This window comes from Bremerella sp. P1 (assembly GCF_028748185.1).
In the GTDB taxonomy this organism is placed as follows: Bacteria; Planctomycetota; Planctomycetia; order Pirellulales; family Pirellulaceae; genus Bremerella.
Genome location: NZ_CP118164.1, coordinates 634,388 through 692,058, shown reverse-complemented (window position 1 = coordinate 692,058; position 57,671 = coordinate 634,388). Strand labels below are relative to the sequence as shown.

The 57,671-nt window shown below is 55.9% G+C and carries 50 protein-coding genes (1 of these 50 cut by a window edge); 15 read left to right on the top strand and 35 right to left on the bottom strand.

Annotated features, from left to right (window positions below):
* The first annotated feature begins 7 nt into the window (after positions 1-7).
* Both PSR63_RS02880 and dtd read left to right on the top strand, forming a co-directional pair.
* Positions 8-877, top strand: coding sequence for a hypothetical protein (locus tag PSR63_RS02880; RefSeq protein ID WP_274330574.1), 870 nt, complete (start codon positions 8-10; stop codon positions 875-877).
* The gene (gene dtd / locus PSR63_RS02875; RefSeq protein ID WP_274330573.1) at positions 877-1,326 is read left to right on the top strand and encodes a D-aminoacyl-tRNA deacylase; all 450 of its coding nucleotides are present in this window, start codon (positions 877-879) and stop codon (positions 1,324-1,326) included. Before PSR63_RS02880 ends, dtd begins: the two co-directional genes overlap by 1 nt.
* Positions 1,327-1,370: 44 nt before the next feature.
* Here dtd and PSR63_RS02870 read toward each other — a convergent pair whose 3' ends face one another.
* Complete coding sequence (locus PSR63_RS02870; RefSeq protein WP_274330572.1) at positions 1,371-2,108, bottom strand: metal-dependent hydrolase; 738 nt, start codon at positions 2,106-2,108, stop codon at positions 1,371-1,373.
* A gap of 227 nt (positions 2,109-2,335) precedes the next feature.
* Between PSR63_RS02870 and PSR63_RS02865 the strand changes: the two genes are divergently transcribed.
* Entirely contained in the window at positions 2,336-3,259 is a 924-nt protein-coding gene (locus PSR63_RS02865) for a CvpA family protein (RefSeq protein WP_274330571.1), read from the top strand.
* Between the two features lie 628 nt (positions 3,260-3,887).
* Here the strand turns inward: PSR63_RS02865 and PSR63_RS02860 are convergent.
* From PSR63_RS02860 to PSR63_RS02820, 9 genes are all read right to left on the bottom strand, one after another.
* Complete coding sequence (locus tag PSR63_RS02860) at positions 3,888-4,880, bottom strand: acetyl-CoA carboxylase carboxyltransferase subunit alpha (RefSeq protein ID WP_274330569.1); 993 nt, start codon at positions 4,878-4,880, stop codon at positions 3,888-3,890.
* 56 nt (positions 4,881-4,936) lie between these two features.
* Positions 4,937-5,869, bottom strand: a complete 933-nt coding sequence (locus tag PSR63_RS02855; RefSeq protein ID WP_274330568.1) for a serine/threonine-protein kinase — start codon at positions 5,867-5,869, stop codon at positions 4,937-4,939.
* 147 nt (positions 5,870-6,016) lie between these two features.
* Positions 6,017-7,192: a glycosyltransferase family 4 protein gene (locus PSR63_RS02850; protein WP_274330567.1), complete on the bottom strand. Its 1,176-nt coding sequence runs from the start codon at positions 7,190-7,192 to the stop codon at positions 6,017-6,019.
* Positions 7,193-7,216: 24 nt separating this feature from the next.
* Positions 7,217-8,011: a tRNA pseudouridine(38-40) synthase TruA gene (gene truA / locus PSR63_RS02845; RefSeq protein WP_274330566.1), complete on the bottom strand. Its 795-nt coding sequence runs from the start codon at positions 8,009-8,011 to the stop codon at positions 7,217-7,219.
* 15 nt (positions 8,012-8,026) lie between these two features.
* Positions 8,027-9,040, bottom strand: coding sequence for an aspartate-semialdehyde dehydrogenase (locus tag PSR63_RS02840; protein WP_274330564.1), 1,014 nt, complete (start codon positions 9,038-9,040; stop codon positions 8,027-8,029).
* Positions 9,041-9,313: 273 nt separating this feature from the next.
* Positions 9,314-10,288 (bottom strand): HTTM domain-containing protein, encoded by a 975-nt coding sequence (locus PSR63_RS02835; protein ID WP_274330562.1) that lies wholly within the window; start codon positions 10,286-10,288, stop codon positions 9,314-9,316.
* Positions 10,285-10,950: a hypothetical protein gene (locus PSR63_RS02830; protein ID WP_274330560.1), complete on the bottom strand. Its 666-nt coding sequence runs from the start codon at positions 10,948-10,950 to the stop codon at positions 10,285-10,287. The genes PSR63_RS02835 and PSR63_RS02830 overlap by 4 nt, the downstream gene beginning before the upstream one ends.
* A 150-nt stretch (positions 10,951-11,100) precedes the next feature.
* A complete protein-coding gene (locus PSR63_RS02825; RefSeq protein ID WP_274330559.1) occupies positions 11,101-12,207 on the bottom strand; it encodes a TIGR03000 domain-containing protein in 1,107 nt (368 codons plus the stop codon).
* A 243-nt stretch (positions 12,208-12,450) separates the two neighbouring features.
* Complete coding sequence (locus PSR63_RS02820; RefSeq protein ID WP_274330558.1) at positions 12,451-13,674, bottom strand: protein-L-isoaspartate(D-aspartate) O-methyltransferase; 1,224 nt, start codon at positions 13,672-13,674, stop codon at positions 12,451-12,453.
* A 160-nt stretch (positions 13,675-13,834) separates the two neighbouring features.
* On the opposite strand from PSR63_RS02820, the gene PSR63_RS02815 reads away from it, so the two are divergent.
* On the top strand, positions 13,835-14,674 hold the full coding sequence (locus PSR63_RS02815) for an HpcH/HpaI aldolase family protein (RefSeq protein ID WP_274330557.1): 840 nt from the start codon (positions 13,835-13,837) through the stop codon (positions 14,672-14,674).
* A 1-nt stretch (position 14,675) separates the two neighbouring features.
* On the opposite strand, the gene PSR63_RS02810 is transcribed toward PSR63_RS02815, so the two are convergent.
* From PSR63_RS02810 to PSR63_RS02795, 4 genes are all read right to left on the bottom strand, one after another.
* Positions 14,676-15,674, bottom strand: a complete 999-nt coding sequence (locus PSR63_RS02810) for an ABC transporter ATP-binding protein (RefSeq protein WP_274330556.1) — start codon at positions 15,672-15,674, stop codon at positions 14,676-14,678.
* Positions 15,671-18,076: a hypothetical protein gene (locus PSR63_RS02805; protein WP_274330554.1), complete on the bottom strand. Its 2,406-nt coding sequence runs from the start codon at positions 18,074-18,076 to the stop codon at positions 15,671-15,673. Before PSR63_RS02805 ends, PSR63_RS02810 begins: the two co-directional genes overlap by 4 nt.
* A 101-nt stretch (positions 18,077-18,177) precedes the next feature.
* Complete coding sequence (locus PSR63_RS02800; RefSeq protein WP_274330553.1) at positions 18,178-18,522, bottom strand: MazG nucleotide pyrophosphohydrolase domain-containing protein; 345 nt, start codon at positions 18,520-18,522, stop codon at positions 18,178-18,180.
* Positions 18,523-18,534: 12 nt separating this feature from the next.
* On the bottom strand, positions 18,535-21,363 hold the full coding sequence (locus PSR63_RS02795) for a tetratricopeptide repeat protein (RefSeq protein ID WP_274330551.1): 2,829 nt from the start codon (positions 21,361-21,363) through the stop codon (positions 18,535-18,537).
* A gap of 131 nt (positions 21,364-21,494) precedes the next feature.
* Here PSR63_RS02795 and PSR63_RS02790 point away from each other — a divergent pair, with 131 nt between their 5' ends.
* Entirely contained in the window at positions 21,495-21,815 is a 321-nt protein-coding gene (locus tag PSR63_RS02790) for a Rieske (2Fe-2S) protein (RefSeq protein WP_274330549.1), read from the top strand.
* Here PSR63_RS02790 and PSR63_RS02785 read toward each other — a convergent pair.
* The 15 genes from PSR63_RS02785 to rpmF form a co-directional block, all read right to left on the bottom strand.
* Positions 21,812-22,561 (bottom strand): YebC/PmpR family DNA-binding transcriptional regulator, encoded by a 750-nt coding sequence (locus PSR63_RS02785; protein WP_274330548.1) that lies wholly within the window; start codon positions 22,559-22,561, stop codon positions 21,812-21,814. The genes PSR63_RS02790 and PSR63_RS02785 overlap by 4 nt on opposite strands.
* Before the next feature lie 78 nt (positions 22,562-22,639).
* Positions 22,640-24,880 (bottom strand): tetratricopeptide repeat protein, encoded by a 2,241-nt coding sequence (locus tag PSR63_RS02780; RefSeq protein ID WP_274330547.1) that lies wholly within the window; start codon positions 24,878-24,880, stop codon positions 22,640-22,642.
* 144 nt (positions 24,881-25,024) lie between these two features.
* Positions 25,025-25,966: a hypothetical protein gene (locus PSR63_RS02775; protein WP_274330545.1), complete on the bottom strand. Its 942-nt coding sequence runs from the start codon at positions 25,964-25,966 to the stop codon at positions 25,025-25,027.
* 64 nt (positions 25,967-26,030) lie between these two features.
* Positions 26,031-26,456 (bottom strand): 30S ribosome-binding factor RbfA, encoded by a 426-nt coding sequence (gene rbfA, locus PSR63_RS02770; RefSeq protein ID WP_274330543.1) that lies wholly within the window; start codon positions 26,454-26,456, stop codon positions 26,031-26,033.
* 40 nt (positions 26,457-26,496) lie between these two features.
* Positions 26,497-29,421, bottom strand: coding sequence for a translation initiation factor IF-2 (infB, locus tag PSR63_RS02765; RefSeq protein ID WP_274330541.1), 2,925 nt, complete (start codon positions 29,419-29,421; stop codon positions 26,497-26,499).
* A gap of 260 nt (positions 29,422-29,681) precedes the next feature.
* Entirely contained in the window at positions 29,682-30,896 is a 1,215-nt protein-coding gene (gene nusA / locus PSR63_RS02760; protein WP_274330524.1) for a transcription termination factor NusA, read from the bottom strand.
* A 123-nt stretch (positions 30,897-31,019) separates the two neighbouring features.
* Positions 31,020-32,231 carry an ABC transporter ATP-binding protein gene (locus PSR63_RS02755; RefSeq protein ID WP_274330522.1) on the bottom strand — a complete coding sequence of 404 codons (1,212 nt, stop codon included), beginning with the start codon at positions 32,229-32,231 and terminating at the stop codon, positions 31,020-31,022.
* Between the two features lie 182 nt (positions 32,232-32,413).
* Positions 32,414-33,724 (bottom strand): beta-ketoacyl-[acyl-carrier-protein] synthase family protein, encoded by a 1,311-nt coding sequence (locus tag PSR63_RS02750; RefSeq protein WP_274330521.1) that lies wholly within the window; start codon positions 33,722-33,724, stop codon positions 32,414-32,416.
* A 299-nt stretch (positions 33,725-34,023) separates the two neighbouring features.
* Complete coding sequence (locus PSR63_RS02745; RefSeq protein WP_274330520.1) at positions 34,024-35,286, bottom strand: hypothetical protein; 1,263 nt, start codon at positions 35,284-35,286, stop codon at positions 34,024-34,026.
* A gap of 153 nt (positions 35,287-35,439) precedes the next feature.
* On the bottom strand, positions 35,440-36,327 hold the full coding sequence (locus PSR63_RS02740; protein WP_274330519.1) for a hypothetical protein: 888 nt from the start codon (positions 36,325-36,327) through the stop codon (positions 35,440-35,442).
* Between the two features lie 130 nt (positions 36,328-36,457).
* A complete protein-coding gene (fabF, locus tag PSR63_RS02735) occupies positions 36,458-37,699 on the bottom strand; it encodes a beta-ketoacyl-ACP synthase II (RefSeq protein ID WP_274330517.1) in 1,242 nt (413 codons plus the stop codon).
* Positions 37,700-37,747: 48 nt separating this feature from the next.
* Positions 37,748-38,008, bottom strand: a complete 261-nt coding sequence (gene acpP, locus PSR63_RS02730; RefSeq protein WP_199188718.1) for an acyl carrier protein — start codon at positions 38,006-38,008, stop codon at positions 37,748-37,750.
* 191 nt (positions 38,009-38,199) lie between these two features.
* Positions 38,200-38,958 (bottom strand): 3-oxoacyl-[acyl-carrier-protein] reductase, encoded by a 759-nt coding sequence (gene fabG / locus PSR63_RS02725; RefSeq protein ID WP_274330513.1) that lies wholly within the window; start codon positions 38,956-38,958, stop codon positions 38,200-38,202.
* Between the two features lie 54 nt (positions 38,959-39,012).
* Positions 39,013-39,921, bottom strand: a complete 909-nt coding sequence (fabD, locus tag PSR63_RS02720; protein WP_274330511.1) for an ACP S-malonyltransferase — start codon at positions 39,919-39,921, stop codon at positions 39,013-39,015.
* A gap of 131 nt (positions 39,922-40,052) precedes the next feature.
* Entirely contained in the window at positions 40,053-40,259 is a 207-nt protein-coding gene (rpmF, locus tag PSR63_RS02715; protein ID WP_274330509.1) for a 50S ribosomal protein L32, read from the bottom strand.
* 318 nt (positions 40,260-40,577) lie between these two features.
* Here rpmF and PSR63_RS02710 point away from each other — a divergent pair, with 318 nt between their 5' ends.
* Positions 40,578-40,934, top strand: a complete 357-nt coding sequence (locus PSR63_RS02710; protein WP_274330507.1) for a hypothetical protein — start codon at positions 40,578-40,580, stop codon at positions 40,932-40,934.
* A gap of 139 nt (positions 40,935-41,073) precedes the next feature.
* Here PSR63_RS02710 and PSR63_RS02705 read toward each other — a convergent pair whose 3' ends face one another.
* Entirely contained in the window at positions 41,074-41,532 is a 459-nt protein-coding gene (locus tag PSR63_RS02705; protein WP_274330505.1) for a ferritin-like domain-containing protein, read from the bottom strand.
* A gap of 476 nt (positions 41,533-42,008) precedes the next feature.
* Between PSR63_RS02705 and PSR63_RS02700 the strand changes: the two genes are divergently transcribed.
* The gene (locus tag PSR63_RS02700; RefSeq protein ID WP_274330504.1) at positions 42,009-43,397 is read left to right on the top strand and encodes a c-type cytochrome domain-containing protein; all 1,389 of its coding nucleotides are present in this window, start codon (positions 42,009-42,011) and stop codon (positions 43,395-43,397) included.
* A gap of 10 nt (positions 43,398-43,407) precedes the next feature.
* Here the strand turns inward: PSR63_RS02700 and PSR63_RS02695 are convergent, their stop codons facing one another.
* Together PSR63_RS02695 and PSR63_RS02690 are read right to left on the bottom strand one after the other, a co-directional pair.
* Positions 43,408-44,517 carry a tetratricopeptide repeat protein gene (locus PSR63_RS02695; RefSeq protein ID WP_274330502.1) on the bottom strand — a complete coding sequence of 370 codons (1,110 nt, stop codon included), beginning with the start codon at positions 44,515-44,517 and terminating at the stop codon, positions 43,408-43,410.
* Between the two features lie 173 nt (positions 44,518-44,690).
* Entirely contained in the window at positions 44,691-45,617 is a 927-nt protein-coding gene (locus tag PSR63_RS02690) for an AraC family transcriptional regulator (protein WP_274330500.1), read from the bottom strand.
* A 219-nt stretch (positions 45,618-45,836) separates the two neighbouring features.
* Between PSR63_RS02690 and PSR63_RS02685 the strand changes: the two genes are divergently transcribed.
* The 6 genes from PSR63_RS02685 (at position 45,837) to PSR63_RS02660 (ending at position 51,178) form a co-directional block, all read left to right on the top strand.
* Complete coding sequence (locus PSR63_RS02685) at positions 45,837-46,898, top strand: NAD(P)-dependent alcohol dehydrogenase (RefSeq protein WP_274330499.1); 1,062 nt, start codon at positions 45,837-45,839, stop codon at positions 46,896-46,898.
* A 117-nt stretch (positions 46,899-47,015) separates the two neighbouring features.
* Positions 47,016-48,383: an outer membrane protein assembly factor BamB family protein gene (locus PSR63_RS02680; RefSeq protein WP_274330498.1), complete on the top strand. Its 1,368-nt coding sequence runs from the start codon at positions 47,016-47,018 to the stop codon at positions 48,381-48,383.
* A 38-nt stretch (positions 48,384-48,421) separates the two neighbouring features.
* Positions 48,422-49,420: an aldo/keto reductase gene (locus PSR63_RS02675; RefSeq protein WP_274330496.1), complete on the top strand. Its 999-nt coding sequence runs from the start codon at positions 48,422-48,424 to the stop codon at positions 49,418-49,420.
* Between the two features lie 85 nt (positions 49,421-49,505).
* Positions 49,506-49,859: an Imm8 family immunity protein gene (locus PSR63_RS02670; RefSeq protein WP_274330495.1), complete on the top strand. Its 354-nt coding sequence runs from the start codon at positions 49,506-49,508 to the stop codon at positions 49,857-49,859.
* Positions 49,860-49,941: 82 nt separating this feature from the next.
* Positions 49,942-50,460, top strand: a complete 519-nt coding sequence (locus PSR63_RS02665) for a 3'-5' exoribonuclease (RefSeq protein ID WP_274330494.1) — start codon at positions 49,942-49,944, stop codon at positions 50,458-50,460.
* 127 nt (positions 50,461-50,587) lie between these two features.
* Positions 50,588-51,178, top strand: a complete 591-nt coding sequence (locus PSR63_RS02660) for an HdeD family acid-resistance protein (RefSeq protein WP_274330492.1) — start codon at positions 50,588-50,590, stop codon at positions 51,176-51,178.
* A gap of 739 nt (positions 51,179-51,917) precedes the next feature.
* On the opposite strand, the gene PSR63_RS02655 is transcribed toward PSR63_RS02660, so the two are convergent.
* Entirely contained in the window at positions 51,918-52,244 is a 327-nt protein-coding gene (locus PSR63_RS02655) for a hypothetical protein (RefSeq protein ID WP_274330491.1), read from the bottom strand.
* A 377-nt stretch (positions 52,245-52,621) separates the two neighbouring features.
* Here PSR63_RS02655 and PSR63_RS02650 point away from each other — a divergent pair, with 377 nt between their 5' ends.
* Together PSR63_RS02650 and PSR63_RS02645 are read left to right on the top strand one after the other, a co-directional pair.
* Positions 52,622-53,218, top strand: coding sequence for a hypothetical protein (locus PSR63_RS02650; RefSeq protein ID WP_274330490.1), 597 nt, complete (start codon positions 52,622-52,624; stop codon positions 53,216-53,218).
* 144 nt (positions 53,219-53,362) lie between these two features.
* Positions 53,363-54,700: a sulfatase-like hydrolase/transferase gene (locus PSR63_RS02645; RefSeq protein ID WP_274330489.1), complete on the top strand. Its 1,338-nt coding sequence runs from the start codon at positions 53,363-53,365 to the stop codon at positions 54,698-54,700.
* A gap of 54 nt (positions 54,701-54,754) precedes the next feature.
* Here the strand turns inward: PSR63_RS02645 and PSR63_RS02640 are convergent, their stop codons facing one another.
* Complete coding sequence (locus PSR63_RS02640) at positions 54,755-56,695, bottom strand: hypothetical protein (RefSeq protein ID WP_274330487.1); 1,941 nt, start codon at positions 56,693-56,695, stop codon at positions 54,755-54,757.
* A gap of 227 nt (positions 56,696-56,922) precedes the next feature.
* Positions 56,923-57,671 carry the 3' portion of a TROVE domain-containing protein gene (locus tag PSR63_RS02635; RefSeq protein WP_274330486.1) on the bottom strand. It continues 913 nt past the right edge of the window, so 749 of the gene's 1,662 nt are visible here — the last part of the coding sequence; its start codon lies beyond the right edge, outside the window; it ends in the stop codon at positions 56,923-56,925.

Here is a 57,671-nt window from a genome sequence, read left to right as displayed (position 1 = left end):
CCTTGCCATGAAAGATAATCGATTCAAATTAACAGCCTTGATCGCGGTAGCACTGCTAGCCGTTGGCGTTGGTCTGGGCTACGCCTCGCAGCGTTTACGCGACAGCAATGCCAGCGGAATCGGGGCAGGGGGGACTGCCGCCGCGGGTAACCGTCTGGGGCTCGATATCGATTTGCTTTTGAAGAATGTCGTTACACGTTGGCAGCACGTCGACGGCTTAACCGCCGATGTCCGCTGGCAGGTTCACCTGTTTCAGCACACCTTGCAAGGGATCGGAGAGTACACGCAGTCGGGCAGCGGGCCGATGCAGCGACATGGGGTTATTCTGCAGAGTACGGACCCCGCGTCGCCAATGTTCTTTCAGCAAGCGATGCTGGCAAGCGAACCGGTCGTCTGGTCGCAGTGGAAGACCAGTGTCGAAGAGTCGGCCTCGATGGTGCGTCTCAAAGATCTGGCAAACACGCATGACGAAATGCCGCGGGCCGGCATCGCTCATTTGATCTGGCGCATGCAGCAAAGTTACGAGTTCACTTCGGTCGAGCAGGTCATGCAGGGGCAGCGTCAGTTGCTACTGGTACGAGGGGCGAAAAGGGCCGGAGCCAAGAGCCGACCACCAATCATTCCTTTTCTCAATGAACAAGCCAACGGGGCCAGCTTGCTGCTGGATGCCGCCTCAGGCTTTCCGCATCGTATTCAGTGGGAGTCGATCAAGCCGAATCAGCGCAAGCCGCTGGTGACGCTCGACTTGATCCGCGTGCGAGATGGCGTTTCGCCCAATAGCCAGTTGCTATCACCGACGACGATCGTGCCGGACGCAATCGACCAGACCGAGGCATACCAAATGGCCGTGATGACCGGGGCTGGGGGGCGCCACTGATGCGAGGCGTAATTCAACGAGTTCTGGAAGCCCACGTGAAAGTCGACGGCCAGGTTGTCGGTCAGATCGATCAAGGCCTGGTCGTTCTTCTCGGGGTAGCCCAGGGGGATACCGAAGCCGACCTGAAGTATCTGGTCGAAAAGACAATTCACCTGCGGATCTTTGAGGATGACGATGGCAAGATGAACCGCAGTGTGCTGGACGTTGGCGGCAGCATCTTGGCGATCAGCCAATTCACACTACTGGGCGATTGCCGCAAGGGACGCCGGCCCAGTTTTATCAGTGCGGCAAAACCGGAAGAGGCCACGGCGATGTACGATGCGTACGTGAGCCGAATCCGCGAGCAGGGCGTGACGGTCGAGACGGGTATTTTTCAAGCCGATATGAAGGTCCATCTCGTGAACGATGGACCGGTCACAGTGATGCTCGATAGCAGTAAGATTCTTTAGATCGTGTCCCCTCTCTCTTCGAGTGAAAGGGGACACGAGAGTGCTTACCGTTGAATGGTCGGTGGTGGGTCCGTGGCAATCTGCTGCGTCGGGACAGGCTCATGGTCATGCGATGGATGGAACTTGTAATGTTCCATCAGGAGTGGGTCACCCACGGCCGCAACGACAAGTACGATGAGCTTGCCATAAGTCGATACATTCGACCATAGACTCTTGCCATACCAGAACTTGATCGCCGTACCGAAAGAGCTCTTCAATCGAATGCGAGCCCCCTTCCACTCGACGGACCAAATCTCGTCGAGGATCAAGTGAACCATGAAGCCGATGAAGACGGCCGCACTCTTGAAGATGCGGACGTCGAGGTTCTCACCGGAGACGACCAAGAATGCCAACAGGGCACACGAGACGGCGGCCGGAATGCTGTGCCACATGCCGCGGTGCACGGTATAACGTTTGAAGATCTCAGCCACACCAAAACGGATCGTGATATAAACCAAGGCCCCTGCCAGGGCGATCGCTTCGGCCGAGAGCCCCATGTGTTGCCAGCGATCGACCATCAGCATGGGAACGACCGCTGCCAGCACGTTGCTTGTTTCACGAAGTGGTCGACCGGAACCGGAGTCCAAGTCAGGCAAGATACCAGCCAGGCTACAGAGGCCTGCACCCAGCATGCACGTGATGATCCGACTGGGCTCAGGCGTATCGAGTATGAAGTAGCCTGCGATGCCAACGCCAACGCCGACTGCTGTGCTGGTCGAGATGTGCGTATTGAAATCGGCCATGGATCCTCTGCCTCAAAAAAATTTTGGTGCGCCCCCCTGCCAGTGCACTACGCGCGCGGCAGGACGGAAGTTCGGCACTTGTACCTGAAGCGTGGGTTTGGTTTCCAGATCATCTTTCACTCGCCCGCTAGCAGTGCCAGAAACTGACCTTCGGCTTTCCGCCCATCGTGCGTATACTCGTGCGACTTCTGGGGCGAAGTTTTTTCTTGAGCTATGGATAGCGAAACATGGTTGCATACGATTTCCTCATGCTGGCAATACTCGCAGGCGCGATCCTGTGGGGTTTGTACAAAGGCATGGCCTGGCAAGTCGCATCCTTTGCATCACTCGTGGCTAGCTATTTCGTCTCGATGCAACTTCGCGAACCAGTCGCCAACGCGCTAGGTCTTCAACCGCCTTGGGGAACCACCGCTGCGATGCTGGGGCTGTACATGGCCACGTCGCTGATCATTTGGGTTGTCTTCTCGATGATCAACAAGACGCTGAACAACTTCGAGCTCAAAGGATGGGACCGTCAGATCGGTGCCGGACTTGGTTTCGTCAAAGGTGTGCTTCTATGCATCATCGTGACGATGTTCGCTGTCGCCCTAACCAAGGATGAAAGTCGCCAGCAGATCGTGCAGTCGAAATCAGGGTTCTACATCACCAAAACAATCCACAATCTGCATGGGGTCATGCCGGCCGAAGTGAACGAGGTCGTGGGGCCATTTATCGAGCGATATAACCAGCGTGTGAACGGCCAGAATCCGGAGTGGTTTGCCGACACGGGAAATGGCTCTTCGGGAGGTGATGGAGTGTCGATCGATCCGGCCAATTTCAACCTCCAGACCGAGTTCCAGAACTTCCAGAATAATGTGCAGAACCAGATCCAAAATAAGATCCAAAACGAGGTTCAGAACCAGGCAGGGCAGTTCCAGAATTTCGTGAATCAGTCGATCGAAAACCCACAGAATGTGCAGACGAATTGGCAGCAATATTCCGGCCAGTATCAGCCACCGCAGCAGCCAGGATATTATCCACCGCAAATGAACATTCCTTCGCCGCAGCAGCAGGGCGGCAGCTACTATCCGCAGTACGTGCAGCCGCAACAACAGACGCCGTACCCGATGCAGAACGGCCAGCCATATTACCCAACGCAGCCGCGGTACTAAGTGGCAAATCAGCAACGTCAGGGTAGAAGTAGCTCAAAACCGGGGAATGCCTAAAACCCTGTAAAAATAGGGCTCGAACCGCACATAACAAACATTATCGGACGTTGTAGTGGGGGTTCTATGGAGACGGGGGTATTCGCCTGGTTCGTCTCGCTGAGCCCTACTCTCTTGTGAACTTCATTGCCAGACGCGTGAAGATCATCTCTCAGGATCGCTTCTAAGAGCTTAAGGAATCGACGGCCGACTCCCAGGTCCAGCCGCCGCCAGAAAGCGTCTGTGAGCGAGTCCGATCTCGAATCGAAAATGCCATCGCGAGATCACTTCGCGACGGCCGGTTCGGATGATGAATTTCGTTGCCAGAGTTGGCTTCGATTTCGCTCGCCGGCGGTCTCGGATTTATGCTTTGAGCACGTGCCTGCTCTTTCATGAACTTCATTGCCAATTATCTGAAATTGGTCTCCCAGGATCGCTCCTAATCGCATCCCAAATCGATGGTCGGCTCCTGGGTCCAAACGCGGTCAGAAAGCCTCTCTGAGCGGACCCAATTTCGAAACGAAAAAGCCGCCGCGAGATGGCCTCGTGGCGGCTTGATCTGGTGATGAATTTCGTTGCCAGGGATGGCTTCGATTTAGCTCGCTGGTTCGCCTTCGGTGGTCTCCAGTTCGCGCTCCAGGAACATGCCCATCTGGCGGAACTTATCGTACCGGCCTTCGACCAGCTCGTCGGTCGGTTTGGCGATTAGTTCGTTGACCGTTTTGACTAGGTACATCTTCAAGCGAGCAGCCATTTGGTGATGGTCACGGTGGGCACCTCCGAGTGGCTCTTCGATCACGTCGTCGACGATGCCGAACTTGGGAAGGTACTTCGAGGTGAACTTCAGGGCCTCGGCGGCCTTGGCTTTGAACTCGTGGCTCTTCCACAGAATGCCAGCACAACCTTCAGGGCTGATCACCGAGTAGTAAGCATGCTGCAGCATGGCCGTTCGGTCGGCGACACCGATGCCCAGTGCGCCGCCTGAACCACCTTCGCCGATGACGACCGAGATGATCGGGGTCTTCAATCGCGACATGGCGAACATGGCATCGGCAATGGCCATGGCCTGGCCGCGTTCTTCGGCGCCGATACCTGGGTACGCGCCTGGAGTGTCGATGAACGCGATGACCGGAAGGTTGTACTTCTCAGCCAGCTCCATCTTTTCGATCGCCTTGCGGTAGCCTTCAGGGTTGGCACAACCGAAGTAGCACTCGCTGCGTTCCTTCAAGTCGCGTCCTTTGAAGTGACCGAGGAACATGACTTTGTGCTTATCGAGTTTGGCGAAGCCCGTTCGTAGTGCGCGGTCGTCACCGAACTTGCGATCACCATGCAGCTCGACGAACTCGTCGAACACCAGGTTCAAGTAGTCGGCCGACTGAGGTCGCTTTTGATGGCGAGCGACTTCCACGGTTTGCCATGGCGAGAGGTCGCTGTAGATCTCACGAATGGTATCGGTGAGTTGCTTACGAACGCTGCGGATCTCGTCGTGGTGTTCCGGCGAGTCGTTCTTCTCGGCCTCAAGCTTTTTCAGTTTGTTCTCGAGGGTTTCGATCGGCTGTTCAAAGTCGAGATAGATCGAGGTGCTCATGAAAGCTTTCAGTGCTCCAGGCAATTAATGGGATGGGACGCTAAGCGAAGCTAGGATTATTCGCCTGACGTCGAGGTGGAATCATCTCCGCTGGCCGTGCCGGCTTTTTCTCGTTCGAGAAGTGCGGCTGGCTTGCGGGGTGGAATCTTGTAAATCTTGGTGCTCTTCAGCAGTCGCACGACATCGTTCATGGTGTCAGGACGCTGCTTCGGATTCTTCGCCATCAACCGTTCGACGAGTGATGAAAACTCGGGCGTGACGTTGTCGTTGGCGGCTTGCAGTGACGGGATGCCGGCTCGCAAATGTTTATCGAGTAAGTGATCGGGACTGGTCGCCGTATAGGGCAACTTGCCGCAGATCAGTTCAAATACCGTACAGCCGAAACTATAGATATCAGCACGGTCGTCTAATGCCACCCCGCGTATCTGTTCAGGCGACATATAGCTGCGGGTGCCTTGGACGTTGCCTTTGACTTTCGAGCCGCCGAAGAGCTTGCCGATGCCGCTCTTCTTTTTCTGCGCGATCGAAAAGTCGATGAGCTTCAAGTTGCCTTCGGTGTCGAGCAGAAAGTTGTCGGGCTTCACGTCGCAGTGGACCCAACCTTGTTCGTGCATGTAGCCGAGGCCCTGGGCACCCTCTTCAATAATCTTGGGCGTCCAATAAGCGAGTTCTTCGACCCCTTCTCGAATGGCCATCTTCATGTTTCGCGAGATGGCAAACTCCAGAACGAGATACGCGGTACCGCGGAAGTTGTCGAACTCGAAAACATGAATGACGAAAGGATGGTCAAACTTGCCGGCGACTGTGAACTCGTGTTTCAGCGAGTTGATTTCGGCTTTGTCGCGAATGTAGTTCTCGCGAAGCGTTTTGATGACGACCTTGCGTTTGTCCAAGTCGTGAATGGCTTCCCATACCTGACACGTCTTACTTGCGCGCAGCATGCGTATCAGGCGGTACGGACCGATATAGTTTCTTCCTGCGGTAGACACCGATGAGATTATCCGTGAGGAGGATTTGCCCCTATTTGTTCCCTTAGCCTATCGGATCGACAATCCTCTTAATCTTACCCTAATCATCGAGGTTTCAAAAGAGTGAACTAGCGGCACATCTACCGTAACCGCAATGGTTTCCCCAGGTTAGGCCACTTCTCGGCCATTTCGGCGGAGCACTTCCTGGTAGATTTCACGTAGTCGGCGGGTCATCACCTGGTGCGGGAATACCTGGCTGCAACGTCTGCGGCCTTCTTCGCCCAGCTTCTCTCGAAGGGCGGGATCTTCGCACAGTTGGATCAAAGCGGACGTCAGCCCCGTCGTATCCCCTGGTGGAAGCAAGAATCCGGTCTCCATGGTGGACACGACCTCTCGTGCCCCGTCGATATCAAAACTGACCGCCGGCTTGCCGCTCAACAGGGCCTGTGGAAGCGCCCGAGCCAGCCCTTCCCGCAGACTGGTATGCACGAGAACGTCCATGGCCGAGATGTATTTCGGAATCTCTTTCGGTGGCACCAGGCCAACCAGAATGAAATGATCGGTCAGCCCTGCCTCGGCGATCATGCCTTCGAATTTTTCGCGCAGGATCCCATCGCCGACGAAAAGAAACTTGGCCTGCGGGCACTTGGCAACGACATCCTTCGCGGCCTCGATTACGTACTCGTGCCCCTTTAGGTGGAACAGACGAGCGATTTTGCCGATCACCACGTCGTCTGGCTGAATGCCGAGTTGGTCACGCGTTTCGTCGCGGAGTCCCCTGCTCTCTAAAAATGGCTCGACCTCCATGCCGCTGTAGACCGTGACGAACTTTTCGCGCGGGGCGACCTTTGCTTCGACCAGCAGATCGGTCATGGCATCGGCGACGCTGACCAGCTGATGGCATTGGATCGCCGCGTATCGCTCGCAAGTAATGAAGAACTTGCGTGCGAGCGTCGACTGATACGGATGAAACGGCGCGCCGTGAACGGTGTGAATGACGGCTGGTACCTTGAGCGCAGTGGCCGCCCTTCTCCCCAGCATGCCCCCCTTCGCGCTGTGCGTGTGCACGACGTCAGGCTGAAACTTTTTGATCGCTGCTTTGACTTCCTGGTAGCCTTTGAAGTCAGTGACTGGGTGAATATTTCGGACCAGGTTGGGCAGCGTTTGGATCGGCACCCCTTGGGCATGCGCTTGCTCGAGCAGATTCCCTTCAGGGCCTTCGCTGGGCCCGGTAATCAGCAGAACGTCGTCGCCAAACTCTTTCACCAGGTCCAGGCAGTTATAAAGCGTATTCTCTTGCGCGCCGCCGATGATCATTCGGGTAATCACATGAGCAACACGCATTAGATAATTGGCCTTCTAAGAAACTTAGTGATGCGAAGGATAATGGACTTCAAGCAAGTATAGTCCATGCGCCGGAGCCGTCATGCCGGCTTGCAGACGATCGCACGAAGCGATGGTAGCGGCCATCGAATCTGCAGTGCGCCTCCCCTGCCCTATATCGACCAGAGTACCAGCGATGATACGGACCATGTTGTACAAGAAGCCAGTCGCTTCGACTTCGATGAAGATCTTCTTGCGTTCGTCGGCGTCGTGAACTTTGACGGTGGCATCCAGCATAGTACGAACCGTCGACTGACGCGGCGATCCGGTCGCTTGGAACGCGGCGAAGTCGTGTTCGCCAATGAGTGCCTGGGCGGCCTGCTGCATTGCTTCCACATCGAGAACGCGTTTCACGAACCAGGCATGCTTGAGTGAAAACGGATCGTTGATGCGACCTGGCTGAAGTACGTAACGATAACGTTTCGAGATGGCATCGTTGATGGGCCGAAAGCTGGTGGGCACATCGCACGCGTGCCGCACGACAATATCGTGAGGGAGCGTCGCATTGAGCGCCTTACGAAAGACATCCGCCGGCATCTTCGACTTGGTGTGAAAGCTGGCGACCTGTCCCCATGCGTGCACGCCGGCATCGGTTCGTCCACTGCCTGAGATGTGGACTTCTTCTTGAGCGATGCTATTGATGGCGGCTTCGAGCGCCGCTTGAATGGTGGGACCGGTTGGCTGACGCTGCCAGCCTTGATAGTTGGTGCCGTCGTAGGCAACCGTCAGCTTGATGCAGCGGCCGGGAGATTTGGCCGCCGCATGCTCGGTAGATTCCATGGCACCCGCCTGATGTTAGACGGCGGCCTGGCTGCGAACGAGAAGTTCCGCAATCTGCACAGCGTTGGTCGCGGCACCCTTACGCAGGTTATCGCTCACGCACCAGAACGTCAGGCCGTTTTCGCAGGAGATGTCCTTGCGGATACGACCGATGAAAACGTCGTTCTTGTTGCTGCAGTCCTTCGGCATGGGGTACTCCCCTGCCCCGAGATTATCGACGACCGTAATGCCGTCGGTCTTCTCGAAGAGCTCACGCGCTTCGGCTGGCGAGATCGGACGCTCGGTTTCGACCATGATCGTTTCGCTGTGGCAGTTGGTCACCGGCACGCGAACGCAGGTTGGGCAAACCTTGATCGATTCGTCGCCGAAGATCTTCTGCGTTTCGTACACCATCTTCATTTCTTCGGAGGTGTAACCTTCGTACTTCTCGCTACCAATTTGTGGAATCAAGTTGAAAGCGATCTGATGGGCAAAGGCCTTGTTCGTGTACGACTCGCCGTTGAGAACAGCCTTGGCACCTTCGACCAGGTCTTCTTCACCCACAACACCAGCACCGCTGGTTGCCTGGTAAGTGGAAACGACGACTCGCTTGATCTTGCCGGCTTCGTGCAGTGGCTTCATCGCGACGACCATCTGCGTGGTCGAGCAGTTCGGGCTGCTGATGATGCCCTTGTGATTCTGGACGGCTTCGGGGTTAACTTCCGGCACGACCAGCGGCACGTCTTCCTTCATGCGCCAGTAGCCACTTTCGTCGATGACGATACAGCCTGCTTTGACCGCCCAGGGAGCGAACTCAGCCGCGGTTTCATCGGGCGTGCTACCAATGGCGATGTCGACCCCTTCGAACGACTCTGGCGTCAGTTCTTCCACCGTGTGCGTTGTGCCGTTGAATGTGATCTCTGTGCCGGCGGAACGTTTCGAAGCGAGGAATTTAATTGTTTTGTAGGGGAACTTACGTTCCTCCAGTAACTGACGAATCAGTCGTCCTACGGCTCCAGTGGCTCCAACAATGGCCAGATTCTCGTACACGGGGATTTCCTTGGGGTTAAACAAACTACCTGTATGGATCCTAGTGGATATCCAAAACCTGCATTATAGATTCCCGCCCCGGGACACATCAACGCGTAATGAGGTTCATTCGGGCGGTAAGCTCAGCCAAACAGGAAGTAGAAGCGTCTCGAATTCCCTGGTAAGTGTTGGCTTCATGGTGCGTTACCGAGATTTCGCCGGGGAGATGAAATTCTTTGAGAATTCATGCGGTTTTCGCGAGGAAAACAGCGGTTTGCCCCCCTGCTCTTCCCCTTAGGCGGCTTCGGGAATCGGCTCTTTGGTCAGTTTGCTGCGAATGCCGGCTTCAAGTTCTCTAATGATCCAGGGGCTGACGAATGCCAGGTTTCCGATCAGCATCGCCAGGCCAAAGGTAACCATGCCCATGCATATGGCAATGCCAAGGTGTAGAGGGATCGCCATGAACAGAACTAGCGGTCGTGTAAGACGCGGCCAAACCAGGGCGCTGTAAGACAATTCCCACGCGAGTGAGACCTGCGTCATCAACGCGATCAGTAGCGGATAGCTAGCCATCCAGGTCATGTCCATCGATTGGTATTCGCTATTGGCGACCGCACCCCAAAGCGCAGTGCCTTCCCACCAGGTATCACCGAGAAGCTTGCCGGTACCCGCGAACAGGTAGATGACACACATGTGCAGTTGGATCAAGCGTATCGAAACATTCGCAGCGGTGCTGGTTGTGGGAAGCTTGCGATTGGGAAAACGCCACTTTTCGATCAACCGGTCCAGGCTATAAGCCGTCCCTGCCCCGCCCAGCATCAGGTACATCGCCATCATGACATTGATTTGATCGAGACCGAACAATGCGCCCGGTGCCCGATGGGCGTAGCTGACAGCGATGATAAACGTGAGGATGCTCGTGATGCGTGAGTAAAACCCAAGCGTAAACATCAGCAGGATGATCAGTGCCGCAATGTGCACCATCCATAGCATGGCCGGGTTTCCGTCGAACAGCCACAAGTAGCTGAATGCAAACGAACTGCCTTGGTGCATTCGATTGACGAGATCTTCTGAGAACCTCCCCTGCTCTCCCATGAACCCGGTTAAATCGATCGACCAAACAAGGTGCGTATAAAACAGCATGCTGCCGGCGAAGATGCGTACCAGTCCGAGCGTGGCGGGATCGGTCGGCTTAAACCAGAAGTTGTTCCAGCCGTCGCGGATGCCGGTAAACAACTCATGCAGATATGTCTTGATCAATTTGATCATAGCCGGTCCTCCGGTTGAATGACGTACACTCCGAGGACCACTTCTTCGTACAAGTCAGGATCGTTCAGCGGACGACCATTGGCAACATCTTGAGGCATCGGGATCGCGTGCTGCACCATCACGATACGGACCTTGGCCGCTTCCGGATGTTGTCGAGCAAGATAGCGTGAGATCGAATCGAGGTAGGCATCACGTAGACCGGTGACCGACTGATACTCGGCATGGGCACCCGGCGGTGCTTCCGGTGGCGGAGGTTCGCCAGGGACGTTGGCCGTGTTGAACATCGATTCGCTGATCATGAAATGACGGTGGTAAAACAGTCGCGGCCAGTGCTCGTCCAGGCTGGGGAACATGCCTTCGCTGATTTCGTTATCGGCTTCATCCAGCAGTTCGTACCGCACCAAATGGCTCGGTCCCGGGTTGGGAGCGAAGAAGCGATAACCGTGACCTCGCAGGAATGTCGCATGCAGGTACGGGGCCATGAACTGCTCGGTCCCTTGGGCCCAATAGCTGGAAGGCGGCGGCGACGCACAGGGCCCGACAAAGAGTGCGACCAGGTGGATCAGCAGCAGGACACTCACAAAGCCACGAAACCCGGGACTCCAGGTAATTCGCGGAGTTGCGGCCGTCTTTTCAGAGGGTGATTGAGGTCGATCGTTCATGGTATTAAACGTATCGACCAAAACGGCAAGAAAGGCTGCTTGAAATCGTGGCGGGTCAGGTCAGTCGATTTACAAAGAAAAAACCCTCGCCTGGAGTTTATCCAAGGCGAGGGTTTTGTTGTTTAGTCAAACTATTCTGGCAGTTTCGCCTTAGAGCGAAGCAACCGAATCGGCATTGAAATCGAAGTTGATTTCACGCTCGTCACCACCGGTCAGGTCGATGACCTTACGCTGGGTGATTGGCGTGCCGTTGCGAAGGACGGTCACGACAATGTCGTAATCCTTCCAGGTTTCGCCTGGAGCCAGAGCAACGGTGCTGAACACACGCTGGGCACCCAGGGTTCGCATTTCGTTACCAGCCAGGGTAACCGAAGCGTTCGTAGGAACGTTCAGGGTAACCTTGGTTTCAACCGGAGCACCCACAACTTGGGTTTCTGGCTTAGCTTCTGGATCGAGTTGGAAGTCGATTTCCTGTGCTTCACCAGCGGTCATCTGGAGCTTCTTGACTTCGCGGACGAGACGACCGTCGATACGCATTTCAGCGCGGACTTCGTACTCGAACTTGTAGCCAGGTTCCAGGTCACGCGAAACGAAGCGACGGACGGTGCCGGTGCTCGAGGTGACTTTGTCGTTGACGTAGATCTTAGCACCTGCGGGAACGGTGACGTTGATGACGGCATCGTTACCACGGTAGGAAGCCGATTCAGCTGGAATAGCTGGTGGCATGTCAGCCGGAGCTTCCACGGCAGGAGCCGATTCCGATGGAGTGTAGTACTGGTAGGTACCGCTCGAACCACCGCTGCTGCCGCCGCTCGATGCGCCGCTGCTGCCGTAGCTGGAGCTGCTGCTGCCACCGCTGGAACCCCAGCTTCGCTTCACGCGATGGTGACCGAACAAACCGCCGCCGCTCGAACCCCAGCTGCTGCTGCTCGAACCGCCGCTGCTACCGTAACTGGAGCTGCTGCTTCCGCCGCTGCTGCCATAAACTTTGCTTGCACGATGGTGGTCCCACCAACGTTGGAACAGTCCGCCGCGCCAAGTGCCGCTGCTGGAACCGCTCGATCCCCAGCTGCTGCTGCTGGAACCGCCACTGCTGCCGTAGCTCGAGCTGCTGCTTCCGCCGCTGCTACCACCACTTGAACCGCCACTTGATCCCCAAGAACCCCAGCCGGCCTCGACCTGACTAGTGCCCATAACCATGGCGGCACATGCCAGAGCGCCGGCCCACGCGAATTTTCGGCCAATGCTGCTTTTCATACCCGGATTCACTCCAACTACCGTTTTTCCAAACACGTGATCTGCATTCGTTGCTAGGCTAGCACCAAGCTGCCTTCCTAGAACTTATCAAGTGTAGGTTTCAATTCAAGCAGAATGGGCAAAATTTGCTGAATAGATAGAATTCGTTGGCAAGCTGGTTGAGGGACAAAAAGTCCCTATGCCGTAAAGAGTTACGTGCATATCAACGCCTTCAGATGGGTTTGCCGGTGGGCACCCCCTTTTTTAACGAGAGGCTTCCACCGAGAGGTTATCGACGTACATCGTGCCCACAGCACCGAAATTGGTCACGCGAAACAGGGCTTCACGTGTCGCCGGCGGAACATTGACGATTTTGCTCACCTCGTGCCAGTCGAGCGAGCCGATGAACGGACCCAACGCGGCTCTTCCAAGGTCTCGGCGTTCTTCATCAAAAAAAGTAACGACCATCATCGGGGCCAGCGTTCGATCGGGGCCAAGACCCATGCCTTCGGTCTTCACCCAGCCATGGACCTTCAGCCGCTGCACTTGTCGACCATCGAGGGCCATCCCTTGCAAAACCAGTGACACACGACCGGGATCTTCGTTGAAAAGCTTCAGGCACTGCGTTCCACTGGGCGCACTAGAGTCTTCAACGAGTTCCAGTTGACGCTGATAGTACCAGCCGGGAACCGTACCGTTTTTCGATAGCTTCTGTTCGAAGTCGCCGTTTTCCAAGCGTGGATTGGCAGGATCTGGCTTCACCTGGCGTCGTGCTTCCGCTTCGCCGGTCATCGGTACGAATAACGTTGGACGCAGAGGTTCCGCTTCGAGTTTGCCATTCTTCTTGGTGAACAGTACGAGCGTTTGTTGGTAACGCTCGCCCACAGGAATCACCATCAGTCCCCCTTCCTTGAGCTGATCGACCAAGGGCTTGGGGACGTTCTCAGGCGAACAGGTCACAATGATCTTGTCGAAAGGAGCATACTTTGGCCAACCAAGGTAGCCATCGCCCACTTTCGTATAGACGTTGTCGTAGTTAAGTCGTTTGAGCGTACGAGCCGCTTTGCGTCCCAGCGGTTCTTTGATTTCGATGCTGAAGACTTGCTTCACCAGTGGACTGAGGACAGCTGCCTGGTAGCCGCTGCCGGTACCGATTTCCAGCACCTTATCCGAAGGCTTAGGCTCGAGCGATTCGGTCATGTAGGCAACAATGAACGGCGACGAGATCGTTTGGTCTTCGCCAATTGGTAGCGCCATGTCGAAATAGGCCTGCTGTCGCTGATTGGCCGCGACAAACTCGTGTCGAGGCGTATTGCGGATCGAAGCGATAACCCGAGGGTCTTTCACACCGTTGGCAATGATCGCTGTTTCGACCAATTGGTTGCGAGCCGCCTCGTAAGGGTCTCGGGCCTGAGCCGTCGAGATGAACGGAAACGAGACCAGTGCGACAACAGCGGACCAGATGGCCCATCGATTCAATCGAGTCATGAACTTGGCAGGGGTAAAAGAGGGAAACTCTAGTAGGCCTACGACGTCCCATTATAGGTTGTTTAAGCCCGGAACACGCGTATTTGCCGACTTTTTTGCTGCCTGATCGTAGCTGTCCGATGGCTCCTCTGGCTTGCAAGTGGCGGGCAGGAAACTGAAAATGTGGCTTTTCCCCGCCCCAGTTCGATGGAAAGATCGTCACATGCGTCAAAACCCGGTCAAAGCGAAACTTAAAGCAGGCGAACCCACTTTTGGAACATGGTTGTCGCTGGGCGATCTGTACGCCTCGCGAGTGCTGGCTCGCATGAGCTGGGATTGGCTGACGCTCGATATCGAGCATTCCGCGATCGACTGGTCGCAGGCTGCAATGATCTTTGGTGCCGTGGCCGATGCCGGTAGCGTCCCCCTGGCCCGGATTCCCGATCATGATCACACCACGATCAAGCGAACGCTCGACGCCGGTGCCTGGGGCATCGTCGCCCCGATGGTCGACACGGTCGAGCAGGCCCAGGCAGTGATCGCCGCGGCCAAGTATCCTCCGCAAGGCAATCGCAGCGTCGGTGGAGGCATGCACGCGATGAATTTCGGCGCGACTGCCGGCGACTACTATCGCCAGGCGAATGATGAGATCCTGGTGATCCTGCAAACGGAAAGCCCCACCGGCGTTGAGAACGCCGAGGCCATCTATGCCCTGCCCGGCTGCGATGGCATCTTCATCGGTCCCAATGACCTGCGAGCTCAGATGCGTACGCCGGATGGAACCGATCCAACGCCGGAAGCACACGAAGAGATGATCCAGCGGGTTATCGCGGCTGGCAAGAAGGTCGGCACACCAACTGGCATGCACACGATGGAGCCTGAGGAAGCTTTAAAGCGAGCCAGCGAAGGGATGCAGTTTCTGGCCATCGGAAGCGATCTGCGAATGATGACCGTCAAAGCCCAAGAGTCGCTCAAGGTCCTTCGCCCTGACGGCGATCAACGCGACTTGGCGAGGTATTAATTCAACTACCCGATTGCTCGCTTCCCTCTCCGTCCGATGGAGAGGGAGCCATTGCTGCCGGCTCGGCTGGAACCTGTTGTCCCATGCCTTTGGTGAGGGCCATGAATGCCGATTCGAGGTTGATTTCTTCTTCGCGGAACATGGTGATCTTGTGCCCTGCCTGGATGAGCATGGTCGGCAGGTCGCTGTAGTCTTCCGCTTCCTTTTTGAGCGTCACCAGCAGATGATCCACGCGTGACTCGATGCTTTCGACGATGTCGGCTTGTTCCAACACTTTGCCGGCGGCGTCGTTATCGCCAGTAACGGCAACCAGCAGTGTGGTCTTCTGCTTGACCTGCTTCATCACTTCCGCGACAGATGCGTTCACTTCCAGCACGCCGCGATCGATGATGCCGATCTTGTTACAGACGTCGGCCAATTCGGGCAGAATATGGCTGGAAACGATAATCGTCTTCCCCATGTCGCGGAGACGCTTGAGCAGGTTCCGCATCTGAATACGAGCACGCGGGTCCAGGCCACTGGCCGGTTCGTCCAGCAGCAATACTTGCGGGTTGTGCAGCATCACGCGAGCCAAGCCCAGACGCTGTGTTTGACCACGCGAAAGCGTGTTGGCGAATGCGTTGCGTTTGAATTCAAGGTCGACCAGTTCGAGCATCTCGTTGCAGACCTTGGCCCGCTCTTTTCCGTTGATACGGTAGGCCGCCGCAAAGAACTCGAGGTACTCGATCACCTTCATGTCGTCGTACACACCGAAGAAGTCCGGCATGTAACCGACCAACCGGCGGATTTCCTTCGGCTTGGTGTAGATCGAATTGCCGCAGACGTAGGCCTCACCCCAGGTTGGGTTGAGCAGGGTCGCGATTATCCGCATGGTGGTCGTTTTACCGGCACCGTTAGGACCAATGAAGCCAAACACGTCCCCTTGGTCGAGATCGAGCTCGATACCTTTGATCGCGAAGAAATCGCCGTACTTTTTGGTCAGGTCGACAGTCTTGATCATCTCTGGGCTATCTCACTCGGGCTGCGTTTCTGGACGGGATAAATAATTCGCACGTACGACCACGACTGGGCCTGGTCGTCGTCGACCTCCTGGCCGTCGACTTGGATCTTGCTCGGCGGGTTTTTAACTTTCCCGACCAAGACGGCTCGATCTCCATCGATGTGCGAAGAAAGATCCACGTAGCTTTGAAATCGATTGGAAAGACTGGTGTAACTGCGACCACCGGCGGCACTGTGGAACATGGTGACCTCCATGATGCGCTGCACGTCAGTACTTTGTCGGTCCCACAGTTCGCCCCCATCGGTCGATTCCTGAACACGACGACGCTTGAGGACTTTCTCGGTGTTCTGAGCTGATTGGCCAGGCACGATCCGAGCCGTTCCATTGGCTGGCAGCTTGGCGACAAAGTAGGCCCAGCGGCCATGAAACACGTAGCAATCGGTCAATTCCATGTCGGTCGGATTGGTCAGCACACCTTCGATCAGTTGGCTTTCTCGTTCGTTGAGCGGTTCGTACTCGGTCTTGTTCAGCGATCCCCAGCCGCGACCCATCAGCGTTTTGGACGACCAGATTTGAATGGGTAACCCTTGCAGTGAAACCTGCGTGGTGTCGTCGGTGTGCGTGAAGTCGACCTGGTAGGGAGTCGGCACGGTCGAGATCGATTGACGGGCACTCATGCCGCCGAGACCGGAGCCTGCGAGGCCTTGCCAGCTGACCAATTCGTTCCACTTGCTGGAGGGAAGCGTCGTGGGCTGTAGGTCGACTTCGTATCGCTGAGAATCAGGGCTGAACAAATGAAACCAGCTGGTGGAGCGAACGAGTTGACTTTCCATGTCGATGTCGACGACCTCGACATGATTCATCTTGAGCGAAGTCCCCTTCCACCATGTCGCCAGCGACCAGATGCCGGCACTGGCCAGAAGAATCACCGCGGGAAAAGTCACCCACGTCCATTCCATTCGCAGGCCAACCTTGCGGAGAAAGAAGTAGTCGCCTGGGCCGATCAATGCCAGGTAGGCAATGATGATGGCCCCGATCAAGAAGAAAGAGACACTACGCACGCCTGGAAACTGATCGAGCGCCATCCGCAACTGGCCGGCGATATCGGTATAGCCGAAGTGAGCAACGCTGCTGCCTGACTGCATCGAAACCTTCGACTCGTCGAGCCGGTCGCTGATGCCATCCAGCAGAAGCTTAAGCAGCGGCTCGCGACCTGCCCAGTCGGCAATCGGTTTCTCGGAAAGGTCGAACGCGAAGAACTCGACGACGCCAAATCCATTGGCACTTCGAATCCACAGCGGGATCGCTGCCTGTCGCGAGCCTTCCTGTACCACCACGATTCCAGAGGTGTCTTGGATCGCCGCGACCGGCAACGGCTTGTTTACCGGGCTATCGACGCGAGCGACCGTGTTGATCAGGGCTTCCAGTTCGGTGGTGCTACGTAGTTGTTGGACTTCGCGAAAGGTGCCTGGGCAGAAGGGAGCCAGCGGCTTGCCTTCGCCAATCAAGTCGGCCGATTGATCGCCGACCGACAGGGTCATCTTGCCACCCAGCTTGAGCCACCTCTCGAGAGCCGCCAGTTGTTGAGGCTTCATCGACGCTAACTGAGCGGGGTCGTTAGCGGACCAGATGACGTGATCGACGCCTTCGAGCAAGTACCACTCGCCGGGGAGTTGAAATGGGTCACTCAACGCAACGAACGTCGTCGAGTCGCTGAGATCAGACGCGTAACGATTCAGTGCTTCCCCAAGGCCGATATCAGGACCGATCTGCAGGAACAGGCGATTCGAGGCCGCCACAGGCTTAGCCAACTGCGAAACGGCGACTTCACGAATCGAAGTCTTTTCGCTGCTACCTTCACCGGTGATGAACCTAAACTTCAAATTGGAATCGCGTCGGCCAATTTTGACCGGCACACGATAGAAGAACGCATTGGCCACCTGTTCTTCGGGGCCTGGTGCGATGATCTCGGTTGGCACGCCGTCGCTGTCCAAGGCGATGATCGAAACCTTGGGAAGAGCGTTCATGAACTCTTCCGACTCAACGGTCAGCCGAACTTCCGTCCAGCTACCGAGTTTGAAATGACCGGCAATACCGAGTTCGGCCTTGCGGATGCTCACGCCATGTTCGTTGGCGACCCAGTAGCCTGCCGCTTCAGATGTTGATGCGGACGAATCACTGGGTTCTGCGTGCACCGATTTCGAGGAAAACAGCACGCAGCCCAATACCGCGATCAGGCATAGTGAAAAGTAAGTTGGAGTGGAACTCCGCATCGTGTTACCAAAACAAGCCGCGGCCTGTTCTCTTAGCGGTTGGATCATTGGGATGTTGAGGCTTGTCAGGCCACGTTCAGCCGCTTGAGCGGCCGGGTGCTCATGTTCATAGCTTCCAGGGACGAGCAAGGGCCTTGCAGCAAACTCTTTAGGATAATCGGCTACGGCGACTTGGGCGAGTCAACGCTTGTGGCGGGTGGCCGAAATTTGCCGGAAGTTAACACCGTAAATTACGGTTTTTCGGCATCATCACAGGTACAAACGAACTTTCCGCAGCCGGGACAGCCGCTGCCATATTTTTCGTTCAAGGCCTCAGCCAGGTCGATTCCGGCGACATTTGCGATGGTTGCCAGCCAGGCAATCACGTCGGCGAACTCCTCCTTCCGCTCCTGGTGCGTTCCCCCACGAAGTGCGGAGGACAGCTCCCCCACTTCTTCCATGAGCCACATGAACGTTCCCTCGATGCCGCGAGATTCATCTTTTTCGTAGTACATCTCGCGAATCAGCTTCTGTAGCTGGCGGAATCCAACGTCTTCGGAGTTGGTCTGTGGGGGGGAACTGTCAGACGAGGTCATAAGGTCTCTCAATTAGTCGTCGAGGATGGCTTTCGCGGCCGCATTATCGGGATCGATGTCGAGGACACGCCCAGCTACCTTCTGGGCTTTCTCGTCATTCCCGGCTTGCTGGTAAAGCTCGGCCGCTTCGACCGACCACGATACCGTTTTTGGTCGCAACTGACCAGCAACCTCGAACTCGCGTGCCGCCAGATCCCACTTCTTTTGACCGCGATAAGCCTGGGCGAGTAACGCGTGGGCGTCGGCATCGGTTACTTGGATGCCAATCACTTCATACGCCCACTTAGCGGCCTCTTCCCAGGACTCTTGCTGGATGAGAATCTCGGCCATCTTTTTTCGCAGCAGTACATCGTGATGCTTCTGGACCGCGATTTTTGGAATCAGATCCAGCAAGGCGTCGTTGTCCTTCTTCAGCAGATGGATACGAAGAATCGATTCCTGCCAATCGAGCTGGCCTGGCTCCTCTTCGGCGCCACGCTGGTAAAGCTGTAGGGCGTCGTCGAAGCGTTTCTGCTTGAGCCGTAGGCCAGCCAACAGCGCCACGGCGTTGCGTTCAAAGCGAGGGCTGCCGGCTGCGGTCTCGAACTCCTGGATCGCTTCGGCATTGTCCCCGATGGTCAGATAGAGCCGGCCTTGCACGTAGTGAGCCAGCGGTTGATCTTTGTCGGCGGCAAGTGCCTTCTTGGCATGATCGCGGGCATCAGGAAGTGCCTTGCGTTTGAGATAAATGTACGCCAACTGGGCTTGGGCATCGGCATCTTTGGGGTTCTCTTCGACCGTTTGATAAAGCTCGGCGAAAGACTGATCGGCCTGAGTGCTTAGCTTGACCCCTTCGACTTCTTTCTTCAGGAACTCAACGTACTCGGTCTCGAAGTCGGCTTTCTCGATCTGGAATTCATCCTTGAGGATTTCGTCGGTCGTCTGGTAGTTGTGATAGGCGGCCAACATCTTGTCGAGCGCATCGTCACCAAACTTCTGCCGGATGAACTGCGAGTAGTAGTAGGCCTGGCAGTAGGCCATGGTCCAGTCGTCCTGATCGCTGGGGCGAATGAATCCATAGTTGATCGTATCGAGATTGAAGATACGATCTTCCGCCAGCCGACGGGCAAGTAAGGTCTTCCATTCCGGCGGTCGCTGCTCACTTTCGTAGCTGACGGCTAACGCTTCGGTAAACCAATGCGGAATGTTGAAATCGGTTTGTTGCAGGTTCACTACGTGCACAAACTCGTGGCGAATGACGTGTGCCCAGTTGTAAGGATTCGGCACGGCATCTGGCGAAGCCATCGCAATCATCTTGCCGGCACACGCGCCGACCGTACCGATGTAAGGCAGCCCAACCATGCGGGCACTAAACCATCCGTGCCCGCTGGTGTTCTTGGCCTGGTTGAAGATCTCGATCAGGGATTTGTCTTTTGGCGTGTAGCCCAGTCCCTCGCATACCTTGGGATAGACGTTCTCTTCCAAAAACCGCGACATATACACGGCCAGCAGACGATCCTTGGAAGGATCGAAGCGGATGATGAAGTGATCGGTTTCGATCGTTTCGTAGGTTGCCAACACGTCGAGGACTTCCAGTGTGTTCTTCACGCGAACATTGAAAGGATCGGCTTGGAATGCTTCATCGAGTACTTCCTTGGCGGTCTCCTCTTCGCCCATACGCATCAGAACCATGCCCAGGTCGCCATGGACACCGATCAGCTGCGGCATCTTTTCCCGAGCTAGTTGCAGGTACTTTACGGCATCGGGGTATTTCCGCACGATGTCGCATCCGCTACCCAGGGCTGCGTAGAACTCACCCTGGTTGGGATGCATCTCTTCGACCTGGCCAAGAAGCTCGCCAAGCCGTGTCGCCTCGCCGGAGTCTTCGTGAATCAGCCCGCTTCCATCAGCGGCCAGCATTGCCGAGGCGAGGTAACCCTTCGAGGTTTGATGATTGGGGTTGAGCTGTACGACCTCGTTCAGAATCTCGATGGCCTGCTCAGGGCGGAAGTCGGTCAGCTTGGCCTTGCCTTGCACCTGCTTCGCTTCGATGTGCTGCGGATTGATGCTTAGCGCAAGTTCCGCGGTTCGCAAAGCGGCATCGACGTTGTAATTGCTCAGTTCGATCGCCCCCTTCTGGGCGTAGATGTCGGCGCTGTTGGCATTGATCGCGAGAGCTTTGTTCAGATGCTTGGCGGCCTCGGCCATGTTGTACTTCTCGGCAAAGAGCTGCGCTATGGCGAGTTCCGCCTGCCAGAAGTTGGGATCACGCTGCAAAACGTCTGGGTAAAGATCGTTGACCAGGAATTGAAACTGACCGCTGTTGCGGGTCCAACGGGCATACTGCGAGGCGGCCAGTCCGATGTAATAGAGATCTTCGGCCGAGTCGAATTTGTCGTTCTCGTTGTAATAGTCGACGAACCACTCGTACCCTTTTTGGGCTGTTTCGAGCTCTCCTTGAACGCGAGCCAGTTCCGCTCGGATCCAACGGGCAAGCGTATGCGAATCGTCGAGCGCCAACGCTCGCTTGACGGACTCTTCCGCCTTTTCCCAATCTCCTCGTTCGAATTGCAATCGTGCGGCTTCGGCTAACACTGCGGCCGTGGGCTGAGTTTCTTTCGTGAAACCGGTAATCGCTGCGAGGGCTTCGTCTCGTTTGCCCTGCGAGTCGAGACTACGTGCCAGCAGAATGACTGTTTGCGCATCGGCCGGCTCGTCACCAATCTGTTCGACGACTTCGGCGTAACGTCCTTGCTGTAGATTGGTGCGAAGTGTCTCCACATCGGCAGAGATTGCGAGGTCGAACGTCGAGAGCGCAAACGTTAAAGCGAACAGTGCAATAGCGGCGTGGCGGATCGTCAAGCGAATAGGCTCCTCCCCTCCCCTGCCCTGTCCGGCGAAGAGGGAAAATTTTAGAATGCAGTGTCGACTTTATTCTAGCTGTACGCGTCTTCCAGGGCGAAGGTTTTCGCCCAGATCACGAGTTTGACTCCATGTCTGATTTTCATACTGTCGCAAAAGTTGGTGATATCCCCGAAGGACAAGGTCAGGCCTTCAATGTTGGGGGGCGTACCGTCGCCGTGTTCAACACGAAAGAAGGTTACCAGGCGATCGATGACTTTTGCCCGCACATGGGTGCGTCGCTTGCGTCAGGGCCACTGGAAGACGGCGTGGTGGTCTGTCCATGGCATGCCTGGGGCTTTCAACTGTGCGACGGTGCCTGGCTCGATAATCCGAAGATCAAGGTCGACTGCTTCGAGGTCCGCGTGGTCGACGACGAGATCCAAGTTCGCGTGGATGAAAAGACAAACTAGCCGTCGATTTCGGCCATCACGTCATCAGAAATGTTGAAGTTCGCAGAGACACCTTGGACGTCGTCATGGTCGTCGAGGGCGGACATCAGCTTCATCAGCTTCTTGGCATCATTCCCTTCGACATCGACCTGATCCTTAGGAATCCGCGTCACGCTGGAGTCATCGACTTCGATGCCAGCCTTTTCCAGGGCTTCCTGAACGTCGGAGTAAACTTCCGGTTCGCACGTGACAGTGAAGTGTTCTTCTTCTCTCTGAATGTCATCTGCGCCCGCTTCCAGCGTGATCTCCATCAGCTGTTCTTCGGTCGAGTTATCGAGCAGGATATGGAAGACCCCCTTGCGATCAAAGTTCCAGGCAACACATCCACTGGCACCCAGATTGCCGCCGTGGGTATCGAACAGCTTACGTAGTTCCGGTGCCGTTCGATTGCGATTGTCGGTCAATGCGTCGACCATCACGGCGACACCGTTGGGGCCGTATCCTTCGTAGATGATCTCTTCAAACGCATCCCCTTTGCCTTCGCCGGTTCCCTTTTTGATCGCACGATCGATCGTGTCGTTGGGCATACGAGCACTCTTGGCCGCGGAAATCGCCAGACGCAATCGCGGGTTGGCTGCGGGGTCACCGCCACCCATCTGAGCAGCGACCGTAATGGCCTTCGAGCACTTGTTCCAGATCTTGCCGCGTTTGTTGTCGACGGCTTCCTTCTTACGCTTGATGTTGGCCCAGTGGGAATGTCCTGCCATCGTCTCAAATTCTCGTGGAGCTTTGCGTGCCTTCGGTTGGCAACGGGGTGAAAAGGGATTCCGCCGTGCATTCTCGGCTTAGGTGTTTGCCTTCAGCTTCGACTCGACCTGCGAAAGAATCTCGGCGTCGTCTTCGCCTTGCAGGACATCGCTGGCCTGCTTCCAACTGGCGAGGGCCTTTTCTTTTTTGCCTAAGGCGAGATAGGCATCGCCCAGGTGATCGAGGACGGTACCGTCCTGCCCTTCGGCGAGCTTGGCCGCATGCTCAAGCGTCGAGACGGCTTGCTCGTACTGACCCAGACGGAAGTAGGCCCAACCGAGACTGTCGAGGTAAGCGTAATTCTCGGGCTCGTTCGCGACGGCTTTCTGGATCATGGCGAAACCGCGGCCCAGGTTCTTCTCGTGGTCGATCCAGAGGTAACCCAGGTCGTTCATGGCGCCGGTGTCATCGGGGAACTCATCGAGAACCTGTTCGAGCCATTCGGTTGCCTGGGGCAAGTCGTCCTTTTGGCCGGCAATCGCGGAAAGCAATCGCTTGGCGTCGCGAATCACCTGCCGGGTTTGCTGATTGGCGAAGTCATCGGCGAACTTATCCAGTAGCGTGCGATACTCTTTCACCGCTTCTTCCGTCCGGCCAGCATGGTATAGCGTCCATGGAATGCGGCTTCTGAGAAGAGCGGATTCTTCGTCCAGCAGCGCTGCCCGCTTGGCGGTTCGCAGTGCGTCCGACGTTTTATCCTGCATCTCAAGCGTCGTGGCCAGGTAGAAATAGAAGAGCGACGTCTGCGACTTGGGGAGTCCAAGCTTGATGGCCGAACGAAAGGCCTTTTCGGCGACCGCTTCCTGATCATCGCGGAACGCTTGCAGACCAAACTGCATCAGCAGTCGGGCTTCTTCCTGATTGTCGAGATCGGGGAAAGTGGATTCGGCCCACGTCCAGGCCGTTTCGCCTTGGGAGGCCAGTTGATAGAGGCGTGCAATGCCAATTCGCTCGTTCAGGGGAGTCTCAGTCGGAGTGAGCGACTTCAAGTACGTGGCCAGTTCGTCCCACTTCTTTGGGTCATCGATAAGTTTCTCGAGTGGCTCACTGATCGTGTCGAGGTTGTAGTTTCCATCGAGCGACGTTGCCAACAACGACACGAGAGCCGACCAATCGGACTTCGCGATGTAGGCCTGGCAGAGGTCGTTTAATGCGTCCGCATCGGTCTCGTCAGCGATCAGGGGAGCTGCCATGGCGATGGCGTTGTCCCAATCGTCTTGCTCAGCGTAAAGGCTTGTCAGGAAGTACGCCAATGGTGCGAAGTCGGGGGAAGCGTCGTGCAGCTTACGCAGGCGATCGACGACTTCGGTTTGGGCGGCCTTGGGACTGTCGGCCGTCTCCTTACGAACTTTCAGCAGCAGCGAGTATGGCTCTTGACCGGCCACGCGATGATCGGCTTCCAGGTATTCATCGAGTTTGCCTTGGGCACCGGCCCAGTCTTTGCGGGCAGCAAGTACTTTAGCCGAGTGAATCAAATGCACTTCAGGGCTGGGGGCGATCTCTTCGGCCTTGGCGAACATCTTGGTCGCTTTGTCAGGCTGATCGGCTTCCAGATAAATATCCCCCAGCTTTTCAAAGGTCGACCGAAGGCCGCCGCTGGTGAACTGCTCGACGACGCCGTCGAGTTCAAACTTGTCAGGCTCGCTGATCATCTTGGCGACTTCGTTGGCATGACGGGCCGCCATTTTGGGTTCGCCGTGCGTTTGATAGATGCTCAGCAGGCGGAAGTGAATGCCCAGAACCTGGGTGTGGGCCCCTTCCTTCTTTAATAGTGCGAGTGCACGTTCATAAAGTTGAATGGCTCGTTCGGTCTGGCCATCTTCCAGGCAGTACTGGGCGACCCGCTGCAAGGCATCGGCCGTCATCGTCATTTGGTTCTCGGCTAGCAAGATCGCATAACGCGAAGCGATTTCATTTCGCTGGAGCAGAAAACCCAGCCGCACGATCTCTTGCAGAATGGTGGCCGAACCAGGGCTCAATCGGTAAGCACGCTGGTAGGTCTCCAGAGCGCCGGCCACGTCGCCGCGATGATCTTGCAGACGCGCTTTGGTGAGCAGCGTGGTCAGCTGCAAGCGATTCTCGGCCGATTCGTTACGAGGCGTTTTCTCGACAAACGGATCGGGCAGCTGGGAAAACGGAAGTTCGTCTTTACCTTGGCTGGACGCGGCCGTGTCTTCCGGCATGGAGCTTTCAGCGGCCGAAAGCGAAGCGGGGCAGACACTGCCGAGAACGAGAGCCGCGAACAGCAGCAGCATCCATAGAGATGGACGAAGTATCATAGGACCCTCAACCGGGCGAGGAGTGGATGAATCGATTCCGCAGCAGGGTAAAACCTACTGGAGACCAGGGTGCCTTGAATTCTATCCTGGACGGGGAAAATGGTCCAAGATGAAACCCGTCACTCCGCCGGGTAGAGGAGCGTTCTATTTAGGCTTCTTTTTGGTAATTCGAGTCGATGTCTTCTTGGTAGTCGTCTTCTTTGTGGTCGACTTGGTTGTGGTCGACTTGGTTGTCTTCTTCTTAGCCGGCTCGGCTTTGGCGGTCTTCTTCGTGGCGGTTTTCTTGGTGGTCGTTTTGGCGGCCTTGGTAGGAGCAGCCTTCTTGGTGGTGGTCTTTTTGGTCGCTGCCTTCTTCTTCGGAGCTGCTTCGGACTTCGCTGTTTCTTCCTTGGCAGGTGCCGGCTCTTCGCTTACGCGTTTGGGGAAACGCGACTTGGCATCAGGAGAGATTTCCAGGAGCAGGTCGCGAATCTTCTTCGAGAAAGGAGCGTTCTGGAAATCAACGGCCAGTTCGTGGACCATGTCCGAGAACTCAACCCCCTTGGTCTTGGGGATGGCTCGTTCCATGCCGGGGATGGCTTGCTTCTCGAGTTCCTTATCGGTGATCGCACCCAGGACAAACATCAGGTTCAAAAGAGCCCGATCGACAGGGATCGAGTGACCACCGAGCCCGTGCTGAGTGACGTATCCCACGACAAACGGTGTGGCGCCATATTTTTCGATACTGGCAACGGCCTTGCCCTGGTTGCCCTTCTTCAGGCCTTCCAGATCGTAGGTGTAGATGGCCTCGAAAATGTTCTGCAGCAGGGTCTTCACACGCGAGGCGGCATTTTCCGGCAGTGGATGCTTGGCAAACATCTCCGCCAGTTCGGGAACGCTCGTGACACGAACTTCGTTCCAGTCGAAGTATTCGTTTTGGAGCGTGCCGTAGCATTCCTCAGCAACTTTGTGGGGTGCATTTTCCAGAATGGCGGAAAATACAAGTTGCTCGAGGATCGACCGCTTGTCAGGACCGGCGGTCGTGTAATGCTTTTTGACGATCTTGTGGCAAGCGGTGAAGACGTTTGCTCGGTTTGCTGCGGCCATGGCGTTGTGTGAAGTCTCTTGGTTGTAATGGGCGGGATGATAGGCAAACGGATTCGCGGGACAGCTACGAAGACTCCTGCGAGTCTTCGTCTTCCGGTTCCCAGTCTTCGTCTGCCATTTCCTCATCCGAGACATCCTCGTCTTCCGACGGCGGCAGAACTTCCTTCAGAATGCGGCTGACTTCCAGTGCCTGCTTCACGCCCTTGTCGATCTCGAATTCGAGCTTGGGAATGTAGCGGGTGTCGATACGGTCCTTGATGCACGACTGCAGGAAACCGGCCGAGCGGCGGAGACCATTGAGGCAGAGTTGCTGCTTCTTTTCATCTCCCATGATGGAAACGTGGACCTTGGCACTGCGCATGTCGCCCGCCACTTCCACTTTGGTAACCGTCACGTCTTTGACGCGCGGGTCGCGCAGCTGCGTCAGGATTGCCATGCTGACAACTTCCCGAATCGCAGATGCGGCTTTCAATGTTCGACGAGACGACATAGGTCCTTTCCCCGATAGTTAGGGGCATCAAGAGGGGTGTTTAGCTGTCCAGGGTTCGAGCGAATTCCTCGACCTTGAAAGCTTCGAGAATGTCCCCTTCCTTGATGTCGTTGAAGCCCGAGAGCTTGATACCGCACTCGTAACCTTCGCGGACTTCCTTGGCATCGTCCTTTTCTCGCTTGAGCGAATCCAACGGATAGTCGCCGATACCACGTCCGTCGCGGTTGACCCGGATACGGCAACCACGTTCGATGATGCCACCCAAAACGCGGCAACCGGCGATGGTACCGATACGGCTGATCGAGAACGTTCGCTGAACCAGAGCACGGCCTAGTTCCGTCACGCGGGATTCAGGCTTGAGCTGACCTTCGAGCAGCAGTTTGATGTCTTCGGTCACCTTGTAGATGATGTCGTAACGGCGAATTTCGACGCCGCGGTCATCTGCCAGGCTACGGGCTGCTTCGTCCGGAATGACATTGAACGCCACGATGACGGCATCCGAAGCGGAAGCCAGCGTCACGTCGGCGACGGTCACACCACCCACGGTCGCCTGCATCACGCGGACTTTGACTTCAGGGTGATCGAGCTTGTCGAGTTCTTTCTGAATCGCCTCGATCGAACCACGTGTGTCGGCTCGCAAGATGATGTTCAGATAGACAATACCCGCTTCGTCGCCGGCCAGGTTGCCGGACTGCAGACGTTCCTGGAAGTCCTCGAACGAAACCTTGACCGTATGACCACCGAGCTTATCGGCACGGCTGCGATCGGATCGCATTTCGGCGATCTCACGAGCATCGGCGATGTCATCCAACACGTAGAACTTCTCGCCTGCGGCCGGAGCTTCATCGAAACCGGTGACATTGACTGGCGTCGAAGGTGGAGCTTCGTCGAGACGCTTGCGAGGATCGAGCGTGTCGTACATTGCCTTGACGCGGCCAAAGGTACTACCACAGACGACGACGTCGCCCACTTTCAGCGTACCGTTATTCACGATCACCTTGGCCAACACACCACGGTCCGACTCTTGTTCGGCTTCCAAACAGACACCGACGGCGTCGCGGCTGGGGTTAGCTTTGTATTCGTGGATTTCGGAGGTCAGCAAGATGGTTTCCAGCAGCGTGTCGACCCCTTCGCCGGTGATGGCACTGGTCTTCACGACTTCCACGTCACCACCCCATTCAGCCGGCAACAGGCCATGCTGCGACAACTGCTGAAGTGCCTTTTCGGGGTTGGCACCAGGGACGTCCATCTTGTTGAGTGCCACGATGATCGGCACTTCGGCCGCCTTGGCGTGGCTGATGGCTTCTTCCGTTTGCGGCATCACACCGTCGTCGGCGGCCACAATCAGCACGGCAATGTCGGTGACGTTGGCACCACGAGCACGCATTTCGGTAAACGCTTCGTGACCCGGCGTATCGACGAAGGAGATCTTCTTGTCTCCCTTGTCGACGATGTAGGCTCGAATGTGCTGGGTGATACCGCCAGCTTCGCCGCTGACGACGTCCAGGCCGATGATCTTGTCCAAGAGCGACGTTTTACCGTGGTCGACGTGACCCAGGAACGTAACCACGGGAGGACGTTCGACCAAGTCGTTCTCGTCGTCGACCTGATCCTCGATCTGCGAGATGAGGGTGTCTTCGATCGACTCCGGTTCTTTGATCTTGAGATCCACGCCATGTTCGGCGGCGATCAGTTCGGCGGTTTCGGCATCAAGCGTGGCGTTGATGGTAACCATCTGGCCAAACGACATGAGCGTACGCTGAACAACCTGGGCTGGCAGCCCGGTCACTTCCGAGAACTCACGCAGCGTGCACGGCAGTTCCAACGCGACATCGGTTTTACGCGGTGCGGCGGTCGAGACCTTAGGGCCTGATTTTTCTCGACGCGGTCGATGACGGCGACCGCGTGTGTCGTCCCCATCTCCCATTTCAGTCGAGATCGACTTGGAACGCTTACGGCCTTGAGTACGAGCGTCGCGGCTGCCGGCCATGCCAGCCATACCGGTCGACTTGCCCTTTTTGCCACCACGTCCCTTGGCTGGTGCGTCACCATCTTCGCGAACTTCTGTTGCTTCGTCGAAGTCGGCCGAGGACTTGCGATCCTTCGACTTGCGCTTCTTTTCGTGCAGCTTGGTGAATTCTTCGAGCGGTGCTTTCTGTCCCTTCTTGGCGCCTTTGATGGCTTCCTTGGGCAGCTGCATGATCGGCTTTTGCGCGGCCGGCTCTTTGGTTTCGGTGGGCTGCTTAGGTGCCGGTGCGCTGGGCATCTTGGCGATCTTAACAACCGGCGTAACCTTCTTCGGCTTCGGCTTCGGCTTGTCGCGTTCGTCTTCCTTCTTCGGACCACTACCGCCACCGCCGCCAAGGGTGCGAACCTTACGCTGCGAGCCAATCGCGATGTAGTCGCCGCGGCGAATACTACGGACAGGAGCACCTTGATCCGAGTCATCTTGAGGCTTGGCCTCTTCTCGATCTTCGGCCTGGCCAGTGCCCGCATCCGCAGCCGGCTTTTCAGCAACGACTTCTTCCTGGGCGGGAGCGCCTTCGGACTCGGGTGTTTGAGTTTCGCTCGGCGCGGTGGTTGTTTCCGCCGGCTCTTCGTACGCGACGGCTCCGCTTTCGTCCGCTACTTCCTCTTCGTAGGACGCTTGCGATTCGTCCTCCTTAGGACGCATCTTGTTGCCCAGAGGGCCACCGATGGTGCGGATTCGCGATGGTTTCGACGGCTGTACCGGGCGTTCAGGACGCATCGGTTCGTCGGCTGTTCCACGGCTTTGCGAGCCGCGGCTACCTCCGTCGCTGCCGGAGTCTTTGTTTAGAAATGCCTTGACTTTGACCAGTTCGTCATCGTCCAGGCTGGCAAGTGCAGACCCTTTCCCGGTAACGCCTGCACGATTGCAGATGTCGACGAGTTGCTTGCTATCTACCTGCAGTTCTTTAGCTAACGCGTAAATTCGTATGGGCACTTTGGCCTTCCTGCTGAGTTTACTTGGGGCGACGCGGAGGTTGATTACCTCACGAGACACCTGTTACCGGGACCCATCATCCTACGTCCCGCCAATTATTTTGCCAACCACGAGCCAACTTGCTAATCGTTACAATCGCAACTTGGCGAATCCGGCAGCCCGCACACGAGTGCAGCCATTTGCCCGATTCGTTTCGTTAGTTGGAACTCATCGGGAAAGGCCTCGCTGCCGAGGGGATACGATTTGGGGGCTCCGCTCAATCATTGCGCGGAGCCATCTTTAAGCTTCTCATCGCGAATACGACGACGCTCGGCTTCCATGGCCTTTTCGGCCTCTTCTGCCTTGAGTTCGGCGACATCGCGAATCTGTTCCACTTGTTCTTCGGTGAACTCGCCCATTTCCATCATGGCGTCGGTTTCAATGACCGAGAGGTCGTCGTAGGAAAGGAACCCTTCCCCCACGAGTTGCTCGGCCACTTCATCGGTGATGCCTTCGATAGAGCTGAAGCCAGTCACGGCGCGTTCGATCTGCTCTTCGAGTTCTTCGCGGAGCATGATCTCGATGTCCCACCCGCACAGCTTGCTGGCCAGGCGGACGTTTTGCCCTCGGCGACCGATGGCCAGAGAAAGCTGATCCTCGCGAACCAAAACGATGGCACGACCCATCATCTGGCACAGGATTACTTCTTCGACCTCGGCAGGCTGAAGGGCATTGGTGATCAGTTCTTGCGGATTTTCGCTCCAACGAACGATATCGATACGTTCGCCGGCAAGTTCATCCACGATGTTCTTGATGCGGTTACCACGAACACCCACGCAGGCACCGACACAGTCGACGCGCTGGTCGGAGCTATCGACGGCGACCTTACTGCGGTAGCCGGGCTCACGACTGATGTTGCGGATTTCGATCACGTTTTCGGTGATTTCCGGGATTTCCTGTTCGAACAGGCGTTCCACGAACTTCTTATTAGTGCGGCTGAGAACCACTTTGACGCGGCTGCCCTGCTTGCGCACTTCGAATACGACCGCACGCACGCGGTCATTTGCATGGAACGATTCGCCAGGAATTTGTTCGCTACGCGGCAAAATCGACTCGACGTTATCCAGGGTGACGATCGTCGCGCCCCCTTCACTGCGGTGGACGACACCGTTGACCATTTGGCCAATCAGTTCGTCGTATTCTTCGTGCAGCGCGTCGCGTTCGGCTTCGCGGATCTTCTGAATGATGACTTGCTTGGCGGTTTGCGCACCGATACGACCCACGGTTTCTTCCGGGTCCATCGGAACTCCATCGATGTGTCCGCTGATGGATCCATCTTTCCGATCGATATTGATCACGACCTCGGCGTCTTCGGAGTGGTACTTGCGCGAAGCCGATACCAATGCCGATTCGATCGCCTGGAAGACGATTTCCTTGTCGATCTTTTTGTCCCGGTGAATCGCGTCAACGATTCGCAAGACTTCAGACGGATTCATGAGTCCTTCACTTTCAACGATGGGTGCTGCCTGGGATGCACCTGGCGGGTGAGCCATACGGTTGCAGCCTGGGCAGGCTTACTTGCGGCAATTCACCGCGGATATCCAAATTGTAAGTCGATCTCAGTCTTGCCCGGTGGGCGAAAGACGAAGACCTGTTGCTACGTCAAACCAATGCAGCGACGCGGCTCGAAAAGCCATCGGCACGGGTCGAGCTTCCAGGTTGCCGTTTAACACGGCACCGTTAGCTTTGGCGGTGATACGAGGCATCTCATCACTGCCAGTTTCATCACCAGGAAGACGAATATGGACGTAGCCCGTGTCTCCCAGCGATTCGACCAGTTCGACCTGTCCGTGACCTGCCTGGGGGCAGTCGGCAGAAGACTCCTCGATTAAAAGGATATCTTCCGGGCGAACTCCGAGGACTATTCTCCTCGAACTGCTTGGCTTGATCTCAGGACGCTGGTTCGGCCCGACTTCCAATTTCACGCCGGAAGCGTGGAAGTGGAATTGGCCATTCTCTTCGACCAGCTCTCCCTCGAGCAAGTTCATGCCAGGAGTTCCCAAAAAGCTGGCAACGAACCGATTAGCAGGTTTATGATAAACCTGACTCGGCGAACCGACTTGCTGGAGAACTCCTTGGTCCATCACCGCGATCCGATCTCCGAGCGTCATCGCTTCGACCTGATCATGGGTGACATATATCATCGTCGCACCGAGGCGACGGTGAAGTTCTTTTAATTCTCGCCGCATCTCCACGCGAAGTTTCGCATCGAGATTCGACAAAGGCTCATCAAACAAAAAGGCAGCCGGTTGTCGCACAATTGCGCGTCCTAGGGCTACCCGTTGACGCTCCCCGCCCGAAAGCTCTCGCGGGTAGCGATCCAGCAGCTTGCCGATTCCCAATGTGCCGGCCACTTGGTCGACCTTGGTAGGAATCTGCTTGTACTGCTCTTCACGCTCTACCGCGCTCTGGGCATCTTTCAAGCGTCGCCACAGTCGAGAAACAAAGTTCCCCCCGTAACGAAGCTGAAGACCGAACGACATGTTCCGCCGCACCGTCATGTGGGGATACAACGCATAGTTTTGAAAAACCATCGCGATGTCCCGATCTTTCGGCGAGACGTGGGTGACGTTTCGGTCCCCGATTGTGATATCGCCGCTGGAAACATCCTCGAGGCCAGCGATCATCCGCAACGTGGTCGTCTTTCCACAACCACTGGGACCCACCAGCACCAGGAATTCTTGGTCGGCGACCTCTAAATCCAGCTCGCTAACAGCAGCGACCGTGTCGGAAAATCGTTTACTAACTTGATTTAGAACGACTTTCGCCATGGTTGCTTGCTGCCGCTATGTTTTTCGCTCGCTTACCAAACGGAAAACGGCTCTCAAAATGAAAGCCGTCCTACATGCTGAACTTAGTGGCAGTCACAATCCCGTTAAGATATCGGTTACCCCCGCGAGTGTCAACCAACTACAGCGCCAGACAGGCGTTTCCGCCAATCCGCTGTAATCGATCAAACTCCGCGAATCGCGATTGCTGAAGCCTGCCCTTGAGGGCTGAAATTCAGACTCACGAATACCCCATTCGAGGTGATCTCTTGGGGCTCTGCCGATAGCTTGAGTTGGCATTTGGGGTCTGGGGTCGAGTATCCCAGGGTGCCGGGTAGGGACTTTTTCTGCTGGGAGAGCAGACTACCAATCACTTCTATGACGCCACAACCGGCCCCGAGGTTACCAAAGTAGCTTTTCATGGCAACAACAGGGACCTCTTGGGCTTTGTCGCCCAGGAACCGCGTGAGCCCTGCGGCTTCATCCCAGTCTGATTGTTGGCTACCCAGGCCGTGGGCGTTGATGTGCTGAATATCCCCAGGCTTGATGCCCGCATCGCTGCAAGCGACCGACATGGCGTTGTGGATCGCGGTGGCACGGTCAGGCGTTCGATCGGCATTCCAGCCGGTGCAAATCGATTGGCCGATAACTTCACCCAGAATCTTGGCTCCGCGTGCCTCGGCGTGTTCCAGCGACTCAAGGACAAGAGCCCCAGCCCCTTCACCGATGATCATTCCCTTGCGATTCAGATCAAACGGGAGGCATTTGCCGGCCGATTCGTCGGTCCCTTTAGCAATCGGATCTTGCAGGTACGAATGGCAAGTACGGGTTTCGTGCACGCGGGTTCCGGTGGAACCGGCGATAATCAAGTCGGCATGTCCGCGAGCGATGGTCATCATCGCTTCGCCCAGGGCCGCTCCAGCCGAGGCTTCCCGCAGCGTGATCGAGTTATTCGGGCCACGCATGTCGTTGAAAATAGCGACATGGCTGGCCGGCATGTTGGGTAGGTATTTGAGCAGCCACAGCGGCGTGACTTCCGGCAGGCCTTTCTCGGCCCACTGCTCGAACTCGAATTCATTCGAGTCGTTGACGCAGGCAGCGGTTGCTTTGTCGAACTCTTCCGGGATGGTCATCATGTAGTCGGAACCAAAGATGACACCCGATCGTTCTGGATCGTAGGAGCCCGCTGCCAAGCCGCTATTCTGCAAAGAACGTTGTGCGGCGGCGACACCCATCTGGATCTCGCGGCACATGACCTTCAGGTTTTTACGGATCGATCGCGTCTGGTTTTTGTCGACCTCACCAAAGTCGGCGATGTTACCCGTGAAGTCGAGTGCTTCGCCGGCATAGGGCGAAGGTAGCGCATCGGCTGGCAAGCTCTCGATCTTGCGGATCCCGGAGGTGCCCGCTTCCAAAGCTGCAGCGAAGGTGTCCAGATCCATCCCTAGGGGGCTGATCTGACCCATACCAGTAATGACGACTCGTCTCGATTGCATTCGTACGCCTATCGACACCGGGCAAACTAGGTTGTGCCTAGGGTGTTGGGGATTCTTAATGGTGACCCAAAATTTTAGGCCACCGAAGCGGCACTGTCGATGGGAGCCAGCTACTGCTGCTTCGCCGACGAAGGAAGTCCAAATGCCGTAACCGCAATTGGATCGCTCGAATCAGAACCGCAAGCATCTTCCTATTTAGACGCGCGGAAAGACTCCATTAGGCCAGTATTCTTAAGAAATCGGAATCTGGCGGCGGAGTCTTCACGCCGATTGGCAGAACCCCGCCTTTTAAGGGGTCTTTAATAGCGGCCCCGGCTATCCACTGCGTTGGGCTGAGCCGTGGGAACTGGGGCGCCAGCACCCGTTTTGGCGTCTCCCTTGAATTCCACGAACATGAGGCCATCGGCACGTGGTGGGCCGGTGGGGATCAAGCTGGGGAGACTTGGCAGTTGGGCGGCGGAAGCCATGCCGGCCTGGGGCCGAGCAACGACGCCGCAACTGATCAGCAAGACTTGATCCGATGGCCAGCGAAAACGCTCGTGCAGTCGCCAGCTGACCATTTGCGGGATTTGGATATCAACGGCCTGTCGCTGGACGCCAGCGGTGGGGACATCGACGTCGACGGTGACAAACTTTTCGACCTGGTCGACACTGCACTTCAGGACGGCATCGATCATGCGATCGTCCGGAGTAAGCAGCGGGCTGACTTCCATCGAGAAGCCTTCCTCGATCTGGTCGGTTTGCAGTTCGTAGCCTGGGAAGGTCTGCGTTGCGCGAACACCGCGGACGAACGAACGAGGCTGAAGCATCGAGATCGTGCTCGACTGGCCATTGTGAACCAGCAGGTCAGCCGCGTGGTGTTCGCGGAAGTCACTTCGCTGGCGGAGTTCATTCAGCAGAACGGCAGCGTTTTCCTTGCTCATCAGCCAAGCTTCGATACCAGGCGTTTTCACTGAAACGGGCTGCATCATGCGGTAAGCCAAGCGGCGCCAGTTGGGACTTTTCACGGTAACCAGGCGAACGCCGAGTTTTTTGACTTCGGCCTGACTGTCGACGAATTTGGTAACCACTTCGGTCACGACTTCCTGCATTTCAGGCGTGTGGTAGACACGAAGTGTGCTCTTGTTAGCGGAAAGCATGCCGAGGGGATCGCCGAACCAGACGTCGGTACCTGTTTCGCGCAGGATCCAGTCAATGATGGCTTGTTCTGGCTTGGCCGTCGTGGTGACGCGACTGGTGTACGGTGTGAGATCGTAATCGCGCCAGACCTGGCCGGCACTGTTGGGAAGCTCTTTCAGGCCCGAGGTCACCTTCAACAGGCTGCCAGACTTCGAGACGTTTTCAGCCTGACGGGTTGGCGGATCGCTGGCGTAGGCTGCCGGCTGTACCGGGTTAGCTGTACTGCTGGGAACGGCGGCACCTGGGTTTCGCCACTGAAGCGACGAATCGGCTCCGGACGCGGTGGAACCACTGATCGGCATCGGCCGCGGTTCCGATTGAGCGTTTGCCACGTGGGTGGTCAATGCAACCAAAAGAATGCTGAAAAGAGTGCCACGTGCCATGATTCGTTCCTCCATGATCCGACGCCAATCTGGTCTCGCCGATTCCACTGTTGGCTGAGACGCTCCGTCGAAAGTTGCCGGAGTATAGGAACCGCTTAGAAGTGCCACAAGGCGAATCGACCGATCGAGCCAAAACCGATCGAGAATCGGTCGCTAGAGAAGTTTGTCCAGCCAGTCGTCATCGTTGTTCTTCGATGGTTTCTCCGTGGGAGACGGGCTGCTAGCGTGCTGTGGTGAGCTGGCTGATGCACTTTGCGGTGTGGTCTTAGAGGGTTTCGCAGGCTCGTCTGAGAAGAGATCGATATCGTCGGTATCGTACTCATCGTCGGGAAGCGATATTCGTTCAAGCGAAGCCGAGGCGGTCGAGTGTGACTCGCCAATAGGCTTGGCGATCGCCTCGCTCACTCCCCTGCCCCGCCCTGGATTGCGAGCGACTTTAGCCCGCTGTTGCATGCGTTCTCGCTGAAGTCGTTCTTCTCGTTTGGGGTCATTCAGTGCACCCAATCTTTGCATGAGCACGAACCAGCCAAAGGCCAGGCCGGCAGCGAGCATGAGCCCGACAATCGTTCCCCCGAGAACGCCAAAGAGAATTCTCCCTACGACAACGAATACGAAACCCAAAAAGGCCGCACATAGGCCCGATGCGATTAACAGGTCTCTGGGGGTCGCCAGTTCGTGAAGCTGTTCCTCGAGCCACTTTTCCATCTTGGTTTTAGGCTCGGAGTCCTTCGCGAGGGCTTCTTCGGTGAGATCCTCGAAGTAGGCCTCGAGTTTGAGATGCCAGCCGCAGCCTTTGCAGAGATACTGCTCGGCAGGAATGACCTTGCCGCACTTAGGGCAGTCGGTGGGCTGAGGTCGCTGGTCTTCGTAGACTTTGGTTTCGTAGCTTGGTTCGATAACGGGGGCTAGATCGTCATCGTCACTCTTGGGACGAAGGACTTTGGTGATGCTCAAGCATTTTGGGCAGCGGACCGTCTGCCCAATCAGACGCTCTTCGGCGTTGATGCCGACACCGCAGCAGGGACAGGTAATGCGAATCATGCTCGCGTAGTTCTCGGTAACGAAATCAAACGTTCCCCGCGATTGGCCAGAAACGGGGTTCCTAATTACCGATCATTCCCCAAAGCGAGGAAAAACGCAAGGATTTCCACCGAATGAAGACGCGCTGAGATTACTCGGCGTACTCTTTAGCGATGACACACGCGTTGTGCCCACCGAAACCGAAGCTGTTGCTCATTGCATAGCTGACCTTGCGGTCCTTGGCTTCGTTTGGCGTGTAATCGAGATCACAAGCAGGGTCTGGCTTATCCAGGTTAATGGTCGGCGGAATGATGCCTTCCCGGATGGCCTTGATGCACGCGATCAGCTCGATACCGCCACTGGCACCCAGCGAGTGACCCAGCGAGCTCTTCGTGCTGGAGACCGCCAGTTTATAGGCGTGGTCGCCATAGACTGTCTTGATAGCGATTGTTTCGGCCTTATCGCCTGGGGGCGTGCTTGTACCGTGAGCGTTGATGTAGTCGATCTTTTCAGGTGCGAGCTGGGCATCATTCAATGCATTTTGCATTGCTCGAGCAGCCCCGCGGCCTTCTGGATCCGGTGAGGTGATGTGACCGCCGTCACCGCTGCAGCCAAAGCCGACCAGTTCGGCCAGGATGTTCGCGCCGCGAGCCTTGGCGTGTTCGAGTTCTTCCAGAACCACAACGCCTGCACCTTCGGCCATGACGAAACCGTCACGATCGAGATCAAATGGGCGGCTGGCCTTTTCCGGGGCGTCGTTGCGGAACGAGAGGGCCTTCATGTTCGAGAAGGCGCTGATTCCCATTGGCGTGATACCCGCTTCGGTACCACCGGAAATCATGACGTCCGCTTCGTCGTATTGAATCGCTTTCAGTGCGTCGCCCAAGGCGTTGGTTGCACTGGCACATGCGGTGGCCACGGTGTAGTTGGGACCACGCATTCCGTAGCGGATGGAAATGTTACCACCCGCGGCATTGAGCATCAGGCGAGGAATCGTCATCGGCGAGACGCGATCAGCACCTTTGGTCAGGAGCTTCTCGGTTTGCTCTTCGATGGTGGCGATGCCGCCCACGCCAGATCCCAGAATCACGCCGCAGCGGTAGGAATCTTCTTGCGAGAAATCGAGGCCGGACTGAGTGACGGCGTCGATTCCCGCGACCATTCCAAATTGAGAGAAACGGTCCAGACGTTTCTGTTCTTTCGAGTCGATGTACTCGTCCGGTGCCCAGTCATGAACGTCGGCGGCGAACTTCACCTTGAACCGGGAATGATCCAGGATTTTGATTTCGTGGATACCAGTCTCGCCTGCGATCAACTTCGACCAAAACTGATCCAGTTGGCAGCTCAGCGAGGAGACAATCCCCATTCCGGTAACGACAACGCGACGCTTCATGATTCTATGAACGCTAGGAGTACAAGCGGGAAAGAAGAAATCAGCCGATTAGGAGTTCTTGGCTTCTTCCAAGTAATCGATCGCTTGACCGACCGTTTCAATCTTATCCGCAGAATCTTCTGGAATGTCGATATCAAATTCTTCTTCCAGTTCCATGACCAGCTCGACCATGTCCAGCGAGTCGGCACCCAGATCGTTCACGAACGAACTGTCGCGGGAAACCTTTTCTTTATCAACACCCAGTTGGCTAGCAACGATCTCAATTACACGCTCTTCAACCGACACGACGTGTCCTCCGTTTTGGGGCAAGCGACCGAAAGCTCGGTCGTCTATGGTGACTTAAGTTGGTTTTTTATGAAGTTTCAAGCTCAACAAGATAGATGACCCAAGTAAAACGGGTCAAGGTGGAGACCACCCTATCCATCTTAATTTTCAGGAAACACGCTCTTAGATAAAATCTGGTATCTAAGTCAATGTCACTAAGGCGTTTCCAATAAGTGCTAGCCGGTCATGCCGCCGTCGACGGTCAGAACCTGGCCGGTGACGTAGGCAGCGTGATCGCTGGCAAGGAAAAGGACCGCGTCCGCGATCTCTTCCGGCTTGCCCATCCGCTTAGCTGGAATACGTTTCTTGACTTCGTCTTCGACCGCTGGGCCCAAGGCCTTGGTCATGTCGGATTCGATAAAGCCTGGGCAAATGGCGTTGATCGTCACCTTGCGGCCGGCCAGTTCGCGGCTCAGGCTGCGGGTGAAGCCAATCATACCGGCTTTCGAGGCCGAATAGTTCGTCTGGCCAGGGTTGCCCATGATGCCGGAGACGCTGCTGATGTTGATGATACGGCCAAATCGGGCACGCATCATGTACTTCGAGGCGGCTCGGCTGAACAGGAACATGCCTCGCAGGTTCGTATTGATGACCGTATCCCATTCTTCGTCGGTCATACGAGGAAGCAAGTTGTCGCGGGTAACGCCGGCATTGTTTACCAGAATATCGATCTTTTCCCAGTCTTCGGCAACCTTGTCGATTAGCTGTTCGACGCTTTCTCGCGAAGTTACGTCGCATGGGAAGGCTTCCGCTTCGCCACCGGCTTCCTTGATAGCCGCGACCGTCTCGGCCAGCTTTTCAGCGCTTCGGGCGACACAAGCGACCTTAGCGCCACGCTTGCCCAAGCCAATGGCGATTTGCTGACCAATCCCTTGCGAGGCTCCAGTCACGATGGCCGTCTTGCCAGTCAAATCAACGGGAAGTGCGTCACTCATGGGGAAATTGCCTAATCTGTTGAATTCAAAAGAGTTAGTGGGGCGCTAAGTGGCTCAGGCTTCTACGCCGGTGAACGCAACTTTGCGATTGATTCGCTTCATCAGGCCGCGAAGCACCTTGCCCGCACCGATTTCGTAAAACTCGTCAAAGCCCTGATCTAAGAGGTAACGCATCGACTGTTCCCAGCGAACCTGGGAGCAGACTTGTTGCTGCAGGAGCGAGCGAATCTCTTCCACGTTGTCATGCGGTTGAGCATCGACGTTGGAAATAACCGGGATTTTAGGGCTCTTGAGCGTGACATTTGCCAGCGCCGCAGTCAGTTTGTCGACCGCAGGCCGCATGATTTCCGTGTGAAACGCTCCGGCGACGGCCAGAGGAATGACCTTCATCGCACCGCTTTTGTCGGCGATTTCCGCAGCTCGCTCACAGGCTTCGTTGGTACCGGAGACGACAATGTTGCCTGGACAAAGCAGGTTCGCGATTTGAAGAATGCCGTCACCGCGGGCTTCGTCGCAGATCTTCTCGACAGCGTCTGGCTCGAGTCCCAGGATGCTGACCATGCCGCTAGGCACGGCGTCGGAGGCGGCTTGCATTGCTTCGCCTCGCACCTGAACGACTTTCAGGGCGTCTTCAAACTCCATCACGCCGGCGAAGACCATGGCCGTGTACTCACCCAGGCTCAGTCCAGCGGTGGCTTCCGCAGAAAGAAGGACGTCTGGGGATTCGTCACGCAGTTTGGCCAGGGCCGCAATGCTCGTGACGAACAGGGCCGGCTGGCTATGAACGGTTGAGTCGAGCTTCTCGCTGGGGCCTTCAAAGCAGACCTCGGCCAAGTTGTAGCCGAGGATCTCGTTGGCTCGGTCGAAATATTCTTTCGCGGCCGGCAGCGACTCGTAGAGGGATTTCCCCATTCCAACGGTTTGCGCGCCTTGTCCCGGGAATAGAAATGCGATCTTGCTCATCGCAGGGGGCCCTTCTCTCGATCAAGCTTCGAAGTCGACAGACCGCTGGCGGAGGTCTACACCGGCGGATGAAATCATCCGTGGGTGCATTGTCCCAGCGGTCTTGTGCCCTTGGAAGCCCAGGGGGGTGCTTATTCGGCGACTTCGCTTGAAGGCATAACGTTTCGGCCCTGGTAGTGACCACATTCGGGGCACACCACGTGGGTCGGAACGGCCACGCGAACACGACGTTCGTGCAAGCAATTAGGGCAGAGAGTCAACTCGCGGGCCTTCAGGCCATCGTGAGCGCGACGCATGCCGGTACGGGAATTCGACTGTTTTCTCTTTGGTACTGCCATGACCGTGTTTCCAACGAGGGGGTGGCAAGGTGTAAGTCGCTTGCCTGCCTCAATTTAGTGCCCTGATAACCGCGGTCGATGATGTCGAACCCGGGGCCGGTGGGGCGAACGTCCGATGAAAGCCTCAAATAGATGAGGCACAATATGCAGGTGGAAACGCGAAATGATACTGGCATTCCGCAGAACCGTCAATAAGCCCCACTAATTACTGTATTTGGGATTTTTGTTATTGACGCATGAAAGCAATCGCCCCAGAATAGGCATGTACTGAGACTTGATATCAACTTCACCCAAGCCGATAGCACTCTCGCCTAATATATGTCCTACCTCAAAGAACATGTGGTCGAAACGATCTCGACCGGAGACCGCGACCGCACGCTCGTCGTAAATTGCACGGATCGCGAAGGTTGCGCCTTTGTCGAAATCCGCCAGCAAAGCTTCGGCGGTCAGCGTGTGGGCTGGTTTACCCAGTCCAGCGTTCAAGTTTCGCCAGAATCGCTTGCCGCACTACGAACTGCCTTGGGTATCGCAAGTGCTTTGCCTGACATGGTTTCCGCGAAACGTGAGCGAGTTACTCTGAAAGCTACTCGCCCGGCAGACGAAGCCATCGTGTCAGGGCGAATCAATCCGTCGTCTGCTCCATCGCTGCGAGTCTGGCACGCGGAGTCCGCATAGAAATGCATTGTTGCGGTAAGTGCCTTGGTTTCGCCTAGGTGCGACCTGGGGTACTGCCTGGGTGTTACCACAACAACACTGGTGTAATCAGCGACCCTTTGAACGTCTGTTTTAAAGGGTCGTTTGTTTTCTTGCCGGACTAGCCAGCCTTTGACGCACTGCCACCCTTGGCTTGCGCGGCGACGGTCGGGTCCTTCAGGATCATCGTGAATTCGTCGACGCCTTCCTGTTCTTCCAGCAGGATTTCTTCCAGCAGAACGACCAGCGGGCGATTCTTACCGTCGACCATCGACAGGACTTCCTGATAGAGCTGGACGGCCTTCGATTCGAATTCCAACCCGTTGGTCAGCATTTCGTACAGGTCGTCGGTTTGCTTGACCTGGTTACGCTCGATGGTCGGAACACCGCCGAGAGCGGAAATCTTCTGGCCGATGATCTTGGCGTGACCAAACGATTCCTTGGCGGCTTCCAGGAACATTTCGCTGTAAACTTCGCGCCACAGTCCGCTGACAACGAAGCCGGCCTGCGAGTACTGAGCGACTCCGGTCCATTCGTGCTTCAAAATTTCATTCAACTTGTCAATTACGGCCTGATCCATGGTGGTGTCCTTTCATTCTGGCTGAAGAGCGATCAAAGTCGCTCGTGGGTGTTGCGTCATCACCGCAGGGAGTCCAACGATCTTTTTAAGATCTACGGTGCAAATCGCGAGCCTGAACGATACTTTGGCGGTGGCTACATCATCGTGTGCAGTCTCAATTTCTTCCCGAATGGTATCACTCGTATCGACAAAATCTAGAGGGAAGTAACCCTATGCGTGGTCTCCACTTGCATTTTTACTCAAAAGATAGTCGCTCTCAACAAGGGGCTTTGTTGAGACCAGCGTTGTGGTGAGTCGGTCTCAATAAGGGCGGTATCGTGATCCGAGATAGTCCAGCGACCGTTTCGCTGAATCAGCGGTCATGTACTTTCGATGCTCCGAAACCCAAACCTATCACCGGGGTTCGATTGGTTGGGCCCAGGTCCGCTCGATTGCCAAAGTCTTTACCCACGAAGACCCTAGCTAAAGCCGATACGATGCGACTCCTCTTCTCTCTCATCTTGCTTGTTGTTTCTGCTCCGATGCTTCATGCCGAGCAGCCTGTCTCCGATGCTGAGCTCCGTGCTTCGATTCAGAAAGCGTTGCCGCTGGTGGAAAAGGCCACGAAGGTCGCTTTCCAGGAGCGGGCTTGTTACACGTGCCACAATGGGGGCGTTACCACGGTAGCGATCGAGGCCGCGCGGCTGCATGGGTTTGAAGTCGACCGGCAGATCGTGCTCGATCAGATGGAGCGGGCCCAGACGAATCTCACGCGGGCCATTCGGCGAGTAGGGGTTGGCGGGCGGACGCCGGGTCAGGCCGACGGCATTGGCTGGCAGTTGATGACGCTGTCGGCTGGTGATTGGCCGGCTGATGAAGCGACGAGCCTCGCTGTCGAGCACTTGGTGCTGGTTGACCATGAAAGTGATCATTGGGCCTGGAGGGGACGTCCTCGTCCACCAACGGTTGCTAGTCCCTTCACCACCACGTGGGCGGTTGTCCGCGGTATTCTCGATTACACCACGCCAGATACGGAACTAGGTGTTGCCGTCCGCGTGACCGAAGCGAGAGACTGGCTCATCAAGACACCTAGCCGCGATACCGAAGAAAGTGTGTCGAAGCTGCGTACGCTGAAGCTGGTTGAAGCCGAAGAGTCGATCATGCGTGATGAAGCCGAGAAGTTGCTGGATTGGCAGCAGGATGATGGCGGTTGGGCGCAGCTTCCCGAGCAGCCAAGCGATGCCTATGCCACCAGTACCGCGCTGATTGCTTTGCTTGAATCGGAACAACTTGACCGCGAGGCCCCTGCCCTGCAGGCCGGGCTGCGGTTTCTGTTGGACACGCAGCTGGAAGATGGATCGTGGCACGTGAAGAAGCGGGCCCCATTCGTTCAGCCCCACTTCGAGACCTCGTTTCCACACGACAAAGATCAGTTCATCTCAGCCGTTGCGACTGCCTGGTCCGTCTATGCTATGGCCCAGTTACTGCCAGGTGTTGCTGAGCGAGCGACCGATCAAGAAAAATCGCTAGCGATGAAGAGCGAGGATACGAAACAGGCCGAGCTTGAGTTCACGCCTGAGCAGCTCGCCTTCTTTACTGACAAAGTGGAGCCCATCCTGCAGCGGAAATGTTATCGCTGTCATACAAATACGAAAGAGCCGAAGGGAGATCTCGCGCTAAACACTCGTGAGGAGATCCTAATCGGTGGTTATGGAGGCCCAGGTGCGGTGCCAGGGAAACCAGACGAGAGCATGGTCTTCAAGTCGCTCAACGCACCGCCGGATTCACTCGTTCCACAAATGCCTCCGCGTGGCGGCAAGCTTCCGCAAGAGGAAATCGAGTTGATCAAGAAGTGGATCGAAATGGGTGTGCCTCATAGCAAGTAATCGATCCAGCTTAGGAATCTTCATCTAAATAAGGTTTCCCCTCGTTAAATGCGGATCGCATGGCATTGCGAGTCTCTGGATCGGTATCAGGGTTGAGTTCGATTGCCTGGTCCAGGTACTCGATCGCCTTTTTGAAATCGCCTTCAGTGGCATGCGCAGCGCTAAGAGTATCGATGTAGGAATCGTTTTTCCAGTTCGTCAATTCACAGGCCTTCGTCGCGTGGCGGATGGCCAACTCGCCATCGCGATGCTCGGAACTGGGGCAGGTTGCCAAGAGCCAAGCAAGTTCGTTGTAGCCGTCCGCTGTATTGGGATCGAGGCGAATACTCTCGTTGTAATCCTTGATTGCCCGATCGTACTCGCGTTTGTCGCTCCAGGCATAGCCTCGGTTGACGTAGGCCAGGCTCAGTTTCGGCTCAAGGCGGATGGCCTCGTTGTAATCTTCGATTTCCTTGTCGTATTCGCCTTTGCTGTGCCATGCTATCCCGCGGTTGCAGTAGGCTTGGCTCATTTTCGGGTCCAATTCAATGGCCTCGTTGTAATTCTCGAGTGCCTTATCGAACTCCCCTTTTTCGAGCCAAACATTGCCCCGGTTAAAATAGGCGAGTTTCTCTTTGGGATCGAGTTCGATGGCTTTGCTGTAGTCTTCAATTGCCCGGTCGTGATCCCCTTTGTTGAACAAGGCTGTTCCCCGGTTGTTGTAGGCCAGGCTCATTTTGGGTTCCAGGCGGATAGCCTCGCTGAAGTCGGCGATGGCAGGCTCGATTTCATTCAGGTTGAGCCAAACGTTCCCTCGCTTAATGTAAACCCCTGCGTTTTTCGGATTCTCTTTAACCAATTTCGTGAATTGTTCGATCGCGGCGCGATTCAGCGGGACGACATACTGCTGGTTCAGCCAGCCCTTCTCATCCTCTTTCACCCACAGCCACTTGTCATTAATGGCTTTGACTTGCAGGACGTCGCCAAGTGAGACGCTGCCGACTTCTTCTCCCGAAAGCTGCAACGAGGCATTGGCAGTGACGACAACTTTGTCGCCGACCTTGTAGTCCTGGGCGGCCGATGACCCAACAAGTAGTGCGGTTCCCCAAAGTCCGAGCAGGCAAATTACGAGCGACTTCATGATTGGTTTTTCCTATTAGCGGCGGGCTAAGTGAACCCGATTGATTTCAATTTCAGTCGAGAAAGACGACTATGGATTACTAGACGCCATGCGTCAGATTTTAACGAAAGCGAGAGCGAATTCACCCCGAAAACAAGTGACATGCGGACGCAGATGACTCCCAGGCACAACCGCTAGTCAGCTACCGCCGTAGCCCGTAGTTCTTCCACATCCCGCATCGGTGGCCTGCCGAAGTGGCGTTTGTATTCTCGGCTGAAGTGGGAAGCATCTTCGTAGCCGACCTGGAATCCGGCTTGTGCGGCGTCGAGACCGTTGTCCAGCATCAATCTCCTGGCTTCTTGTAGGCGAAGCTGTTTTTGAAATTGGATGGGGGTCATTGCCGTGACCGTTTTGAAGTGCACATGAAAGCCGGAGACACTCATGCTGAGGTCTTTGGCGAGGTCTTCGATGCGGATCGGCTGGTCGAAGTTGGCTCGGATGGATTCGATGGCCCGCACCATGCGATGGGCATGACCGCCGAAGCGCGTCAGGTGTCGCATGCGGTCTCCTTGCGCGCTAGTGAGTAGCCGGTAGACGATCTCGCGCATGACCAGCGGCGCCAGGACTTCATACTCGTTCGGCTTTTCTGTCAGGCGCACCAATCGCAACGTGGCATCGAGCAGTTCGGCGTCGAGACTGCTGACATCGACCGCTTTGACGTTGCCGTCACCTTTGCTGGGAACGTGGCCTGATTCGACCATCACGGAGGTGATCACCGAAGGGTCGAGTTGCAGGCGAATGCTGAGATACGGTTGCTCCGAAGACGCCTCGATAATCTGAGCCGAAAGCGGAACGCCCATGGTGGTGATCAAGTAGTTCGCCGGATCGTAGCGAAACGTGGCGTCCCCCATGGTGACCGTCTTGCTTCCCTGGGCAATCACGCACAGCGAAGGCTCGCAAACGGCATGCGTTGGCTGCGTGGGGGCAGTGACTCGATAGAAGAAAAGGCCCGGCTGAACTTCCTGGCTGCCATCGCGAGGCATTCGCTCGGCAATCCGCGAGGAGAGTTCTTGCTGATCGGCCTGCATGCGAGACGACGAGTTGGGGTTGGTATTACTCATAACGTTAACTTAACGCGGGATCAGCGAGTGTTGATCAGAAAAATGAGCTCGTTAGAGAATCTGACAATGACCCTGGAGGATCAACATACCGGGTGACGCATCAATCGCCGTAAAATTTTTTCCGTTCGACACGCAAACCAGGCAAGGCAATTTAATCGGTTTGCACTTTGATTCTATCGGTAAACAAAGTTTCAACCAGAAAAAATAGAGAACAGACTCATGTATCAGACCAAAGCCTATGCCGCCGAAACTGCGACATCTCCCCTCGATTCGGCCACGATTCCTCGTCGCGATCCGACTGAGAAGGACGTACAAATCGAAATCCTTTTCTGTGGCGTGTGTCACTCTGATTTGCACCAGGTTCGTAACGAATGGCAAAGTGTCATGCCTACCGTTTACCCTGTGGTGCCAGGTCACGAGATCGTGGGCCGTGTTACCAAGGTCGGTTCCGGCGTTACCAAGCTGAAGCCAGGCGACTTGGCCGCAGTAGGCTGCCTGGTCGACTCGGACGGAACCTGTCCAGAGTGCAAGGCCGATCGAGAAAACCTCTGCCCCTCCGGCGTGTTCACCTACAATTCGCCTGATAAGCACGGTACGGCTCCGGTTACTTATGGTGGCTACAGCGACAGTATTGTCGTGAACGAACATTTCGCGCTGCGTGTGCCTGAGAACCTCGACCTGGCCGGAACTGCCCCCCTGCTCTGTGCTGGGATTACGACCTATTCTCCGATCAAACGCTACGGGGTAGGGCCTGGGATGAAGGTTGGTATTGTCGGTCTGGGTGGGCTTGGGCACATGGGCGTGAAGTTCGCCCACGCGATGGGAGCTCATACGGTGGTCTTCACCAGATCGCCTGACAAAAAGGAAGATGCCCTGCGATTGGGGGCCGACGAGGTTATCATCTCTCGCAATGAAGATGAAATGCAGAAGCATGCCGGCAGTTTCAACTTCATCCTCGATACGGTCTCGGCCCCGCATGACATCAACGCGCTACTGGGCATGCTCGCCACCGACGGCAACCTGACTTTGGTCGGGGCCAGCGAACAACCGATGGAGGTCTCCGGGTTTTCGCTGCTGTTTGGACGCCGAAGCCTATCTGGATCAATCATTGGCGGCATTGCGGAAACACAGGAAATGCTCGATTACTGTGGTGAGAAGAACATCACGGCGGATGTCGAAGTGATTCCGATTCAGAAGGTCAACGAGGCGTACGAACGTCTTTTGAAATCAGACGTTAAGTATCGTTTTTGCATTGACATGGAATCGCTGAAAACCGCGTAATTTCGGCCAATTTGACCACAACGATCCGCTCTCTGGCGTGTTTAACTAAGTACGTCTAGTCGGCGGAGATCGTCGATCACGAATCATCCGTTCATTCGATATTCAAGGGAAATTATCATGCGGCTTCTTATTCTTTCTGTGGGGATGGCCTTGTTCGGCTTCTCGGGTTTGCTTCAGGCGAACGATTGGCCTCAGTGGCAGGGACTGCACCGGGATGCCATCTCGCAGGAAACTGGCCTGATGAAAACCTGGCCCAGCGACGGTCCCGAGCTTGCTTGGCGAGTTACCGAACTGGGCGGCGGGGACAGTACCCCATCGATTGCCGACGGGCGCATCTTCGGGATGAGCAATCGCGGCGAAGATGAAGTTGTGTGGGCCCTTTCCGAAAAGAATGGCGAGCCGTTGTGGGTAAGCAAGTTGGGACCAGCTTACGATCAAGACATGCCGCAGTCGAAGGAAGGTCCTGGGTGCACACCGACCGTCGATGGCAAGCTTCTGTTTGTGATGGGCATGGCCGGCAACGTGGCCTGCTTGAATGTCGAAGATGGTTCCATCGTTTGGCAACGTGATTTGAAGGAAGACTTTGGCGGCACCATTCCGCGTTGGAGCTACCGCGAATCTCCCCTGATCGACGGCGAGAAGATGATCGTCACGCCGGGTGGTAATAAGGCGACGATCGTGGCTCTCGACAAAAGCACGGGCAAGACACTTTGGCAGACGAAGACGCAGGAAGAAGAAGCCCAGCCGGAAGCGGCTCCGATGCGGGAAGAACCCCGCGAAGGACCGCCCCGTGGTGAAGGACGAAGCCGAGGGCGTCGTGGTTTTGGTCGCGGAGGTCCACGCCCCGACGCGGCGTATGCTTCGGCCATCGCCATCGACTTTGAAGGCCAGCGGCAGTATGTGCAGTTGACAGCCAAGGCCTTGGTGGGCGTGGCTGCGGACGATGGTGAGCTTCTTTGGAAGTACGATCGCCCTGCCAACGCGATGGGAATCAACTGCTCGACACCCGTCTATCACGATGGCTTGGTCTTTGCCGCCTCGGCCTATGGCAACGGCGGTGGCGCGGTCAAGCTGAACAAGAGCGACGACGGGACGATCGAAGCCGAAGAGGTCTACTTCACCTCGAACATGCAGAACCATCATGGCGGCATGGTCGTCGTCGATGGTGCCTTGTACGGTGCCAATGGTGGCAACGGCGGTGGTTTTCTCGCCTGCCTCGACTATCAGACGGGTGATGTGCTGTGGCGTGAACGTAGTGCTCAGAAAGGAGCCTTGGCGATGGCCGATGGTCTTCTCTATCTGCGAACCGAAGATGGCACCGTGTTGCTGATTGAACCTAGCAAGGAAGAGTACGTCGAAAAGGGACGATTCGAGCAACCGGACCGAACCGACTCACCGGCCTGGGCTCATCCGGTGATCGCCAATGGCAAGTTATACATTCGTGATCACGATCTGCTGCTGTGCTATGACGTAGCCACGAAGTAGACCAGCGAAACTCAATCGGAACAGAGGAAGGCATGCTCATGCACAAGCGAATGCTTGGAACCAGCGGACTCGAGGTCTCGGCCATCGGCTTGGGCTGTATGGGTATGACGGCCTATTACGGACCTGGCAAAGACAAGGAGGAAATGAAGTCGCTGCTGCTGGCGGCGGTCGAGCAAGGCGTCACATTGTTCGACACCGCAGAGGTTTACGGTCCCTTCGCCAATGAAGAAGTCGTGGGCGAAGGTCTGGAAAGCGTTCGCGATCAGGTGGTACTGGCAACCAAGTTCGGGTTCGACTTGAGCGGTACTGACAAGATGCCTGGGGCGATCGGCCTGAACAGTCGGCCAGAGCATATCAAAGAAGTCTGCGAGCAGTCCCTTAAGCGGCTACGAACCGATCGGATTGACTTGTTCTATCAGCATCGTGTCGATCCGAATGTTCCGATCGAGGACGTTGCCGGTGCGGTCAAGGAGTTGATCGCCGAAGGCAAGGTCAAGCACTTTGGAATGTCGGAAGCCGGTATCGAGACGATCCGCCGTGCTCATGCCGTGCAGCCAGTCGCGGCACTGCAGAGTGAGTATTCGCTGTGGTGGCAGCGGATCGAGAATCAGACGCTGCCGGTGCTGGAAGAACTTGGTATCGGCCTGGTGCCCTATAGCCCGCTGGGTCGTGGCTTCTTGGCGGGGGCACTCAGAGCTACGGCGAAACTGGATGGCAATGACTTTCGCGCCAAGCTGCCTCGCTTCAGTCCGGAGGCCTTAGAGGCGAATCAAGGGTTGGTGGACGTCTTGCAGGAGGTCGCCGGCCGGATGAATGCAACTGCGGCGCAGATCTGCCTGGCCTGGCTATTAGCTCAGAAGCCGTGGATTGTGCCGATTCCTGGGACGACGAATCTTGGCCGCCTGGAAGAAAACCTGGCAGCAGCATCGATGCAACTCACGGCCGAAGATCTTCAGGAAATCGAAGATGCGGCCGCTCAGGTTGCAATCTATGGCGAGCGTTATCCAGAGAATCTCGAGCAGATGACCGGTATTTAGTTGAACCTTTGGGCCGGGTTGGGGACATTCTTGTCGGCAAGTACTTTCTTACTGCCCGCTGAAGTCGTCCTCTGAAGGTGTTACCGTGACCGTTCAATTTGATGTTCGATATATTGAGTCGACTCAATATATCGACTGGGAGGAGTTCGTTCGTTACCAGTCGCCTGACCCCTGGGACGATTATGGCTGGTTCACCGTAACGGTTGGAGAAGTTGGGGACGAAGCGGGATCAAACTTTCAGGTTTGCGTCGCGACCCCACGAGCCGTGGGACGAATGAAACGGCTGGGCGAACGCCCTGGAATTCTTGTAGACCACTACGATCCCGAAACTGTCGAGCGAGCCATTATCGAAAAGGTCACTGCTTTAAAGGGAAACGACTATCAGGACGTAATTGATCAGTTACGCAAGTTCATGCACTGGGAATACGAGGGAATGTAATCGATTGATCGAAGCAAGAATCTTTCTTCTAGCTAGAATAACTCTCTGTAGAGATGACCAAAAAGTATGAAAGAGGAAAGCAATGAGTTACGTCATGGTAGACGTCGAATCGGATGGGCCGATTCCTGGTGATTATTCGATGGTGTGCTTCGGGGCCGTGCTGGTTGAGCCTGGACTTGCCCGCACTTTCTATGGCCGGTTGAAGCCGATATCGGAGAAGTGGATTCCTGAGGCTTTGGCCGTATCAGGGTTCTCACGCAATGAAACGCTGCAGTTCGACGAACCTAAGCGTACGATGCAGGCGTTTGCCAGTTGGCTGAAAGCCGAGTGTGACGACAGGCCAATGTTTATTTCCGACAACAATGGCTTTGACTGGCAGTTCATCAACTGGTACTTCCATCACTTCCTGGGAAGCAATCCCTTCGGGTTCAGCTCAACGAATCTAGGCTCGCTCTACAAAGGGATGGTGCAGGACACATTCAAGAACTTCAAGCACCTGAGAAAGACGCGGCATACGCATCACCCTGTCGACGATGCCAAAGGTAACGCCGAAGCGCTGCTGACGATGAAGAACGAAATGGGTTTAAAGATTCGACTCTAGGACGCAATTCGATCGCCAATTTGGATGGCAGTCGGTGGCAAATTCTCTACCAAAAGAAATATAGAATGTCCCAGTTTACAGCAGTACAATCTGGGGACGGGCTAATTCACAATCGGGGAGAAACACCATGGCTGAATCGAAGAAACCAAGCGTCACATTTCTGTTAATCATGGGCGTCCTGACCGCGATCCTGGGCGTCGTGGCGATCGGATCGCCGGCCGTTGCGGGTACCGCGGTGGTCTACATTGTTGGTGCGATCATGCTGATCGCCGGCATCTCGCAGGTCGCCATGGGGCTGAAGGCTGAAGGGTGGTCGCACAAGTTGCTCCCGCTCATTCTTGGTGGCGTGACGACACTGGGTGGTATTGCCGTTCTCGCGCATCCAGTTCTGGGGATGGAAATCTTGACGCTGATTCTAGCCGTCTATTTTGTTGCCGAAGGAATTTGGAAGATCGTCGCTTCGTTTAGCTTTCGACCTGCCCAAGGTTGGTTGGCAATTCTCTTTAGCGGGTTCATTACCTGGTTGTTAGGCGCGATGATCTGGGCGCAGTGGCCTGCTTCCGGCATGTGGGCCATTGGGATTTTGGTGGGTGTCGACCTGTTGACCACGGGGATCGCGTTGATTGCCGTGGCAATGACCCTCGGGAAGATCGTCGACAAGATCGATGAAGTGAAGTCGTCTTCCGAGCCACCTTCGGAAGGTGCGCCTCAGGCATAGAAGCCGATTGGCGCAAAGAAACAGCCGCCAGCTAAAGGCACGCTGGCGGCCATTTCTCAGGTACACCTAGGCATTCAAGCGCAGGGGATGACTTGAAAAGCCTTCGGTGCCGCCTCTTGAGATCAGGAAATCGAGGAAACGCTCGACAACGCTTCGATAATCTGTCCGGTTATCGCCTCCAGGTTTGATGCTTCGACCAGTGCGTCAATAGAAGCCTGCATGGGAATCTAGTTCACCGGTATGACCAGGCCGAGCAACGCTCGCCGCCCGTACGCCTCAGAGTGGCCAAAATCCTCAGGCAGGTCACCAAGTCACCTGCCGAATCTGATCTATAAAAGGAACCGACGGTCACCGCATCGATCCAGCGCATCGGAGTAAACGATCGCAACGTAAACGTTGCCGTCAATCCGATACTACCCTTCACGATGAACCCCACTGCGGCCAACCCGCCAGCGACCGCCAGTTCCGAAGATGGGAAATCAGCCATCAACTCTCTAGCCTGCCAGTCGATCGCGACTAGCAGGTATGTCGTTAAGCTCTAACAGAGCGTTATTGGAAAATTCAAATGGGATCTTCGACAACGGGATGGCAAGTCCCATGAAGAAGAACCACAGCAAAAGTGGAAATAAAACAACCAGAACGAAACGCCGCGAAGACGTTAGAATCAGCTAGTAGCTGGCCCATCTACCATTCGGCAAATGCCGACGGGTGTGCGTGATGGATAAGAAGGCCGGGACGTTTAGACGACCGGCGGACCACGCAATTGAGATACGGTTTGTTGCTGAACTGAAGTTACCTGCGGACGGTCGTTCACAACCAACGTTGCGGTAACCTCGAAGGTAGGCATCGTCCAGTTCGGAGTCAGCGTCGGAAGCTGAATTTCCGACTTGCTTTCCCCTTCAAATTCTACGACCTCGGCTAAGCCACTGTCGTGCGAATGAGGGCTGGTCAATTTACCGTTCGGGGAAAAATCAGTCTGCAGTAGACCGCCAACCACCAACAAGGCGTAGAAGACCACGAGAAATGCTCGGACCGGAGAGATGGTGTCCGACAGGTGAAATTTCACACTACGAAAGCAACGCAACACAAAAGCACCGGCCCCTCTCGAGGTCGATTTGGTAGCACCATTTTGTGTGGAGGAAAGGAACATCAAGCGATGCTGGTAGGTAAGAAACTCTTAAGTAAGATTCTGAGAATAGTACATCGGCAATTTTGAAAATGCAACCTCTGCCATTTTTGGCAATTAATTTTTTCAGCGGGTAAGAATTCGGTTTTTTCCGCGAGCACTGACCAGATTTTCGGAAAACCGCTTCCCCGCGAGCCTCTCCGATAGCAATTTCTGGCCGCTAACCTCTTGGCATGTGCGGGTTCTCGCGGAGATTCCCTTTGCCTCGTAGAATGCGTGATTCTCAGTTCGTTTTATGCTTCTATTGAGTAGTCGTCATGCGGTATGTCATTCTTGTCGAACAAAAACGCCAGGCCCCTGCAATGTACACGGCGCCGGTTGATCAGGACGATGCCGAATACTTGCGACGGGCAGCGGAAACGCTGAAGCCCCTTTCCGCTGAAGACTACATGAAAGGCCCGGCCGCCATCTTGCACATGCTGGCACGCTATAGCTATATCCTGGATGGCGACGACGTCTATTGGTGCGTCGAATGGTTGCCCGGCATGATCATGATTCGCTTTTCGCGGGGCGGCCAAATGGCCTGGACGGCCCTTCGTAGTCCGGTCCCGGATTTTGGCGGTCGGACGGCGACAAAGGAGGATCGAGATGCCTACGATGCCGATGCCCCCAATCACCAGGTGAACCTGATCTTCGAGCCTTGGACCGCCCAGTCCGATGAAGACGACCGCAATGCGAAGGGGTTTGCTCGAGCCGATGCGAAGACCGAAGCGACCTTCGAGGCCGCTTTGTCGCGCGTCAACGAAATTGGCGAGCAGATTGAAACACAGCACGGCAGCAATCTGGAAGCATGGGTTTATCGAGGCGAAGAGGAAGTCGCCAAGATGGTGGGCGACGGCGTTCGCATCGACTGAGTCTGGATTCAGCTTCTTTCAACACTGGTCTTTGCGTTTCTCGCGCGGGCAAGCGGAGTTCGCTCCGAGAATTCGCTTGCGGATTGCCCAGAAGGTACAATGGGTGACTTAGCTCACCTCGCCACCTTCTCCTGAGAATCTGCCATGCTGAGATCTGCCGTCGGTATTGCCCTTCTTTTGGTTTGCTCTTCTTCCGTCTTTGCAAAGACAATTCTTCGTCCGAACATCGTTGTCATCATGGCGGACGATATCGGTTACGAGTGTCTGGGCTGTTATGGGAGCAAGGCCTATCCTACGCCGAATATCGATCGTCTGGCCGCGGAAGGGATTCGGTTCGAGAATGCTCACTCGCAGCCGATCTGTACTCCGTCGCGTGTGCAGATCATGACCGGCATCTACAACAATCGGAACTATATTCGATTCGGACTGCTCGATCCTAAAGCCGTCACCTTTGCCAATCTCTTGCGGGATGCTGGTTACCAGACATGCATTGCCGGCAAATGGCAACTCGAAGGCGGGTTCGAGGGGCCCGGCAAATTTGGATTCGATCATTACTGCTTGTGGCAGCTGACACGACGGCCCAGTCGCTACCCCAACCCAGGCCTGGAGATCGATGGCAAGGAGGTCGACTTCAAGAACGGCGAGTTCGGACCTGATGTCGTTAGTGATTACATCTGCGATTTCATGGAAGCTTACAAAGACGAACCCTTCCTGGTCTATTACCCGATGATCGCGCCCCACTGGCCCTTTTTGCCGACGCCAGATCATGACGATTGGGACCCAACGATGTGGCGGGACGCCAAGAACGAACCAGGCGGCTACCGAGGGCCGAAGTACTGGGACGCCATGGTCCGGTACACCGACAAGATGGTTGGCAAGGTCGTTGACAAGCTGGACGAACTAAAGCTCCGCGAGAATACCTTGATCTTATGGACCGGTGATAACGGAACGTACGAATCAGTTGTCACGCCATTTCACGGAAGAGACTATCGTGGCGGAAAAGGTAAGACAACCGATAACGGAACGCACGTCGGTTTCGTTGCCAGTTGGCCTGGCACTATCAAGCAAGGCAAAGTCGCCGAGGACTTGGTCGACTTCAGTGATGTCTTGCCAACCGTCCTCGATGTGGCTGGGGTTGAGGTGCCGAAGACGCTAGAAGTTGACGGAGTAAGTTTGGGGCCGGTCTTTCAAGACTACGAACGAAATAAGCCATACATCTATTGCTGGTATGAACGCAACGGTATGCGAGGAAAAGCCTCGCAGCACGTACGTGACGCACAGTACAAGGTGTATGCCAACGGCAAGATCTATGACGTCGTAGAGGACCCACTCGAAAAGAACGATCTCGCGGCTGCCAGGCTACCCGGCGACGATCCGGCACGTATCGAGATGCTTCGCAAGGCTCTCGATAAGCACGTGCAAGTCACCAAGGCAGCCGATGCCAGCCAGAGTGAGTTGCGCAACAAGCGAGCCAAGAAGTAAAAAAGGCCCGGCGAAGCAAATCGTCGGGCCCTGAATTTACTGCTGCTTTTGTTGTTAGGCGAAGACCACGTCGATCGCGGCTTCCGTATCGGCGATTGCCAGGTCAGTGAAACTCACTTCACCGGCTTTCTTCTGGCCGACATGAACGGTATACGTTCCTTCCGCGAAAACTGGCGGACGGAACGAGGTTCCGGCGACACGTTGCGTGTAAATGATCTCGCCAGTATCGTTCTTCACGACTTGAACAATGGGGTTCGCTTCCGCATCGAACTTTAGTTCCGGCAAGAAGCCAACCGGTTTGCGACCGTCGTAATCGGCAACGGCAACTTGAATTGGCCAGCCTGGGAATTGCTCGTCGTCTCCCTTCTTCGCGTCGGAGAAACGTGGCCAGCATTCGATGGTGACCTCTTGCGTCTTCTTGTGGAAACGCACCAGGCCGTAACCATCCGCTCGTTGCTTTTCGTCTTTGACGTTTGGCGGGTTGGCATAGGCCATCATCGAGATCTTGTTGCCCAGGCCATCCTTAAAGTCGCCTGTCCACGGTAGCGGGCTATCGGGCACTGCGTTCGGGCCTGGCTTTTCATCCAGTGGATGCCACCAACGACCGTAGATGGTGTTCACCAACGCGGGACTGGTGAATCCGTAAGGGCCGTCGCCGTACTGGTCGATGCCATGTTTCACCACGACTGCCAAGTGCTGGTCGCCACACAGATGAATCGCCTTGGCTCGGCGAATTTCTTCGAGTGCCTTGCGGCGGCCGGTTTGCGGCCAGCCGTTGCAATCGAGGTCGGCCAGAAGGCGACCAGTTTCGCTGCCGTGCATATGAACGGCTCCGCAGAACGCGGTTTGCGAAAGGACGCACTTCATCTGAACGTCTTCCCAATCTTCGCCCCAGTTCTTGAGGAACTTAAGTTGACGTTCGCCGAGAAGAACCAAGCCTGGCAGATCGATTGTCGCCGGATCGTACGAAGGATCGTTGATATGGTCAGGACGCGGACCCATTTTGGGGATCTTGCCGGCTGGGCCACTCTTGAACTTGCGATCTTCGAGAATCGCGAAGTCGATACCGCCCAGCTTCATGCTGGTGAAGTAAACCGTAATGCCGCGGAGGATCGGTTCCGGGTCTGGCGAGTCAGGCAGGTGCCACGATTGTTGCCGCTGCACCATGTTGACGTATTCAGCGGGGAACATGAAACCGCCGTCTGCGTTGCCTTGCAAGGTCGAGAGCTTGCCATTCTCGCCCCACAGGTTCGGCTGCCCCACGTCGTGATCGTCCGGCGTACAAATGGTCGGACGGTCTTTGATGACATCGCGGAACTGTAGACCAAACTCGATCCAGCCTGCGGTGTGTTCGGTGTGACGATAGGTTTGATCGCCGGCGAAAAAAAGTAGATCAGGATCTTGATGCAGCAAGTTCTCGACAATCTCGTGTCGTTCGCCGGTCGTGCGGCTCGAGTTACACGACATGTTGGCAACGACGATCGTTTCTTTGTCGATTGGATCTTTGCGAATCGAGCCCTCGAACATGGCTTCTTTGCCGTGACGCACACGGTAAGGCACCGTCATCGAGCCATCCCAATTTTCAACGCGGAAGTGGGCACTCCAGCCTGGAAAGAGTACCTCTTCCTTGGCGATCTCGACCCACTCGCCATCTTTCTTAATTTCCAGGCGAGCAATCCGGGCTTCGTCCGGTTTGAGTGGGAAAAGCTGTGCGCTCAGCTTCAGCACGCCATTGGCTTGGGTATAGACGGCAAACGCAACGACTTCGTTGCGGGGAACAATCATCGACGGAGGGGCGTTGCGTCCGTTGGCTTTTTTGTCCCACCAGTTGCCGACGGCCAGCGAGTCGAGTCGTTTATGGTCAGCACCAAACGGCATGGCCGGATCGATTTCTTTCGCGGCGGTTGCGGCGTCTTGGGCCGTAGCAATGGCGGCTGTTCCACTCCAAGCAAATGCGGAGGACAGCTTCAACCAGATACGTCGAGAGAGCTTCATGATGTTACGGGGGTGAAAAGGAAATTGGCAGGAACTTTCGATCGGTTGTCCCTCTAGGATTACCAGGAATCATTCGGACAAACGCGATTCTTCTATTGTGGTCCAACGGCGGACGTTCACAACCATATTACGCCCGATGAGACGCGAATCTGACGGGGAATCGTGCGGCTAGCATAAAAAAACGCCAGGGCTGCGATAAGCCGAGGCGTTCTACGAATAGTTTTCAACTATTTGGCTAATTTAATGGCGTCAATTTTCGCCACGAAACGACTTCCGTCATCCTCCAGGAAGGATGCCACGACTTGGAAGACCGCGTCGCTGAATCCACCCACATTCAGGATGTCGGCCCGCTCCGGAGCCTGGGTCGTGGTGTACGGCTGCAAGTCGATACACACCAGCTTGGGCGACGCGATCTTGTGACCACGTAGCTTCATCTGATTGCTTGCGAATTTCTGCCACTGCTCCATCACGCCCGTCTGGCCGTAGCGTCCATATCCGTACGGACGATTCTTGGTGATCCAGCTTTCGTTATCACTCAATAGGATCACGCCAGCAAAGTGCCGACGTGCGTAACGTCCGTTGGCAGCTTGCAGCGGAACGCTACAGTCGGTTCCACCACCACCGTAACGTGCCAGCCGATCAGACAAGCTCAGGATCGAATCGTTCGGATCGAACTTCGCATCGTAGGCAACGGTATCGAACGGAACGACCACGCTATCCGGATTACGACGCAGGATCGCCGCGGCGAACAGTGCCGCCACGTCAACACACCGCATCGCGGAAGTCGCCCCACGACCGCGGTATCCGGTGACCGGTGAATGCATTGATCCGGACACGTCCAAACCGATGAGTACCGGGCCTGGCAGCTGCGGAATGTTGCCACACGCAATCTCGGCCGCGTGGTGTAGAGCGGACTTAATTGCCTGGGGAACTTCATTCGAGGCATGCTTGTAGGCCGCCAGGTACTGATATGGGA

Excerpts from the sequence above, each read along its gene's own strand:
- PSR63_RS02780 (WP_274330547.1), bottom strand. The coding sequence starts at position 24,880 with ATGATACTTCGTCCATCTCTATGGATGCTGCTGCTGTTCGCGGCTCTC.
- PSR63_RS02750 (WP_274330521.1), bottom strand. The coding sequence starts at position 33,724 with ATGCAATCGAGACGAGTCGTCATTACTGGTATGGGTCAGATCAGCCCC.
- PSR63_RS02745 (WP_274330520.1), bottom strand. The coding sequence starts at position 35,286 with ATGGCACGTGGCACTCTTTTCAGCATTCTTTTGGTTGCATTGACCACC.
- PSR63_RS02865 (WP_274330571.1), top strand. The coding sequence starts at position 2,336 with ATGGTTGCATACGATTTCCTCATGCTGGCAATACTCGCAGGCGCGATC.
- PSR63_RS02700 (WP_274330504.1), top strand. The coding sequence starts at position 42,009 with ATGCGACTCCTCTTCTCTCTCATCTTGCTTGTTGTTTCTGCTCCGATG.
- PSR63_RS02705 (WP_274330505.1), bottom strand. The coding sequence starts at position 41,532 with ATGGATCAGGCCGTAATTGACAAGTTGAATGAAATTTTGAAGCACGAA.
- fabG (WP_274330513.1), bottom strand. The coding sequence starts at position 38,958 with ATGAGTGACGCACTTCCCGTTGATTTGACTGGCAAGACGGCCATCGTG.
- PSR63_RS02790 (WP_274330549.1), top strand. The coding sequence starts at position 21,495 with ATGTCTGATTTTCATACTGTCGCAAAAGTTGGTGATATCCCCGAAGGA.
- nusA (WP_274330524.1), bottom strand. The coding sequence starts at position 30,896 with ATGAATCCGTCTGAAGTCTTGCGAATCGTTGACGCGATTCACCGGGAC.
- rbfA (WP_274330543.1), bottom strand. The coding sequence starts at position 26,456 with ATGTCGTCTCGTCGAACATTGAAAGCCGCATCTGCGATTCGGGAAGTT.
- PSR63_RS02820 (WP_274330558.1), bottom strand. The coding sequence starts at position 13,674 with ATGACTCGATTGAATCGATGGGCCATCTGGTCCGCTGTTGTCGCACTG.
- PSR63_RS02785 (WP_274330548.1), bottom strand. The coding sequence starts at position 22,561 with ATGGCAGGACATTCCCACTGGGCCAACATCAAGCGTAAGAAGGAAGCC.
- PSR63_RS02640 (WP_274330487.1), bottom strand. The coding sequence starts at position 56,695 with ATGAAGCTCTCTCGACGTATCTGGTTGAAGCTGTCCTCCGCATTTGCT.
- PSR63_RS02695 (WP_274330502.1), bottom strand. The coding sequence starts at position 44,517 with ATGAAGTCGCTCGTAATTTGCCTGCTCGGACTTTGGGGAACCGCACTA.
- PSR63_RS02650 (WP_274330490.1), top strand. The coding sequence starts at position 52,622 with ATGCGGTATGTCATTCTTGTCGAACAAAAACGCCAGGCCCCTGCAATG.
- PSR63_RS02850 (WP_274330567.1), bottom strand. The coding sequence starts at position 7,192 with ATGCGTGTTGCTCATGTGATTACCCGAATGATCATCGGCGGCGCGCAA.
- PSR63_RS02880 (WP_274330574.1), top strand. The coding sequence starts at position 8 with ATGAAAGATAATCGATTCAAATTAACAGCCTTGATCGCGGTAGCACTG.
- dtd (WP_274330573.1), top strand. The coding sequence starts at position 877 with ATGCGAGGCGTAATTCAACGAGTTCTGGAAGCCCACGTGAAAGTCGAC.
- PSR63_RS02815 (WP_274330557.1), top strand. The coding sequence starts at position 13,835 with ATGTGGCTTTTCCCCGCCCCAGTTCGATGGAAAGATCGTCACATGCGT.
- PSR63_RS02690 (WP_274330500.1), bottom strand. The coding sequence starts at position 45,617 with ATGAGTAATACCAACCCCAACTCGTCGTCTCGCATGCAGGCCGATCAG.
- PSR63_RS02835 (WP_274330562.1), bottom strand. The coding sequence starts at position 10,288 with ATGATCAAATTGATCAAGACATATCTGCATGAGTTGTTTACCGGCATC.
- PSR63_RS02645 (WP_274330489.1), top strand. The coding sequence starts at position 53,363 with ATGCTGAGATCTGCCGTCGGTATTGCCCTTCTTTTGGTTTGCTCTTCT.
- fabF (WP_274330517.1), bottom strand. The coding sequence starts at position 37,699 with ATGAAGCGTCGCGTTGTCGTTACCGGAATGGGGATTGTCTCCTCGCTG.
- PSR63_RS02675 (WP_274330496.1), top strand. The coding sequence starts at position 48,422 with ATGCACAAGCGAATGCTTGGAACCAGCGGACTCGAGGTCTCGGCCATC.
- truA (WP_274330566.1), bottom strand. The coding sequence starts at position 8,011 with ATGGAATCTACCGAGCATGCGGCGGCCAAATCTCCCGGCCGCTGCATC.
- PSR63_RS02860 (WP_274330569.1), bottom strand. The coding sequence starts at position 4,880 with ATGAGCACCTCGATCTATCTCGACTTTGAACAGCCGATCGAAACCCTC.
- PSR63_RS02800 (WP_274330553.1), bottom strand. The coding sequence starts at position 18,522 with ATGACCTCGTCTGACAGTTCCCCCCCACAGACCAACTCCGAAGACGTT.
- PSR63_RS02680 (WP_274330498.1), top strand. The coding sequence starts at position 47,016 with ATGCGGCTTCTTATTCTTTCTGTGGGGATGGCCTTGTTCGGCTTCTCG.
- PSR63_RS02870 (WP_274330572.1), bottom strand. The coding sequence starts at position 2,108 with ATGGCCGATTTCAATACGCACATCTCGACCAGCACAGCAGTCGGCGTT.
- PSR63_RS02755 (WP_274330522.1), bottom strand. The coding sequence starts at position 32,231 with ATGGCGAAAGTCGTTCTAAATCAAGTTAGTAAACGATTTTCCGACACG.
- PSR63_RS02685 (WP_274330499.1), top strand. The coding sequence starts at position 45,837 with ATGTATCAGACCAAAGCCTATGCCGCCGAAACTGCGACATCTCCCCTC.
- PSR63_RS02775 (WP_274330545.1), bottom strand. The coding sequence starts at position 25,966 with ATGGCCGCAGCAAACCGAGCAAACGTCTTCACCGCTTGCCACAAGATC.
- PSR63_RS02740 (WP_274330519.1), bottom strand. The coding sequence starts at position 36,327 with ATGATTCGCATTACCTGTCCCTGCTGCGGTGTCGGCATCAACGCCGAA.
- fabD (WP_274330511.1), bottom strand. The coding sequence starts at position 39,921 with ATGAGCAAGATCGCATTTCTATTCCCGGGACAAGGCGCGCAAACCGTT.
- rpmF (WP_274330509.1), bottom strand. The coding sequence starts at position 40,259 with ATGGCAGTACCAAAGAGAAAACAGTCGAATTCCCGTACCGGCATGCGT.
- PSR63_RS02810 (WP_274330556.1), bottom strand. The coding sequence starts at position 15,674 with ATGATCAAGACTGTCGACCTGACCAAAAAGTACGGCGATTTCTTCGCG.
- PSR63_RS02710 (WP_274330507.1), top strand. The coding sequence starts at position 40,578 with ATGTCCTACCTCAAAGAACATGTGGTCGAAACGATCTCGACCGGAGAC.
- PSR63_RS02660 (WP_274330492.1), top strand. The coding sequence starts at position 50,588 with ATGGCTGAATCGAAGAAACCAAGCGTCACATTTCTGTTAATCATGGGC.
- PSR63_RS02830 (WP_274330560.1), bottom strand. The coding sequence starts at position 10,950 with ATGAACGATCGACCTCAATCACCCTCTGAAAAGACGGCCGCAACTCCG.
- PSR63_RS02665 (WP_274330494.1), top strand. The coding sequence starts at position 49,942 with ATGAGTTACGTCATGGTAGACGTCGAATCGGATGGGCCGATTCCTGGT.
- PSR63_RS02825 (WP_274330559.1), bottom strand. The coding sequence starts at position 12,207 with ATGAAAAGCAGCATTGGCCGAAAATTCGCGTGGGCCGGCGCTCTGGCA.